42 protein-coding genes, 1 tRNA gene and 3 pseudogenes are annotated in these 40,744 nt (G+C 42.7%); 28 read left to right on the top strand and 18 right to left on the bottom strand.

The genetic code is table 11. The features are described from left to right. Positions 1-99: 99 nt before the first annotated feature. Positions 100-1,266 (bottom strand): ferrochelatase, encoded by a 1,167-nt coding sequence (gene hemH, locus V7L05_RS24535; RefSeq protein WP_335167928.1) that lies wholly within the window; start codon positions 1,264-1,266, stop codon positions 100-102. Between the two features lie 93 nt (positions 1,267-1,359). Here hemH and V7L05_RS24530 point away from each other — a divergent pair, with 93 nt between their 5' ends. Continuing rightward, a complete protein-coding gene (locus V7L05_RS24530) occupies positions 1,360-1,983 on the top strand; it encodes a class I SAM-dependent methyltransferase (RefSeq protein ID WP_335167926.1) in 624 nt (207 codons plus the stop codon). Between the two features lie 639 nt (positions 1,984-2,622). On the opposite strand, the gene murA is transcribed toward V7L05_RS24530, so the two are convergent. Continuing rightward, positions 2,623-3,990, bottom strand: coding sequence for a UDP-N-acetylglucosamine 1-carboxyvinyltransferase (gene murA / locus V7L05_RS24525; RefSeq protein ID WP_335167929.1), 1,368 nt, complete (start codon positions 3,988-3,990; stop codon positions 2,623-2,625). Positions 3,991-4,401: 411 nt separating this feature from the next. Here murA and V7L05_RS24520 point away from each other — a divergent pair. Both V7L05_RS24520 and V7L05_RS24515 read left to right on the top strand, forming a co-directional pair. Continuing rightward, a tRNA-Leu gene (locus V7L05_RS24520) sits at positions 4,402-4,482 on the top strand. Between the two features lie 88 nt (positions 4,483-4,570). After that, positions 4,571-5,347, top strand: a complete 777-nt coding sequence (locus V7L05_RS24515) for a TrmH family RNA methyltransferase (protein WP_335167924.1) — start codon at positions 4,571-4,573, stop codon at positions 5,345-5,347. A gap of 33 nt (positions 5,348-5,380) precedes the next feature. Here the strand turns inward: V7L05_RS24515 and V7L05_RS24510 are convergent, their stop codons facing one another. Further along, the gene (locus V7L05_RS24510) at positions 5,381-5,743 is read right to left on the bottom strand and encodes a hypothetical protein (protein ID WP_335167923.1); all 363 of its coding nucleotides are present in this window, start codon (positions 5,741-5,743) and stop codon (positions 5,381-5,383) included. Positions 5,744-5,991: 248 nt separating this feature from the next. Here V7L05_RS24510 and V7L05_RS24505 point away from each other — a divergent pair, with 248 nt between their 5' ends. Both V7L05_RS24505 and V7L05_RS24500 read left to right on the top strand, forming a co-directional pair. Continuing rightward, positions 5,992-6,675 carry a glutathione S-transferase family protein gene (locus tag V7L05_RS24505; RefSeq protein WP_335167922.1) on the top strand — a complete coding sequence of 228 codons (684 nt, stop codon included), beginning with the start codon at positions 5,992-5,994 and terminating at the stop codon, positions 6,673-6,675. Positions 6,676-6,978: 303 nt separating this feature from the next. Further along, positions 6,979-7,830, top strand: a complete 852-nt coding sequence (locus tag V7L05_RS24500; RefSeq protein ID WP_335167920.1) for a CmcJ/NvfI family oxidoreductase — start codon at positions 6,979-6,981, stop codon at positions 7,828-7,830. 83 nt (positions 7,831-7,913) lie between these two features. On the opposite strand, the pseudogene V7L05_RS24495 reads toward V7L05_RS24500, so the two are convergent. Continuing rightward, positions 7,914-8,690: pseudogene (locus V7L05_RS24495) on the bottom strand (tryptophanase). A 92-nt stretch (positions 8,691-8,782) separates the two neighbouring features. Next, positions 8,783-9,022 (bottom strand): hypothetical protein, encoded by a 240-nt coding sequence (locus V7L05_RS24490; RefSeq protein ID WP_335167918.1) that lies wholly within the window; start codon positions 9,020-9,022, stop codon positions 8,783-8,785. A 654-nt stretch (positions 9,023-9,676) separates the two neighbouring features. Here V7L05_RS24490 and V7L05_RS24485 point away from each other — a divergent pair. From V7L05_RS24485 to V7L05_RS24470, 4 genes and pseudogenes are all read left to right on the top strand, one after another. Further along, complete coding sequence (locus V7L05_RS24485; RefSeq protein ID WP_335167916.1) at positions 9,677-9,991, top strand: S-layer protein; 315 nt, start codon at positions 9,677-9,679, stop codon at positions 9,989-9,991. 432 nt (positions 9,992-10,423) lie between these two features. Then, a pseudogene (locus V7L05_RS24480) lies at positions 10,424-11,438 on the top strand (IS701 family transposase). A gap of 367 nt (positions 11,439-11,805) precedes the next feature. Further along, the gene (locus V7L05_RS24475) at positions 11,806-12,279 is read left to right on the top strand and encodes a GAF domain-containing protein (protein WP_335167914.1); all 474 of its coding nucleotides are present in this window, start codon (positions 11,806-11,808) and stop codon (positions 12,277-12,279) included. Between the two features lie 268 nt (positions 12,280-12,547). After that, positions 12,548-12,874: an NUDIX hydrolase gene (locus tag V7L05_RS24470; RefSeq protein ID WP_335167912.1), complete on the top strand. Its 327-nt coding sequence runs from the start codon at positions 12,548-12,550 to the stop codon at positions 12,872-12,874. On the opposite strand, the pseudogene V7L05_RS24465 reads toward V7L05_RS24470, so the two are convergent. Next, positions 12,872-12,985: pseudogene (locus V7L05_RS24465) on the bottom strand (Uma2 family endonuclease); the annotation flags it as partial. The gene V7L05_RS24470 and the pseudogene V7L05_RS24465 sit on opposite strands and share 3 nt — an antisense overlap. Positions 12,986-13,079: 94 nt before the next feature. After that, positions 13,080-14,189 carry a 3-dehydroquinate synthase gene (gene aroB, locus V7L05_RS24460; RefSeq protein WP_335167911.1) on the bottom strand — a complete coding sequence of 370 codons (1,110 nt, stop codon included), beginning with the start codon at positions 14,187-14,189 and terminating at the stop codon, positions 13,080-13,082. A 93-nt stretch (positions 14,190-14,282) separates the two neighbouring features. Here aroB and V7L05_RS24455 point away from each other — a divergent pair, with 93 nt between their 5' ends. Both V7L05_RS24455 and petL read left to right on the top strand, forming a co-directional pair. Beyond that, a complete protein-coding gene (locus V7L05_RS24455; RefSeq protein ID WP_335167909.1) occupies positions 14,283-14,411 on the top strand; it encodes a hypothetical protein in 129 nt (42 codons plus the stop codon). A gap of 28 nt (positions 14,412-14,439) precedes the next feature. After that, positions 14,440-14,535 carry a cytochrome b6-f complex subunit PetL gene (gene petL / locus V7L05_RS24450; RefSeq protein ID WP_335167908.1) on the top strand — a complete coding sequence of 32 codons (96 nt, stop codon included), beginning with the start codon at positions 14,440-14,442 and terminating at the stop codon, positions 14,533-14,535. 65 nt (positions 14,536-14,600) lie between these two features. Here the strand turns inward: petL and rpmB are convergent, their stop codons facing one another. The 4 genes from rpmB to gloA all read right to left on the bottom strand — a co-directional run bounded on the left by rpmB (position 14,601) and on the right by gloA (position 21,281). Then, complete coding sequence (rpmB, locus tag V7L05_RS24445; protein WP_334948000.1) at positions 14,601-14,837, bottom strand: 50S ribosomal protein L28; 237 nt, start codon at positions 14,835-14,837, stop codon at positions 14,601-14,603. 188 nt (positions 14,838-15,025) lie between these two features. Next, on the bottom strand, positions 15,026-17,017 hold the full coding sequence (htpG, locus tag V7L05_RS24440) for a molecular chaperone HtpG (protein ID WP_335167906.1): 1,992 nt from the start codon (positions 17,015-17,017) through the stop codon (positions 15,026-15,028). 633 nt (positions 17,018-17,650) lie between these two features. Further along, positions 17,651-20,320 carry an ATP-dependent chaperone ClpB gene (gene clpB, locus V7L05_RS24435; RefSeq protein WP_335167904.1) on the bottom strand — a complete coding sequence of 890 codons (2,670 nt, stop codon included), beginning with the start codon at positions 20,318-20,320 and terminating at the stop codon, positions 17,651-17,653. A 526-nt stretch (positions 20,321-20,846) separates the two neighbouring features. Then, on the bottom strand, positions 20,847-21,281 hold the full coding sequence (gene gloA / locus V7L05_RS24430) for a lactoylglutathione lyase (RefSeq protein ID WP_335167902.1): 435 nt from the start codon (positions 21,279-21,281) through the stop codon (positions 20,847-20,849). A gap of 27 nt (positions 21,282-21,308) precedes the next feature. Between gloA and V7L05_RS24425 the strand changes: the two genes are divergently transcribed. Together V7L05_RS24425 and eno are read left to right on the top strand one after the other, a co-directional pair. Next, positions 21,309-21,458, top strand: coding sequence for a hypothetical protein (locus tag V7L05_RS24425; RefSeq protein ID WP_335167901.1), 150 nt, complete (start codon positions 21,309-21,311; stop codon positions 21,456-21,458). 335 nt (positions 21,459-21,793) lie between these two features. Beyond that, positions 21,794-23,083 carry a phosphopyruvate hydratase gene (gene eno / locus V7L05_RS24420; protein WP_335167899.1) on the top strand — a complete coding sequence of 430 codons (1,290 nt, stop codon included), beginning with the start codon at positions 21,794-21,796 and terminating at the stop codon, positions 23,081-23,083. Between the two features lie 93 nt (positions 23,084-23,176). Here the strand turns inward: eno and argC are convergent, their stop codons facing one another. Next, positions 23,177-24,235 (bottom strand): N-acetyl-gamma-glutamyl-phosphate reductase, encoded by a 1,059-nt coding sequence (argC, locus tag V7L05_RS24415; protein WP_335167896.1) that lies wholly within the window; start codon positions 24,233-24,235, stop codon positions 23,177-23,179. 524 nt (positions 24,236-24,759) lie between these two features. Between argC and ribBA the strand changes: the two genes are divergently transcribed. Continuing rightward, positions 24,760-26,433, top strand: a complete 1,674-nt coding sequence (ribBA, locus tag V7L05_RS24410) for a bifunctional 3,4-dihydroxy-2-butanone-4-phosphate synthase/GTP cyclohydrolase II (RefSeq protein WP_335167894.1) — start codon at positions 24,760-24,762, stop codon at positions 26,431-26,433. Between the two features lie 135 nt (positions 26,434-26,568). Here ribBA and V7L05_RS24405 read toward each other — a convergent pair whose 3' ends face one another. Next, entirely contained in the window at positions 26,569-27,447 is an 879-nt protein-coding gene (locus V7L05_RS24405) for an N-acetylmuramoyl-L-alanine amidase (RefSeq protein ID WP_335167893.1), read from the bottom strand. Between the two features lie 672 nt (positions 27,448-28,119). Then, on the bottom strand, positions 28,120-28,974 hold the full coding sequence (locus V7L05_RS24400) for a PD-(D/E)XK nuclease family protein (RefSeq protein WP_335167892.1): 855 nt from the start codon (positions 28,972-28,974) through the stop codon (positions 28,120-28,122). A 148-nt stretch (positions 28,975-29,122) separates the two neighbouring features. Between V7L05_RS24400 and V7L05_RS24395 the strand changes: the two genes are divergently transcribed. From V7L05_RS24395 to V7L05_RS24375, 5 genes are all read left to right on the top strand, one after another. Beyond that, a complete protein-coding gene (locus V7L05_RS24395) occupies positions 29,123-30,547 on the top strand; it encodes a phosphoglucomutase/phosphomannomutase family protein (RefSeq protein ID WP_335167891.1) in 1,425 nt (474 codons plus the stop codon). 59 nt (positions 30,548-30,606) lie between these two features. Beyond that, a complete protein-coding gene (locus V7L05_RS24390) occupies positions 30,607-30,885 on the top strand; it encodes a LapA family protein (RefSeq protein WP_335167890.1) in 279 nt (92 codons plus the stop codon). Positions 30,886-30,960: 75 nt separating this feature from the next. Beyond that, positions 30,961-31,227: a BrnT family toxin gene (locus tag V7L05_RS24385; RefSeq protein ID WP_335167889.1), complete on the top strand. Its 267-nt coding sequence runs from the start codon at positions 30,961-30,963 to the stop codon at positions 31,225-31,227. 3 nt (positions 31,228-31,230) lie between these two features. Then, on the top strand, positions 31,231-31,488 hold the full coding sequence (locus V7L05_RS24380; protein WP_335167887.1) for a BrnA antitoxin family protein: 258 nt from the start codon (positions 31,231-31,233) through the stop codon (positions 31,486-31,488). Between the two features lie 34 nt (positions 31,489-31,522). Further along, complete coding sequence (locus tag V7L05_RS24375) at positions 31,523-31,966, top strand: DUF29 domain-containing protein (RefSeq protein ID WP_335167886.1); 444 nt, start codon at positions 31,523-31,525, stop codon at positions 31,964-31,966. 46 nt (positions 31,967-32,012) lie between these two features. Here the strand turns inward: V7L05_RS24375 and V7L05_RS24370 are convergent, their stop codons facing one another. Then, positions 32,013-32,282, bottom strand: coding sequence for a CopG family ribbon-helix-helix protein (locus V7L05_RS24370; RefSeq protein WP_335167884.1), 270 nt, complete (start codon positions 32,280-32,282; stop codon positions 32,013-32,015). A 140-nt stretch (positions 32,283-32,422) separates the two neighbouring features. Here V7L05_RS24370 and V7L05_RS24365 point away from each other — a divergent pair, with 140 nt between their 5' ends. The 4 genes from V7L05_RS24365 to V7L05_RS24350 all read left to right on the top strand — a co-directional run bounded on the left by V7L05_RS24365 (position 32,423) and on the right by V7L05_RS24350 (position 33,821). Then, the gene (locus V7L05_RS24365; RefSeq protein ID WP_335167881.1) at positions 32,423-32,737 is read left to right on the top strand and encodes a hypothetical protein; all 315 of its coding nucleotides are present in this window, start codon (positions 32,423-32,425) and stop codon (positions 32,735-32,737) included. Between the two features lie 4 nt (positions 32,738-32,741). After that, complete coding sequence (locus tag V7L05_RS24360; protein ID WP_335167879.1) at positions 32,742-33,149, top strand: hypothetical protein; 408 nt, start codon at positions 32,742-32,744, stop codon at positions 33,147-33,149. Positions 33,150-33,228: 79 nt separating this feature from the next. Next, positions 33,229-33,450: a hypothetical protein gene (locus V7L05_RS24355; protein WP_335167877.1), complete on the top strand. Its 222-nt coding sequence runs from the start codon at positions 33,229-33,231 to the stop codon at positions 33,448-33,450. Continuing rightward, positions 33,450-33,821: a type II toxin-antitoxin system PemK/MazF family toxin gene (locus V7L05_RS24350; protein ID WP_335167875.1), complete on the top strand. Its 372-nt coding sequence runs from the start codon at positions 33,450-33,452 to the stop codon at positions 33,819-33,821. The genes V7L05_RS24355 and V7L05_RS24350 overlap by 1 nt, the downstream gene beginning before the upstream one ends. Positions 33,822-34,018: 197 nt before the next feature. Here the strand turns inward: V7L05_RS24350 and V7L05_RS24345 are convergent, their stop codons facing one another. Together V7L05_RS24345 and V7L05_RS24340 are read right to left on the bottom strand one after the other, a co-directional pair. Further along, positions 34,019-34,243: a DUF433 domain-containing protein gene (locus tag V7L05_RS24345; RefSeq protein ID WP_335167873.1), complete on the bottom strand. Its 225-nt coding sequence runs from the start codon at positions 34,241-34,243 to the stop codon at positions 34,019-34,021. A gap of 254 nt (positions 34,244-34,497) precedes the next feature. Then, on the bottom strand, positions 34,498-35,220 hold the full coding sequence (locus tag V7L05_RS24340; protein ID WP_335167872.1) for a Uma2 family endonuclease: 723 nt from the start codon (positions 35,218-35,220) through the stop codon (positions 34,498-34,500). Between the two features lie 134 nt (positions 35,221-35,354). On the opposite strand from V7L05_RS24340, the gene V7L05_RS24335 reads away from it, so the two are divergent. Together V7L05_RS24335 and V7L05_RS24330 are read left to right on the top strand one after the other, a co-directional pair. Continuing rightward, positions 35,355-36,326, top strand: coding sequence for a DUF4351 domain-containing protein (locus V7L05_RS24335; protein WP_335167871.1), 972 nt, complete (start codon positions 35,355-35,357; stop codon positions 36,324-36,326). 18 nt (positions 36,327-36,344) lie between these two features. Beyond that, positions 36,345-36,806: a hypothetical protein gene (locus tag V7L05_RS24330; RefSeq protein WP_335167869.1), complete on the top strand. Its 462-nt coding sequence runs from the start codon at positions 36,345-36,347 to the stop codon at positions 36,804-36,806. Between the two features lie 109 nt (positions 36,807-36,915). On the opposite strand, the gene ndhD1 is transcribed toward V7L05_RS24330, so the two are convergent. Further along, a complete protein-coding gene (ndhD1, locus tag V7L05_RS24325; protein WP_335167868.1) occupies positions 36,916-38,493 on the bottom strand; it encodes a photosynthetic/respiratory NAD(P)H-quinone oxidoreductase subunit D1 in 1,578 nt (525 codons plus the stop codon). A 337-nt stretch (positions 38,494-38,830) separates the two neighbouring features. Here ndhD1 and V7L05_RS24320 point away from each other — a divergent pair, with 337 nt between their 5' ends. From V7L05_RS24320 to V7L05_RS24310, 3 genes are all read left to right on the top strand, one after another. Continuing rightward, a complete protein-coding gene (locus V7L05_RS24320) occupies positions 38,831-39,094 on the top strand; it encodes a hypothetical protein (protein WP_335167866.1) in 264 nt (87 codons plus the stop codon). 48 nt (positions 39,095-39,142) lie between these two features. Then, the gene (locus V7L05_RS24315) at positions 39,143-39,373 is read left to right on the top strand and encodes a hypothetical protein (RefSeq protein ID WP_335167864.1); all 231 of its coding nucleotides are present in this window, start codon (positions 39,143-39,145) and stop codon (positions 39,371-39,373) included. 102 nt (positions 39,374-39,475) lie between these two features. Further along, positions 39,476-40,672 (top strand): hypothetical protein, encoded by a 1,197-nt coding sequence (locus V7L05_RS24310; protein WP_335167862.1) that lies wholly within the window; start codon positions 39,476-39,478, stop codon positions 40,670-40,672. Positions 40,673-40,744: the final 72 nt, after the last annotated feature.

The following is a 40,744-nucleotide window of genomic DNA, read 5'->3' as shown; positions in this document are numbered from 1 at the left end:
CAATGCCCAATGCCCAATGCCCAATGCCCAATGCCCAATGCCCAATGCCCAATGCCCAATGCCCAATGCCCAATGCCCAATGCCCAATGCCCAATGCCTTTACTGCAAAATTCCAATCATGTGCAAGAAGCCGTGACCAGTAATCAGCTCGATGATTAAGGCAATAATCCCCAGCATGGCAATCCGACCATTCCATACTTCAGCGCTAGTAGTCAGACCCCATTCCCAACGCTCTTGAGGGTACATTTTCACCCTTTTTTTCATTTGGGCAGCTTGCGAAAGCTTGAAACTGGGATTTTTCAGCGCATCAATCACTAAGTCTGCCAGTGCATTAATAAATACCGGATGGGTATTGGGAGCCGGAACGCGACGGAAGTTGTGAATTCCTGATTCTTCTGCTACTTCCCGATACTCAATATCAATTTCTTGTAGTGTCTCAATATGCTCTGAGACAAAACTGATCGGTACGACAACCAAATCTTTCACGCCTTGTGCGCCTAGTTCTTTGAGGGCATCCTCAGTATAGGGTTGGAGCCATTCTACTGGGCCGACGCGACTTTGGTAAGCTAAAGTGTGGGCATTGGGTCGATTCAGGGTCTGCATAATCAGGGCTGTACATTCTTCAATTTCTTGCTGGTAAGGGTCGCCAGCCTCTTCAACGTAGCTTTTAGGAACGCCATGAGCGCTGAAGAATATATGAACTTGATCTGGATTAGGAAACTGTTCGAGTTCTTGGGCTACGAGTTCCGCCATTGCTTGCAGGTAGCCTGGTTCTTTATACCAAGAAGGAATGACGGTGTAATCAATGGGTTGAAGTTTTGGATCTTCTTGCCAAAGCTTTTCTAAAAGCCGGAAGCTGGAACCACTGGTACTGATCGAAAACTGGGGATATAGTGGTAAGATTACCAGGTGTTCTATATTATCTTGGGTGATCTGTGCGATCGCCTCTTCTGTATACGGATGCCAATAACGCATTCCCACGTAAATTTTAGCTTCTTGCCCCAAATAGCCCAACTGTTCTTTTAAAGCTTCCCCTTGCGCTTCTGTGATCTGCCGCAGTGGGGAACCGCCACCGATTTGTTTATAATTTGCTTGAGATGTTCTGGTTCGCCGCGTAGCAATAAACCAAGCTAGGGGCTTTTGCAACCAGCGAAACGGTAGGCGAATAATTTCCGGATCGGAAAATAGGTTATACAAAAACGGCCCGACATCTTCTAGCTTATCGGGACCACCGAGATTTAGTAATAAGACGCCTACACGACCCATAGCAGTTACTTTCCCCTAATCTTTTCAGATTTTTTACTAATGTTAACAATATATCTTTATTAAATATAAAGCTTAATAGCAAGGAAATATGCAATGGCAACAATTTTAAGGGATTGGAGTTACCGCTATCAATGGCTGTATGACGGGATCTCTCGTTTAGCAGCCTTAAGTGTAGGTGGTGAAGCTCGTTTTCGGCAACTTGCTTTGCAAGACTTAACAATTCACTCAGATACTCAGGTTTTAGATTTATGTTGTGGCAGTGGTCAAACGACGCAATTCTTGGTGAAATTTTCACAAAATGTAACAGGATTGGACGCTTCACCCAAGTCTTTGCAACGGGCGCGGCAAAATGTACCATTAGCTTCTTATGTCGAAGCTTTTGCCCAGGAGATGCCATTTGCAGATAATCTGTTTGATGTGGTGCATACCAGCGTTGCATTACACGAGATGCAGCCTCAGCAATTACGAAAAATTATTAATGAAGTTTATCGAGTGTTGAAGCCAGGAGGGGTATTTACGCTGGTGGATTTTCATGCTCCTACGAATCCGATATTTTGGCCTGGGGTATCACTGTTTTTGTTGTTGTTTGAGACGGAAACAGCTTGGCAATTATTAAAAACTGATTTGGCTAGATTGTTAACTGAAACTGGGTTTGAAGTGGGTGAGCCAACTTTATATGCAGGTGGTAGTTTGCAAGTAATACAGGCGAAGAAATGAAGGATAATTTGTTTGTGTAGGCATGTGCAAGCGGTGATTATGATATTGAAGTTGATGTTAAGCGATCGCCTGATTTATCGCCTCAAACATTTCTCGATTGCCTACACAAATTCCCTGAACTTTTCAGCAAGCCCTACGTAATGATGTACTGCACGCAGGCTTCCGTAAAGATCCTCAAAATGCAGAATATATCATTGAACAAACTAAGGAAATCATGAGAGAATCAATACCTTCGCCAATTTACGAGGGTGAGTTGATGACGCTTTCACTATTAACTCGCTGTTCTCGCTCAGTTTGGCAAAAACAATAAGTCCTAAAAATTCCTTTCAGGTTGACCACAAGTTTTTTTTAACGTATTGCCCACAGCATAAAGGTTCTGGCAGTCTCAGCCACCTTGTACGCTAAATGCTTATGTATGGGGAATTTTGCCAGTTTTTGCCAAAATTGTTGTAGGCTCTTATTTTGGCAAAGGTATTGAGAATGCAATAAAATTGCACAGAATTGGAATTTGAGAGATGAAAACCTATAATTTTGATCGCCTATACCAAAAAGAGTAGGGCAGCCGGGGAGCAGAGGGAGAAAATGTTACCTTGTCTCCCTCATTCCCCTTCTTCCCGCGTCAGTCTCAACCGATCAATTTCAACTTGATAGGCTACTGATGGTGGGAGCGATTTCTGCATCTGCTGATGTTTCGCCCACGCGGAGGATTTTAGCTCCCAATTGCTGCAACTTCACATCGAGTCGATCATAGCCGCGATCGAGGTGCTGCAATCCCTGAATTGTGGTTTGTCCTTGTGCCGCCAGTCCTGCGATGACTAGCGCTGCCGATGCCCGTAAGTCTGTGCCTAATACTGGTGCGCCAGACAATTTTGGCACTCCCCGCACGAAAGCAGCGTTGCCTTTGACACGAATATCTGCCCCCAAGCGATTCAACTCTGAGGCATGACGCAAGCGATTTTCAAAGACGGATTCGTTAATCACGCTGTCGCCTTCCGCTAATGTCAGCAAAGCCATGAACGGCGCTTGCATATCTGTGGGAAAACCTGGATGGTATTGAGTTTCAATATCCGTTGCCTTGAGGGTTTGCGCTGGCAGAATGCGTAAGTGTTCAGGCTTGTCCTCAATTATTGTCACCCCAATATCCCGCAGTTTGGCAATCACTGGTACTAGATGTTCTGGAGCCACCGGCGAGAGAGTCAGTTCTGAGCGGGTAATTGCTGCTGCTAACAAAAACGTCCCGGCCTCAATGCGATCGGGGATAATGGTGTAGTCAACAGAATGCAACTTGGCGACTCCTTCAATAATAATCCTGCTAGTCCCCGCACCCTTAATCTTGGCTCCCATCGCGTTACAGAAGTTAGCTAAATCAACTACTTCTGGTTCTCTGGCAGCATTTTCGATGATCGTTTCGCCCTCTGCCAGGGTAGCCGCCATCATCAAGTTTTCTGTTGCTCCGACGCTGGCAATGTCTAAGTAAATCTTCGCACCTTTTAATCTCCGGCTGCTGCCAGGGACGTAGGCATTACAAATGCCATGCTCAATCTGCACCTCAGCTCCCATTGCTTGCAGTCCTCGAACATGCAAGTCAACTGGTCTTGCTCCAATAGCACAACCGCCTGGTAAGGGCATCTGTGCTACTCCCAATCTTGCTAAAATGGCACCAATGGCGAAAAAACTCGCCCTCAACTGGGTAACTAGTTCGTAGGGAGCTTTCGACGTTTTAATTTCGCTGGCGTTGATGTCTAAAATATCGCCTTGCCGTGTTAAGCGTACACCCAAAGCCAATAACACCTGACCCATCCGCTCTACGTCCGCTAATAAAGGGACATTGCGGATGCGACAATCGCCCGGACACAGCAAGGCTCCAGCCATGATTACCAGTGCGGCATTTTTTGCCCCGCTAATTTTCACATGACCTCGCAAAGGATGCCCACCCCAAATTTGCAAGACTGAGGAGTCTGCTTTTGGAGCAAATTTGGCATCTGGTAAGCTGGTAGAAGGATTAATAAGCCTACCTCCAAAAGTAATACGTATTTTAGATGTTTGAAGTTGGTTTTGATTCTACAGTAAAGATTCAATTTATCCACATTTTCGGGCAACATCTTGGATAAAAAAATTGTTTTTTCGTGAATAATACAGGCTGAAAACAAGCAATAGTAAGCTTTTTGAGCTTTTGAAAAATTTAATAAAAAATCACTAACAAGTAGGATATTTAAGCAAAATTAAATACTCAGTAAAATAACTTAAGTGTCGTCTAAAAATCAAGGCTGTAGTGTTGAGTTAATATTTTGATTTGACCTAATCCCCTGAAAAACTCGTTTGCAGGTTGAGATTTTTAACGAGGCGTGATGTTTTCACTTGACAAAGGTCTAAAAATTATGCAATAATAGGAAATTGTCAATAAAGACAAAATGCAAAGCGGAACTGGCGGAATGGCAGACGCGCTAGATTCAGGTTCTAGTGCCGCAAGGCTTCCGGGTTCAAGTCCCGGGTTCCGCATATTATTTTAAGTTAGGAGTTAGAAGTGAAGAGTTATGAGTTGAAAGAAAACTAAATTAACTCCTAACTCCTAACTCCTAACTTTTTGATGTTAACCAGTTTACAAAATTCCCTAGTCAAGCAAATCCGCAAACTCCACTCCACGAAGGAACGACACAAGCAGGAGTTATTTTTGCTGGAAGGGACGCACCTGTTACAGGAAGCTTGTGCGGTGAATTACCCACTAGAAACAGTGTGTTGTACCCCAGAATGGCAAGCAGCCCATCCTTCGCTGTGGGAGGAAGCTTGTAGCCGATGCGATCGCTCCGAAATAGTCAGTAGAGAAATTTTGGATGCGATCGCTACCACAGTCCAACCGGATGGTGTGGTGGCAACGGCAAAGCGAAGCAAGCGCCAAACTCAACTACCATTTACTGGTTTAGTCCTAGCTTTAGAAACCGTGCAAGATCCCGGCAACCTGGGTACAATGATCCGCACTGCTGCTGCTGCTGGAGCGTCGGGGTTGTGGGTAAGTGGAGATAGTGTAGATTTAGACAGCCCCAAAGTTCTCCGGGCTTCAGCAGGGCAATGGTTTCGCCTAGCAACAGCCGTAACCGAAGATTTAAAAGCGACGGTGCAACAAAGTCAACAGGCAGGAATGCAGGTAGTGGCAACCTTACCCAGTGCGACTTTAACTTATTGGGAAGTGGACTGGCGAAAACCCAGTTTGATTTTACTGGGAAATGAAGGCGCTGGATTGTCGGCAGATTTAGCAGCGATCGCAGATCAGCAAGTCAAAATTCCTTTGAGTCCTGGGGTGGAATCTTTGAATGTGGCGATCGCAGCCGCTTTAATGTTGTACGAAGCACGGCGGCAAATGAGTTAGGAGTTAGGAGTTAGGAGTTAGAACTCATAACTTTTATTTCGTTTTTCTTTTTTCTTCGAGAAATTGTTCAATATCAGCAACTGCGTCTTCAAGGGCGGCTAAATCAATATCTATCAAGTCTTGATCGAGTTCGACTTCAGTGCCAGTGCTAGTATGCAGTTGGGCGATCTCTTCTTCCTGAGTGGAATTTTCTTGTAAGATATCCTCCAACTGATCGAGGGATTCTTGAAACACCTGATCAGCGACGCGGCGCGGTTGTGGCTGAATTTGCTCCATAATATTGACTTGAAAATCCTGATTTAGTGACTTAATTTTGATTGCAGTTCTTAGAGATTTAAATTTTGCACTAATAACATCATAGTTGTGTGCTGTATCAACTTTAGCAGTGGTTATCAAGAATATCGATACTTGGCTTTGGTTGCTTTTGCCAAGCTGTCTGCAATTGTTGGGACTTGTATTTTTACAAAGACTATGAAATACTCCTGAGACATTGTACGGTAAGCCGGGCGATAAATCGTAGTATATTTAATAGTATGCGATCGCGCTCTGGCGTCCAAGCTAGGCGATGTCTAGCAACAAGCCCGGAGTAACGGAGACGTCTTCAAGGCTGCACCTCTACGCAATATTTACAAGGAAAGTATTTTATGAGTAATGTAGAACTTTACTTTGCCAAAGCTTCCACCTTCTCCCAAAGAACCCGTGTGGTTTTACTGGAAAAAGGAATTGACTTTAGCGCCACTGAAATTGACTTACAAAACAAACCAGATAGCTACACACAGATTTCGCGCTACGGCAAAGTCCCTGCGATTAAACATGGGGATATCGAAATTTATGAGTCTGCGATCATCAACGAATATCTTGATGAAGTCTTCCCAGAACCAGCTTTATTACCCCGCGATCCAGGTGCTAAAGCGATCGCTCGGATTTGGATCGACTATGCCAACACTCGCTTTGTACCCGCCTTTAACAAACTCCTGCGTGGTAAAGATGCTCAAGAACAGGGACAGGGACAAAGAGAGTTTTTGGAATCTCTGTTGTACATTGAGCAAGAAGGACTAGGTAAGCTGTCTGGTGATGGTTCTTACTGGTTAGGGGATCAGTTTAGTTTAGTAGATATCAGCTTCTATCCTTGGTTTGAACGCTTGCCCCTCCTAGAACACTTCCGCAATTTCACCTTACCAACAGAAACCCCTCGCTTGCAGAAATGGTGGAATAGTCTGCGCGATCGCGAGTCAATTCGGGCTGTGGAAAATCCTGCAAGCTTCTATATAGAAAGATTTGCCAAGATTCTTGGTGCGCCCACTGCCGTTGCTTCTGGTCAAAAGTAGAGAGTAGGGGTTTAGCAATGCTAAACCCCTACAGGGAATGGGGAGTAGGGAATAAAACCCTATGTAGACATTATTGACACACTCCCCCGTTTAGAAAACGAGGGATTCTGGGGTCAAACAATGATTGCAGGTATAACCCGTCTGATATCATCTAGCCCAATGGACTTGCGGCCATGCCCACTTAATTGTTTCATACCATGACCAATTTATTCGGTTACTCGCTTATATCCCCTGCATGAATAACAGGGGCTTTACGCATCACCAGTCGTAAAACATTGTTGAATTCACTGGGAGATTTAACCCATGAGCTTAGACAGTCAATTGTTCAAGGAACTACCGCACGTTGAGGGAGAACTTAATTATCTCACCCCAACAGCAGAAAAACCTGTCAACTATACCTACGAACCACCGCTAGGCATTCCACAGCGAAGCGGCAAGTATGAGGTACATACACTCCCCATCTATAATGCGCGGACGATCTTACAAGACGTGTCCTTGGATCAAGAGGGATTCGCCTTGGCCGAACACCACAGCACTGTTGAAGACTTTTATGATCAAGATGAGGTGCGCCGCGTTTACTACCCAGAGTCCGAGCAATTCCTCAAGGATTTGACAGGTGCCCAAAGGGTGATAGTGTTCGATCACAACCTCCGTAATGCTGAACGGGCGAAGCAGGGCGAGCAAGGGATAAAGACGCCAGTAAGGGGCGTACATAACGACTTCACCGCCAAATCTGGCTATAGTCGCGCCCGTGCCGTGCTGGAAACACTCGGTACTGAAGACCCCGATGAGCTTCTACAGCATAGATTCAGTGTAGTCAGCCTCTGGCGACCGATCGCGGAACCAGTGCAGGAGTCTCCATTAGCGGTGTGTGACGCCCAAAGTATCGCACCGACAGACCTTGTAGCTACCGACCTTGTGTATCGCGATCGCGTCGGCGAAACCTACGCGGTTACGTACAACCCGAAACATCGATGGTTTTACTTTCCGCAAATGCAACGGAACGAAGCGCTACTCATCAAGTGTTTTGACTCAGCACAGGAAGGTTTGGCGCGGTTCGCCGCCCACACCGCATTTGATGACCCAACAAGCCAGCCGGATGCCCCGCCCCGCGAGAGTATCGAGTTGCGGACGTTGGTCTTTTATGCGGCATAAGAAATAGGCAGGGGGAGCAGAGGGAGCAGGGGAAGCAGAGGGAGAAGCACCAATGCCCAATGCCCCATGCCCCATGCCCCCTACTACTGCAATTCAAATCTTGCCTGAAAGAAGCGGAGATATTTCGGCTCATAAATCATTTTGAGTCCGCGTAGGCGATCGCAATTGTAATAAACTTCTTCAACTGCCTCAGCAGTCAGATCCATGTGAGCCTGGGTATAAACGCGGCGTGGAATAGTCAAACGTACTAGTTCTAACTCTGGATAATAATTTTCGCCTGTTTCTTTACTGCGCCCTGCGGAAACGATACCCCGTTCCATTGCCCGAATGCCTGCCTCTAGATACAGTTCCGCTGCTAGACGTTGTGCCGGAAATTGCTCTTGGGGGATTTGTGGTAAAAAGCGTTTGGCATCTAAATAAATGGCATGACCACCAATGGGCACAACAATCGGAATACCCCAATCTAAAAGCTTTTGTCCGAGGTACTCAACCTGCCCGACACGGGCACGAATATGATCATCTTTAACTGACTCTTCTATACCCCGTGCCATAGCTTCCATATCCCGCCCAGCCATACCACCGTAAGTATGTAGACCTTCATAGATTACTATCAGATTACGTGCTTACTCGTAAAGATTATAGTCATTGAGAGCTAGTCAACCGCCGATGTTAACTAGTGCATCCTTCTTACCACTCATGGTGCAACCGTCGGTATAGGAGCAAAATTCATGTAAGATAGCTGCGATCGCCTGTTCGCATTCAGCACGAGTAGTGATTTTTAATGGCTCAACCACCTTGATTTTATATGGCTCTGCCCAAGAGCGACGGCGGCGCAAAGAAGTGTGCTTGGCGTCGGTCATAAATTGATTGCTCCTTCATGCAGGTTAGCCGAATATTTGCATACCATTTTGGTTGCTAATACTTGCTGTTGCCAAGACCGTCATAACTAGTTTTAGCGCTCTTTAGGGGCACACCACTGAGCTATTGGTTCAATTCGTGCTTGCTGTATCAATTCCCAAACTTGCGATTGATTACAACCATAGGTAGATGCTAATAATTCCTCGCCTTGTTTTTTTGCCTCCTCAGCAGATACACCAAAGGTCATGATTTCTTCGTCTTGGTTAGCTGTAATTCTCTCAACTGAAATAATACAGATATATTGCGGTTCATTATGTCTTATTTGTTGCACCATAATTTACCTACCAATCTCACTGTTAATTGTGTCTATTTTCTAGTCTAGAGAAATCACAAGTGAAAGTGAAACAGATGTGATTTGAAAAACACTAACTTTTATACGTCGTTAAGACAACATTAAGAATTCTCTCAAAATCACCAAATTTTGGAGTGTAAACAGTTACGTATGGGAAAATCAAGTTAAGCATCAACAAATATCTTTTTGTAAATTTTTGTTTGTTTTTTAGATTCAGTAATGTGTTGAAACACACGCATTTGCGTAGGCGTAGTCCGTCATAGACATCGCTACATGGATTAATTTAAATCTCTGTTGGTTAATCTCTGGGAGTCAGCAAATCAAGGCTAATACCCCCAAAGATGAACTTTTCTTTACTCAATGCAGGCTGAATGCATTGAGTCAGTACAAGTTTGATAAAAATTGGAGGTTATAAAATGGCAATTCGGAATAACTTAGTCGCTAATTTCTGGCAAAGAGTACAAAAAGATTCAGTTAGTTGGGGATCATTAGCCCTTTGGATTAGTGCATTAGTTGTTTTATTAGTAATGCTTACAATGTTTTCTAACGCTTAATCTTAGCAGGGTTATTCTAGTTCCTGGGCAGCAGCCTGGGAACTAACATAGGGTAGACTCTTATCCCTAGAAAACTAAAATTATGAACTGCAAACTTCTGGTAACAGCCGTAGTGCTAGCTATTACTGGCTTTATTACTCCTGTTAAATCTCAAGCACCTACTACCGATACTCCAGCAAAATCGAATCACGTTTTGAATGCTTGTGTCCAAAATCAAGCAGAAACTTTACCAAATCCCTTTAGTGATGTGCCAGTAGACCATTGGGCTTTCAAAGCAGTTATGACCATGCACTACTGCGGTGCCTTCCGCAAAGCAACACCACCAGCTTTATTTCAAAAACTGCAACCAACAAATAGCCAGCAGCAACCGCAGAAAGAACCGCAGTTTCAAAAATAGAGCGTTGCTGATTAAAGATATGAAAATATCACGCAGATAGAATTTTGAGTACCAAAAGCTGCCGGTTGAAATTTCGGTGGACGTTGAGAGCAAGAGAGACAAAGAAAAGCGCCTTTATCGTGTGGTCTAAATAAATAAAAGCTGCTGTAAATAGCTCAAAGTAAAATTTATCTTGATAATTTTACTAGAGAGCTTGGAGTTCCGAATTCTGAAGCTCAAGTTCCGATATAGTAACTGGTAAATTGGGAAATAACTATACAGGACTTACGCAACTGGCACAGAGCGATCGCCAATTGCTAGTACATAGGTATTAGTTAAATCTGATTTCGAAAGCCTTGAATTCGTAATAGAAGCCTGTATATTGAAAGCAAAGCATGAAATATTCATGAGAAAATAGGTAGAGGTTGTATGAGATAAATGTTGCTTACGGTAATGAGATTTACTAAGCTTAATTACTGCCAATACTTATTAAGTAGTCAAATTAATTATACGATGACCAATTTGGCAGAGCATTTAGAGACTATTAGTCATGATGCAATTAACTACTCTTTTGTTGAGAGAAAAGTTAACACCTCGATTACTTTGGGATAACGTGAAAGAGGTAGTTGAGCCTGATACCAATGGTTACATAATATTTGATGATAGCGTTTTAGATAAAAGGTATTCTGAAGAAATAGAAATAGTCAGGAGACAATATAGTGGTAATGAGCATGGTGTCCTCAAAGGTATTGGTGTAGTTAGTTGCGTGTATGTCAACCCTACTATTCAAAGATTTTGGGTAATAGATTACCGCATTTTTAATCCTGACGTGGATGGTAAAACTAAGATAGACCATGTGAAAGATATGCTGCAAAACCTTGTGTATCATAAGCTTTTACCGTTTGATACTGTTTTGATGGACACGTGGTATGCGGTACACAGTTTAATACTATATATTGATAGTCTAGACAAGATTTATTATTGCCCCTTAAAAAATAATCGGTTAGTTGATGATACATTTGCTAAAGAAAAATATAAACGCATTGAATTATTAGAATGGAGTGAAGAAGAGTTAGAATGTGGTAAAATCGTAAAAATAAAAGGGTTTCCTGCTCCGAAAAAAGTGAAACTATTCCGGGTTACTGTTTCTACCAACAGAACGGATTATATCGTCACTAACGATTTATCTCAAAGCTCCACGGATGTTGTACAAGAGGTGTGTAAAATTCGTTGGAAAATCGAGGAGTTTCACCGAGAGATTAAACAACTAACAGGCATTGAATCTTGTCAATGTCGTAAAGCTAGGCTTCAAAGAAATCATATTGCTTGTGCAATGTTGGTTTGGATTAGATTAAAGGATTTAGCCTATAAAACCGGTCAAACTGTCTATCAAATCAAGCATAATTTGCTTTCTAATTATTTAATTCAGCAACTAAAACGCCCAAGTATTCCTATGTGCTTGGTTTGATTTAAATTGTCGTGTGGCAGGGCTACGCCCCGCCCGCTATTTGTGCCAGTTGCGTAAGTCCTGCTATAATAGACCTCTTGCAAAATTATTTTGTGGTAATATTGGGGACTTTGTAGCTTGAATCAATCTACCTATGCGATCCGAGCAAACAAAAAAGTTATCGAATCGAGAGTTAAAACGTCTGGTTGGGGTGCAACGACGCACTTTTTATGAATTTACCTCTATCGGTATACTATATAAACAGCTTGCAATGTATTTACGCTCAGGAGTGAGATCCCTTGCTCTCCTCGCAATATAGTTCACCCTATTCGGGTGCTATATGGAAAAAGTCAATCCAATAACCAATAAATAGTTAGGCGTCACGCGTATGGTTAACCTTGCAGATTCGTTGCGCGAACTGAAGACCATTCTCGGTCGCCAAGATGTCCGTGCTGCCGTCATTTTCCTGAACGGACTGAGCGAGCATCGCTTCACGGCGCTGTATCAGTTCGATCAAGAAACACTGCATAACGTTTGCTTTTTCGACCGGGAGAATCCGACGCAAGAGTTAACGCCGGACATTCCGGTGATGGCCTCATATTGCGTTTTTGTCCGTAGCAGCCGAGGAACGTTCACGACACCCGACTCACTCCAAGACGATCGGGTTCGCGGCCACCCGAAGTGGAAAGAAGTGCAATCCTACTGCGGCGTGCCACTGCTGGATGAAGACGGCAAGATGTTCGGGACGATCTGTCACTTCGACTTCCGACCAATGGCAATAAGCGACACAAACGTCGAGCTGATGGAGGCGATAGCGCCATTGATAAGACGAATCGCATACCGCACACGCCCTGATCAATGATTTAATCAATTAACCTGCCTAACGATGCGTTCGAGGGCAGACGCGCCAAAAGCACGCGTGCCACTCAAGGCGGACGTTATGCCGCCTCAAGTTAGGCACTGAAAAGCTTATCTGTTGTTCTTCAGAGTAAGGCATCGTTAGCTTTTTGATGATACGGTGTTTTGAGCTTGGTAGTGGGGCGATCGCAAGGTGATAACAACGACTCAACTGGTATATTGCAAAAGTTAATCAGGCCGAAAGTTATCAATAAATAGCAGAAATTAAACCAATGAGTGAGAGCGATTTCTACGACGGGCTACGCCTACGCAAAAAGACTATCATCCAAACAGGGCAAAAGGTCAATTTTGTAGATATTGGCAGTTCATTTTTGCCTGCTTTTGAAAAGATAACGAGTGTTTTAGTTGTACCTTTTACCAAGGATGGTTTAATTGTATGCGCTCTCCTTGACCGTGGTATTGATCGTATTGATCTTCCTGGGGGACATGTAGAGGTAAATGAATTTACTTGTGAGGAAACTGCAAAACGCGAGGTTATGGAGGAGGTAGGAGTAACTCTGGAAGAATTAAAACTTGTGAAAGTTATCCAGTCTGATTGACATTTTAGGAATTGCTTGACCATCAACAAGCTCAAAAGTTATGTCTCCCTCGCCTAGTGGAAGATTTAGGAACTCTTGCAAAGTTAATTGATTCTTGGCTTGGAGTATCATGGCTCAATAATTCGTAATTCGTAATTGAAGGACAGAGCAACTAATTTTTATTCTGACTCCTGAATTCTGACTCCTGAATTCTTCTTCAAATTGTTCACATCTTCCGCAACACTTGCCGAATAATATCCGATGGTACTTCATCAGTAACTGTCACTACACCAATCTCCGTTGGTAAAACAAATCGTACTTTCCCCGCTTTGACTTTCTTATCTAACTGCAACGCCTCAATAATTGCTTCAATATCCACCCCAGCTGGTAACTGAGTCGGTAAACCCGTTTTTTGAATTAAAGCGTTTTGACGTTCCGTATCTTCCTTTTGCCACAGTCCCAAATCCACAGCAATTTGACCGGCTGCTACCATGCCAATGGCTACCGCTTCACCATGATTTACTAGACGATAACCAGTCAAACTTTCCACTGCATGACCGATGGTATGTCCATAGTTGAGAATCGCCCGTAATCCGCCTTCTTTTTCATCTTTGCCAACAACATCAGCTTTAGCTTGACAAGAGCGCGTTAATATGCTGTTTATCAATTCAGGTTTTACATAGCGAAGTTGGTCTAGGCGTTTACTTGCTTCCAACTGGGCGAACAATTCGGCATCCCAAATCACACCGTATTTAATAACTTCTGCCATCCCTGCCCGAAACTCGCGCATCGGAAGAGTTTTTAACACATCTGGGTCAATCAAAACCAAGCGCGGTTGATGGAATGCCCCAATCAAGTTTTTACCGTGGGGATGATTCACGCCAGTTTTGCCACCAATTGCCGAATCCACCATCGCCAACAGAGAGGTAGGCACTTGCACAACATTAATGCCGCGCAGCCAAGTTGCGGCCGCAAAGCCAGTCATATCGCCAATTACACCTCCGCCCAAAGCCACCATAGTAGAAGAACGTTCTAGGCGATTTTCCAAGGCGATATCGTAAAGTTTTTGAATGGAGTTGAGGGTTTTGTAGCGTTCCCCAGGTGGTAGGATGCAGCTAGCAACTTCAAATCCAGCAGATGTCAGGGATGCGATCGCTCTTTGGCCAAAATGTTTTAAAATCGTCTGATTAGAAACCAGCAATACTTTCTTGCCTAGATTGAGACTGGCCATCTGTTGACCGAGATCATCTAAACTCGAAGGTGAGTTAGCATCGCTCAACGAAGTTATCGCAATCTCATAAGACTGCTCTGGTAAATTTACATTAATTAAAGTCATTGCCCAACCCCAAACAAGCGCCCGTGGGCTGTATTCTATCGCAATCTGGGAGTGGGGAGTGGGGAGTTAGGAGTTAGGAGTTAGGAGTTAAAAGTGGGGAATCTCATTTCTTTTCTTGGAACTCGGAACTGTTTTACCCCATGCCCCATGACCAATGCCCAACAACTAATGCCCAATGCCCAATGCCCAATGCCCAATCCCCAACAACTAATGATTCAATAGATTTAGGAAGTATTGTGGAGAAAAATAAATGTTTGCAATTGTTGCTTACATCGGCTTTTTAGCTTTGTTCTTTGGTTTGGCTGTCGGTCTGCTGTTCGGTCTGCGGACTACCAAAATAATTTAACCAAGACTCTTGTGGGGCGGGCATCTTGCCTGCCCTCAAGTCTCAGGTTATAAAATCTACATTACTTAGTAATGATTCAGGTTAATGCCAGCTTCTTTTGCCATTGCTTCTAACCCATTAATTTGTAGGGTTTTGATTGCTTTGGTAGACAGCTTTAATCTCACCCAGCGATTTCCGCCTTCCCACCAAACACGCTTGTTTTGCAGATTAGCGTGCTGAAGGCGTTTAGTACGGCGGTGGGAGTGGGAAACAGCAAAGGCGTTATTTGCCTTTCTACCAGTTAGTTCACAGCGACGGGACATAGCAAGTATCTCCAGATTGTTATTTTAATACAGCCTTTCCATTCTAGGTCTTAGGCAACAGAAGTGGGGAGTGGGGAGTTAGGAGTTAGGAGTTAGGAGTTAGGAGTGGGGAATCTCATTTCTTTACTTGGAACTCGGAACTGTTTTACCCCATGCCCAATGCCCAATGCCCAATGCCCCATGCCCCACTATTTACTAGCTTGTTCCGTCAGCTTTGTGAGTACTTCATTCGATCGCTCGACGAAGGATTTCATTCCCTCAGCGTCAAATCCTTTCTGAGACATCAGCGCTAAATCGTAGACGTGTTGACAAATCAACTTCACTAACTGATCTGTAGGCGATTGACCGTCACCTTGAATAATACTACCTTGGTTAATATTTGCCAGATTTTGAATCAGTGGGTGAGCAGTATTCACCAGCAAAATGTGATCTTCGGGAAACTCTACTGTCTGCTGCTGCATCATGGCGTTCATTTCTCGCATGCGGCGGAGAATCTCTGGTAAAAGCACGATCGCAGGTGGTGTACCTTGAGGATCATCTGATTTCAACGCTTCGGTACGGATGTTGAGTTTCGGTTTGTTAAGGGATTTCTCAAATAACTCTTTGATCGTCTCACTCCGGGTTTTGTTCGTATTAGGATCAACAATTTCCGCAGCTTTGTCTTGTTCCAGCAGGGTATTATCTAAATCTGAGTCTACCCGCGTAAATTTGACATCCTGATATTCCCGCTCTAGGAAGTTGATAAAGTGGGTGTCAATGAAGGAGTCCATAAACAAGACTTCCAAGCCTTGATTTTTGTGCAGTTCTATATAGGTAGCTTGGGTTGCTCCATCGGTGCTGTAGAAAACCCGGTTTTCGTGGTGTTCTTTGTTACGTTCTAGATACTCTTTCAGCGTGGTGTAAGGAGCGCTGGGTGCTGAAAAATCAGTATTGTCCGAGGGAGGAGTCACATCTTGCCAAGCATCCCCCTCTGAAGACTGTACCTCAACTGCTGGAGTTTCAGCAGCAGGTTTTTCTGTCAGTTTGGCGGTGGTGCGGAAGACGATGATATCTTCGATTTGTTTTTTGAATTTCTCGTCGTTGAGAACGCCGAATTTTACAAAAGTACCAAGATCCTTCCAGGCGCTAATGTATTGTTCACGATTATCGCGGAAAAGTTCTTTGAGACGATCGCCTACTTTTTTGGCAATATAATCACCGATTCTCCGCACGGTGCGATCGCCTTGCAAGGCACTGCGGGATACGTTCAGGGGAATATCGGTGCTATCAATAACACCGCGCATCGGCATCAGAAATTGCGGGATAATTTCTTCGCAGTTGTCGCTAACAAAAACTTGATTGCAAAATAGCTTGATCTGCCCTTTAGTAACATCTACATCTGGCCTCATTTTGGGAAAATACAGAATCCCGTTGATGATAAAGGGATAGTCAGTATTTAGATGTACCCATAACAAAGGTTCTTCCTGAAAAGGATATAAGTAGCGGTAAAACTCTAAATAATCTTCTTGACTCAGATTACTCGGAGAGTCTCGCCACGGTGCTTTTTGCTTATTTAATACTTCGCCATCCAGTTTAATTGGTACTGGCAAGAAGTCGCAGTAGGTCTTGACAAGATTCTTAATTCGTGCTGGTTCTAGAAATTCCTCCTCTTCTCCTTGCAGGCTAAGAGTAATAGTAGTGCCGCGAGTTGTTCGGGGCGAATCTTCTAGGGTGAAAGCTGGGGAACCATCGCAAGTCCAGTGAACCGCCTGCGCTCCTTCTTGATATGAAAGAGTATCAATCTCTACCTTTTGCGCCACCATGAAGGAGGAATAGAAGCCAAGACCGAAGTGACCGATTATGGGTTGATCTGACTTGTCTTCATACTTATGAATAAATTCTTCAGCACTAGAGAAGGCAACCTGATTGATATATTTCTTAACTTCATCTGCGGTCATCCCGATACCGTTATCGGAGATCGAGAGAGTCTTCTGATCTTTGTCAATGGCAATTTCAATTTCCGGTTCGCCAATATCTCCAGCATAATCTCCGGCGCGGGATACCATTTTCAGCTTTTGGATGGCGTCTACAGCGTTAGATACCAGTTCCCGCAAGAATATTTGGTGGTCTGAGTAGAGCGACTTCTTGATAATTGGGAAAATATTCTCAGTATGAATACTGATAGTGCCTTGTTCTAGCATGGTTATCCGCCTGTTTTAGTTGCAGAGATAATTCTGAGGATCAATTTTCCCCTATTCTCAATTATTTGAGGTCAGGAATACCTCTTTATTTTATTCGGATTTCACTACCATCAAGCGAAAATGCTGTATAAACTACTGTTGTAATTTGTTATATACAGCAGAATCCAGAATTCAGAAGTAAAACAGGGTTTATAACTGGCTTTGGGACGAATCGTTGTGTACTTCACTTTTCTTGAAATCTGCTGTAAGTAAATTTGCATCTGTTGCTAACTGCCATAAAGCTTCAGTCCAAGTCTTATACCATTTCTTTGTAAAGCTGCGCCAAACGCTTTTAACTTCTTTCTTTCTTTCTTCGTGTCCTTCGCGTCCTTCTCCCAAGGGGAGACGCTAACGCGAACGCGGTTCGTTTTTCTTTCTTGTACTGAAATATGGTTTAGCGCATCTTCATACAGAATTGGTATTAGTGTCTTTAGCAGTTACTAACCAACCATCAATGCTATCAAGTCTTACCAGTTTCGCAATGCCCCCCAAGTTAGAACCAATTAGAGTAAAAACTAAATCACCGATTCTCACCTGATGAATCAGAAAAATAGGGTGATCTAGTTTTATTTTTGAATTTGGAATTTTGAATTGTTAAGATTCGGGTGCTGACTCAAGTAACTTGACAGTAGTTCGCGGGACTGACACCTTAACAGGCGCTTTTTTGTTAAAAGACAGACCGTTTTCATTTTTGTCAATGATAATCGTGTCTCCAGAAATAAAAGTATTTTCCAATAACTTGGTGGCGAGGGGGTTTTCTACTTCTCGCTGAATTGCCCGTTTGAGTGGGCGGGCACCATAAACTGGGTCATAACCTGATTCGACAAGGTGATCACAGGCAGATTGGGATATTTCAAAGAAGATTTTTTGCTCGCGCAGGAGATTTTCTACCCGCTTGAGTTGAATACGGATGATCTGCCGCATTTCTGTGCGATTTAAGGTATGGAAGAGAATAATATCATCGACGCGGTTGAGAAATTCCGGGCGGAAATGCGATCGCAAGGCTTCCATTACCCTAACCCGCATTGTTTCATACTTAGAATCATCACCGGATACATCCAAGATATGTTCGCTACCAATGTTACTGGTCATGACAATAACGCTGTTGCGAAAATCTACCGTTCTTCCCTGAGAGTCGGTAATTCTCCCATCATCTAACACCTGCAATAAAATATTGAACACATCGGGGTGCGCCTTTTCCACTTCATCCAGCAACACCACTGAGTAGGGACGGCGGCGAATCGCTTCGGAAAGTTGACCACCTTCTTCATATCCAACATATCCTGGAGGCGCTCCCACAAGGCGGGAAACTGAGTGTTTTTCCATATACTCAGACATATCCAAGCGCACCAAGGCATCATCAGAATCAAAGAGAAACTGAGCTAGAGCGCGGGCGAGTTCAGTTTTGCCTACACCTGTGGGTCCCATGAACAAAAATGAACCAATCGGACGAGAGGGATCTTTCATCCCCGCACGGGCGCGACGAATTGCGGCTGCTACTGCTTCTACAGCCTCTTCTTGCCCAATGACTCGTTCATGCAAATGACTTTCTAGTTGCAGTAATTTTTGCCGTTCCGATTCCAATAGGCGATTGACGGGGATTCCTGTCCATTTGGCGACGATTTCGGCAATATCGGCTTCAGTAACTTGTTCTCGCAGCAACGTGGAACCTTGGTTTTGAATTTCTAAAAAGTTCGCTTCTTTGGCTTCGCGATCGCGTTGTACTCCTTCCAATTTGCCATACTTCAGTTGAGCAGCTTTATTTAAGTCATAGGCACGTTCCGCCTGTTCAATTTGCACTCGCAAGGCATCTTCTTCTTTCTTTAAGGCGCTTATCGCCTCCAATAGCTGCTTTTCACCTTGCCATTGCTCATTAAATGTGTGCTGTTTTTCGGTTAAATTAGCAATTTCTTGCTCAATTCGCTGCAAACGTTCTCTGGTTTGGGCGGTACCCTTTTCTTCGCCAGCTAATGATAGCTTTTCCATTTCTAACTGCATGATGCGGCGATCAATGGTTTCCAATTCGGCTGGTTTGGAGGTAATCTCCATTTTCAACTGTGCGGCTGCTTCATCCACCAAATCAATCGCTTTATCTGGTAAGAAGCGATCGCTAATATAACGCGCTGACAGGGTTGCTGCTGCTACCAAAGCCGAATCAGAAATTTTGACATTGTGATGAACTTCATAGCGTTCTTTCAACCCCCGAAGAATGGAAATAGTATTTTCCACACTTGGCTGATCGACAAATACTTGTTGAAAGCGGCGTTCTAGAGCAGCGTCTTTCTCAATATGTTTGCGGAACTCGTCCAGGGTAGTTGCGCCAATGCAACGCAGTTCTCCCCGCGCCAGCATTGGTTTGAGCAAATTTCCGGCATCCATTGCCCCTTGTTGAGTAGAGCCTGCGCCAACTACGGTATGCAGTTCGTCAATAAACAGGACGATTTGACCGTTAGATTCCGTAACTTCCTTGAGGACTGCTTTTAGGCGTTCTTCAAATTCACCTCGCAATTTTGCCCCAGCAATCAAACTGCCCATATCTAAAGAGATCAGTTGGCGGTTTTTCAGAGATTCGGGAACATCACCATTTACCATACGCTGTGCTAAAGCTTCAGCGATCGCAGTTTTACCCACCCCAGGTTCACCAATCAAGACTGGGTTATTTTTGCTACGACGAGACAAGACTTGAATTACCCGCCGAATTTCGTCATCCCGCCCAATTACTGGGTCAAGTTTTCCAGCTTTTGCCTGTTCTGTCAAATCTCTGCCAAATTTTTGTAAGGCTTCATAGCGGGATTCGGGACTTTGATCTGTCACCTTTTGGCTACCGCGAATAGTTTTGATCGTAGCTTCTAGTTTAGCTGCATCCGCATTAAAGCCTTTGAGTATCTTTCTTCCAATGCGATCGTCTTCAGCAAATGCCAAAAGTATGTGTTCTACAGAAATGTAGGAGTCTTTCATCCTGGTTCTAACTTCCTCAGCTCGGTCTAGTAAAACATCTAAATTGCGGCTAAGGTAAAGCTGATCACTTTTACCAACTTTCGGCTGACGTTGGGTAAAGGCTTCTAGTTGCTGTTGCAAGCGGATTGGATCGACCTCAGATCGAGCCAGGATACGTATTGCCAGACTAGTGGGTTCTTCTAACAGGGCAATAATTAAATGTTCAACATCTAGTTGCTGTTGTTGATAAGCACGGACTATATCCTGAGATTTAACAATTGCTTCCCAGGCTTTATCAGTAAATTTATTCGGATCTGTAGGTTGCATCTTTAGAATTTTGGAATTTTGATTTTTAGTTTAGGGATTGGGGATTATTAAAGGGAGTGGGGAGTAGGGAGTGGGGAGTGGTTGTAACCCTACTCCTTAGTACCCAGATAATTATCCAAACATTCTCAGCGTATATCCGCGTGTATCTCTGGTGGCAATTTGGGATTAGTAATTGATGATAGTTTGATCTATTACCTATTTTCTAATTTAAAACGAAAATCCTGTTCTGAGCGGACTTTGCCAAATGGTGCTATTGGTGCGATCGCTTCATCAACGACAGTATGAGGGCAATCCTAATAGGATTTACGCAGAAGAGATCCCCTAACCCGCCTAAAAAGGGGAGGCAAAAAGCGAAAAGTCTCGCGTGTCTGGGTTTACTGGCACGAGACACCAGTTTGCGGTCAGAATCAATCCCCCGTATGTAGCTGAACTTTTCAAGATATCGCTCTTAAGCAAAACTTGCTGCCCAGATCCCCGACTTCTTCAAGAAGTCGGGGATCTAAATCCAGCGATTTAGATTTAAGAATTACTGACTCACAAGTTGCTCTTGTGATTCCTGTTTGACTGCCAAACCTTGATTTCCCAGTTGAATCAGTTCCACTTTATACCCATCTGGATCTTCCACAAAAGCAATTACAGTTGAACCATGTTTCATCGCCCCTGGTTCGCGCACGACTTTACCGCCCTGATTGCGGATTTCTTCACACGTAGCGTAAATATCATCAACGCCAAGGGCAATGTGACCATAAGCATTACCCAATTCGTACTTTTCCACCCCCCAGTTGTAGGTTAGTTCTATTACCGAGTTGTCGCTTTCATCACCGTAGCCAACAAAAGCCAGGGTAAATTCTCCACCGGGATAATCTTTTCTACGCAGTAATTTCATTCCTAGAACTTCACAGTAGAACTTTAATGACTCTTCAAGGTTGCCCACCCGCAGCATTGTGTGTAGTAATCGCATATTGACCTTTTCTCTGTAATTGATTTAGTGTTATTCTCTGTCAACATTTTACAGAAGTTGCCAGAGGCGATCGCATTTGGACAAAATCCAAAAATTGTTCAGCTTCCGCAAAGACAGGGGACTGGAGAGGAGTTCAAAGGCTCAACTGTCGAGTTCAAAGGCTCAACTGCCAAGTAAAAAGGCTCAACTGCCAAGTAAAAAGGCTCAACTATCAAGTAAAAAGGTTTAACTATCAAGTAAAAAGGCTTAACTATCAAGTAAAAAGGTTTAACTATCAAGTAAAAAGGCTTAACTGCCGAGTTCAGGGCTAGTAATGAATAGAAGACTCACCTTGACAACGCTAATCTCCAATCCTTAATCTCAATCCTTGGGCAAAGCGCTTTGACCAAATGACTGGAAATATTCTTAAATCTCAGCCTATAAAGCTTCCTAAACGCCTATGCTAGCGATTGGGTTAGCCACTAAACTATATCGGCGCTAAGAACGCAATCGAAGTAAAGGACTAAGTAAAGATGAGTAACATTCTAGATACTGCAATTGTTGCGATCGCAGCCCGTGAAATTCTTGATTCACGCGGTAGACCGACAATTGAAGCCGAAGTGCATTTAGCCAACGGTGTTGTCGGACTGGCGCAGGTTCCCAGTGGTGCATCTACTGGCACTTTTGAGGCTCACGAACTGCGTGATGGCGATAAAAGCCGTTATGGGGGCAAAGGTGTACTGAAGGCAGTACAAAACGTTAGAGAAGCACTTGCACCCCAATTGTTAGGCTTGGATGCCCTCAACCAAGAACTGCTAGACCGGACAATGATCGCTATAGATGGTTCTCCTAACAAATCCAATTTGGGGGCTAATGCGATTTTGGGGGTTTCCCTAGCAGCAGCCAAAGCTGGCGCTGAATCTTTGGCAATTCCTCTATATCGCTATTTAGGTGGCCCTTTAGCGAATTTGCTCCCAGTGCCGTTGATGAACGTGATTAACGGTGGCGCACACGCTTCAAACAACGTAGATTTTCAAGAGTTTATGATTGTCCCAATTGGCGCAACTTCCTTCCGGGAAGCATTGCGCTGGGGTGCTGAGGTGTTTGCTACCCTCAGTCAAGTATTAGATGAAAAGGGTTTGCTTACTGGTGTGGGCGATGAAGGCGGTTTTGCCCCTAACCTAGAATCTAATCAGGTGGCTTTAGAATTGCTAGTTGCTGCCATTAAGAAAGCTGGTTATAAGCCAGGGGAAGAAGTAGCTTTAGCGTTGGATGTGGCAGCTAGTGAGTTTTACAAAAATGGGCAGTATGTTTACGATGGTAAACCTCACGCCCCGGCTGAGTTTATTGATTATCTCGCGCAACTGGTTGATCAATACCCAATTGTATCAATTGAGGATGGCTTGCATGAAGAAGACTGGCAAAGTTGGCAATTGCTGACCCAGAAGTTAGGTTCGCGGGTGCAATTGGTAGGAGATGACTTGTTTGTTACCAACGCCACGCGCTTGCAAAGAGGCATCCAGGAAAAAGCCGCTAATGCCATTTTGATTAAACTCAATCAAATTGGTTCACTCACCGAAACCTTAGAAACAATTGATTTGGCAACTCGCAACGGTATCCGTTCAGTAATTAGCCATCGTTCTGGTGAAACCGAAGACACAACTATCGCTGATTTAGCCGTAGCAACCCGCGCCGGTCAAATCAAAACAGGTTCCCTCTGTCGCAGCGAACGCGTAGCAAAATATAATCGCTTGCTGCGAATTGAAGACGAACTAGGCGATCGCGCCGTTTATGCTGGTGCTGTGGGGTTAGGGCCGAAGTAGGGAGTAGGGAGTAGGGAGTAGGGAGTAGGGAATTTCCCCACTCCCCATTCCCCATTCCCCATTCCCCATTCTCCATTCCCCATTCCCCATTCATCACGGATAAAACCCCAACTTGGGCAACCCCAAGGTTTCATCCCAGCCCATCATCAGATTCATACACTGAATCGCTTGCCCCGCCTGTCCTTTAATTAGATTGTCAATTGCTGACATCACAATCACGCGACCTGTGCGCGGGTCAACTTCTACACCGATGTAACAAAGATTGCTGCCATTAGCCCATTTAGTTTGGGGATAAACGCCGCTACCGCAGATTTTCACCCAAGGAGAGTTGCGGTAGAAGGCTGAAAAAATTGTGATTAAGTCATCTCGCACTAGACCAGGATCGCGCAGTGTGGCATATACCGTTGCCAAAATCCCGCGCACCATTGGGATCAGATGTGGCGTAAATTGGATCATCAGTTCGTGACCCGCTAAGTCACTGCAAATTTGCTCAATTTCTGGGGTATGACGGTGACGACCGACATGGAAAGCTGCTATAGAGTTGTCTGCCTCAGCTAGCAATAAGTTGGTTTGAGCTTGCCGTCCACTGCTAGATGTACCAGATTTGGCATCAATAATCGCTGTTTCTGGTTTGATTAAACCTTGCTTTAAGAGTGGCGAAAGTGCCAGGAGACTAGCAGTGGCATAGGAACCAGGACAGCCAACGAGTTGAGCTTCGGCAATGCGATCGCGATAAAGTTCTGGTAATCCATAAACTGCTGTAGCTGCAATTGTGCGATCGCTTCTCTCAGTACCATACCAATTTGTATAAGTTGTCAAATCACTGAACCGATAGTCTGCACTCAAATCTAGTACTTTACATCCTTTTTCCAACAGTTTGGGCGCAATTTGGCAAGCCAGACCATTTGGTAAAGATAGGAAAACTACTTCACAGCGATGAGCAATTATTTCTGGTTCAACCGCCTCTATTGGCAGGTTAGCCGCATGAGCCAGATGTGGGTAGATATCTCCAAAGGATTTCCCGATACTACTCTCACCGCCTAAATAAACCAGTTCGACTTCTGGATGATCCATCAGTAATCGTACTAACTGTACTCCGCCATAGCCCGACGCGCCAACAATCCCAACGGGTACGCGTCTAAATTTGCCCATGATCTGAAATCCTTATCCCATGAATGGTTAATTCGTTCTCAGCTATCAACAATATCAGCGACTAGCGCAGCCCACAAAACGCCCTAAACCCCTCCCCTTGGTTTTGGGGAGTCAAGAAGTCCAAAGTCAAGAGCCCAAAGTCTATATAAAATTCAGTTAATTGACTAGCGATTTTAGATTTTAGATTTTAGATTTTGGATTAAAAGAATTTTTGGTTCATGCCCCGACGCCACTTGCTCATCTTGGCTACAAGCCAAGACCGCAGTGGCTCCCCGAAGTCAAGCGGAATAAATCTAAAATCCCAAATCCCAAATCTTCAAGCCTTGTCCCCTTGTGGGCGAGGTTAATCCAAAATCGCTTTCTCCAAAATCCAAAATTGTTTGACCCTTGACCCCAATTTTAATGGCAAAAATTTTTGCCACGTTATCAAATCATTGCTATTCTCATTCTCTGCCTTGTAAAAAAGCTACAATCTAAAAGGATAAACCGTAAAAAAATTTACGTTGGTAGCTGGAAATCTTTTTGTGTCACAGCCTAATATTACCCAAGCTTTTAAATTTGATTCGATTAATGCCGCTTTAGCAGACCTAAAATCTGGTCGTGTCATTGTAGTGGTAGATGATGAAAATAGAGAAAATGAAGGCGACTTAATCTGTGCTGCTCAATTTGCTACACCCGACACGATTAATTTCATGGCGGTGGAAGCTAGAGGACTGATTTGTTTGGCAATGACAGGCGATCGCCTAGACGAGCTAGACTTACCTTTGATGGTCAGCAACATTACAGATACTAACCAAACTGCCTTCACTGTTAGTATTGATGCCAGCCCAGAATTGGGTGTTACCACTGGCATCTCAGCCGAAGACCGCGCCCGCACTATCCAGGTTACTCTCAACCCAGCCACAAAACCTACCGATTTACGTCGTCCTGGTCATATTTTCCCGATTCGGGCTAAAGAGGGAGGCGTACTCAAACGCGCCGGACATACAGAAGCTGGTGTGGACTTAGCTCGACTAGCAGGGCTATACCCAGCCGGGGTAATTTGTGAAATTCAAAACTCCGATGGTTCAATGGCGCGGTTGCAGCAGTTATTTGAATACGCTAAACGTCACAATTTAAAAATTATTAGTATTGCGGATTTAATTAGTTATCGCCTACAGCACGATCGCCTAGTGTATCGAGAAGTTGTTACCAAGCTGCCTAGTGAATTCGGTCAGTTTGAAATTTACGCCTACCGCCACACTCTGGATAACACAGAACACGTTGCAATTGTCAAGGGCGATCCAGCTAACTTCAAAGATGAGCCGGTGCTAGTGCGGATGCACTCAGAATGCTTAACTGGTGACGCTTTAGGTTCTTTGCGCTGCGACTGTCGGATGCAATTAGAAGCCGCACTGAAAATGATTGAGGCTGCGGGTCAAGGTGTAGTTGTATACCTGCGTCAAGAAGGACGGGGAATCGGCTTGATTAACAAGCTGAAAGCCTACTCATTACAGGATATGGGACTGGATACAGTAGAGGCAAATGAGCGCTTGGGATTTCCCGCCGACTTACGAGACTACGGGATGGGGGCGCAAATGCTTATGGACTTGGGCATTAAAAAGATACGCCTGATTACCAATAATCCGCGTAAAATTGCTGGAGTCAAGGGCTATGGGTTGGAAGTAGTCGATCGCTTACCATTGTTGATTGAGGCAACCGACTACAATTCCTATTATCTGGCGACAAAGGCGAAAAAGCTCGGTCATATGCTGTTACAGACTTATTTGGTGACAGTAGCAATCCATTGGCAAGATGACCCGGAAGCGGTGACGGAACGTTATGAGCGGTTAGAGAAAATACGGCACTTAGCGAGAACTAATGATTTATTGTTACAGGAAGAAGCGCGTCCCTTAGCGATCGCTTTATTTGACGAGCCATCTTTAACAGTACACTTGGGTTTTGATCAGGCAAAAGTTGCTAGCTGTGATTGGTATCAGCAAAGTGGTCATCCTTATATACAGGCTATCTTCCAGATTTTGGACAACCTCGCAACTTTGCCTTACATCCAGAAACTAGAATTTCTGATTTCCTCTGGTTGCGATCCTTTGAGTAATTTACAAGTCCAACTAGATCGACAGACATTCCCGCATGGTACAGTGCCTTCATCGATTAGCGATCGCCTGGAAAAGCAGCAAATCTATAGCTTTACCAAATAGCTTCAATAATGCTATAGCGTTTCCTAATCTCGTGAGGTACAGATGTGCTTCATCTACCCTCTCCGAACTCACGGAGAGGGGTTGGAGGTCAGGTTTTAATCTGATGTACTTCATGCACCTGGGAACCGCTATAAATTAATTACTGACTCTATATATTGGTCTGACCTGACGATAAGTATTAAGTAAGTTCAGAAATTTCTGACCATCAAAATTAATCGGGTCAACTTTTTTACCAGAACGGTCTACGAGACGGTGCGTAGTAATGCGATCGTCGCTGACTTGACTTTGAGCAATTAACCAAGCAAGAGAATTATATTGAGCCTCCGTGTAACCGCTATGGGTTTGTTGGCTGTTACTGTCATAACTATCTGGCGGTGTTTCCAAAGAAACGTGATAAGCAAAATTATTCACAGACGGAGGCAAATGTGGATTAGTCTGCACAGTTTCCACTCCCTCGGAACCATCAAATACTGAGTTAGCTGCACCAAAAGCCCGCTTTTCTGGCGGTACTAGATAAACCACCGTTCCGTCTAACTTGATTAAAGCGTGGTAACTTGCTTGCACAGTTTCATCATTATGGGCTACTTGAAAGAAATTAACGGCACTGGAAGCAGAATAACCAGTTTCATGGAGGACGATAATTGGTTGATTGTTGACAGGAATGCCATTAACATCTTGGGCGTAGCGTTCTCCATAGTTACTTGGGTCAACTGAAGCAACTTGATAATTAGGTCTGTAACGTGCAAAAGCTTGAGTGGTTACGTATCTTGCTATAGCCTTGTTAGTCTTAACTGGGGACTTGATAACAACTTGAGATTTCTTTTCTGGGTATTTCGCTGATTGGAATTGCGCCTGTGGATATTGACTCCAGGCTGTAGCCTGTGGATATGATGTATGGGATATTGTCGGATTATGTTGTAATTTTGTTGCTCGTCCAATTAGCAGCACTACAATTAAAGCCATGAACATCAGCGAGATTATTAGCACCCTAGTCGCCCAGTCTGTAAACCTCATTTTTCTAATACCAGTAAAACGGTAGATATTAACTTACGCGATGTGCAACTTATTCTTAGAACCCCGCTTCCATTTCTCTCCCCCACAGGAGAGAGGCTTTGATTCTTGCTCTCCAACGCTAGTAAGGAAGGGGTTTTCTCCTTTTCTCGTTTCCATGCTCTGCATGGGAATGGCTGATTAGAGGCTCTGCCTCCAGTTAGACATTGAGTCAGAGACTCAATGAATGCATTCCCAGGCTCTGCCTGGGAACGAGTCAAAACGCTTACCGTAAATGGTATCCAAACAATAATCGCTATAATACCTTAATTCTAGTCAAATATACGTTTATAATCCCTGCAATAGTGCTGTTACGAGCCATTTAATAAAGATGTTTTACTTACACCCCCTTCACCAACTACTAGCAGCTTAGAAAGATATTATCCTTTATCTTCTAACCTGGCTCGAAGATTGCATCTCATTGCGGCTCTGCCGCAAGTCTTGAGGCGGAGCCTCTCGGAATGCATTCCCAGTCTCCGACTGGGAGCGAGGCAATGAGGCAAATGCATTAGTTATAGGACTTACGCAAAGGGAACGGAAAACGAACCACAGAGGACGCAGAGGTCACGGAGGAATGAGAGTTTGAGAGGGTTTTTGCGTAAGTCCTAAGTTATTCTCCCCACTCCCCACTCCCCACTAACTATTAACTCTTAAACTGGGCAGTGGAGATGATTGATGCTGCTTAAAATCGACAAACTCACAGATGGAGTTAAATGGACAAAAGCGGCAGTGAGAGCCAGGATTGGCAGGGAAAATTTTACTGAAATTACTAGTTTCATCCTGATATTTTTGCAAATCGTGCTGGTGCTTGTGGGCAACATTAGCTAACTCAAATTTTAAGGATTCTAATTCACTATTATTAATACTAATTAACTCAGATTTTTTACATATTTCTAAATTATAAAATGATGCAACAGCTTTTCGTCCAGGGTAAAGATAACGAGCAGCTAGTAAATAAACTAATGCCTGTCGTCTGTCAAAAGCCGACTTACCAGTTTTGAAATCTAAAATATGTAAAGTGTTATCAGCCTCAATGAAAACACAGTCCATAGCCGCATATAAGCGAAAGCAATAATCTTCTTGTTCAATTAAAATCGCTTTAGGAAAGCCTTCATCACCCGGAGTTAATTGGATAATATCTTTATCCAAAAGCAACGGAGCATCGTGATATTTTTTCAAAATTTGCAGCACGCGTTGCTGGACTTGCTCGCTGGAGTTAGCTAATTTAAGTAGCTGGGCAACTCTTTCTACACCATCTGCTTGCTTCAACAGATGCCTGTGATGATGAAACTCATAAATACCTTTTTGGGCAAGTATGCCAATTCGCTGGGGTGCGGTGGCTTGCGCTAAAAGCGCTTTGACTTGTGGTTCGTGTTGCCGCGCTTTGATAAACCCCCGTCTCATCTGGCAATGCCAGCGTTCTTGCCCGGTCGCTGGGGCAACTAGAGACCAAAGGTGATAACTGGCAAAAGGTCGATCGGGGGTTGACATTGCTCAGAAACAGTGAGAGAAAATACGGTAGGGAGAAGTTTCAGCTAAGACTTCCTTAGAAAAGAACTTCGGGGGATACTTGCTGCTACACACGCTTTGCGGGAAGCTTTTTATAGTACTGATAATGTACGGGGAGCAAGTGGCAAAAATGTCCAGCAAGATAAAATTTGGCACCGATGGATGGCGAGGGATTATTGCCGATGACTTTACTTTCCTGAACGTGCGGAAAGTGACAAGGGCGATCGCCACTTATTTGGAAACAGCCTATACGAAAGCCAGACCAGTACTTATTGCCTACGATACTCGCTTTTTAGCTGACGAGTTTGCCCAAACAGCAGCTAAAGTACTGGCAGACTTAGGTTGGACTGTTAAAATTACTGATCGGGATTGCCCCACACCAGTAATTGCTTACAATGCCCGTCACCTAAATTCTGCTGGGGCGTTAATGTTTACTGCTAGCCATAATCCAGCACCCTACTGTGGAATTAAATATATACCCGATTATGCTGGGCCTGCCACTCCAGAGATTACTGATACTATTGTGGCAAATATAGAAAGTGCATCGGATGAGTTGCCTCTTAGCAGCCCATCAGGTTCAATTTCAATTTTTGATCCGAAACCTGATTACCTACAATTTATCTACACCCTACTTGATGTAGAAAAAATCAGAAGCGCTAATTTAAAGGTAAAGTACGATGCGCTCTATTCTACTTCTCGCGGCTATTTAGATGAAGTTTTGCAACATAGTGGGGTTCAGTTAGAAAGTTTCCACGATTGGCGGGATGTTTTATTTGGGGGTGGAATGCCAGAACCCAAAGGAGAACAATTAGTTGAGTTAGTGTCAGCAGTAATTCGCGATCGCGCTGATTTGGGTTTGGCGACAGATGGAGACGGCGATCGCTTTGGGATCGTTGATGAACAAGGAACTGTTCTCACATCCAATACTGTGCTGTTAGTTCTAGCACGTCATTTAATCAGAAACAAAGGTAAAACTGGTGCCATAGTCCGCACTGTCGCTACAACTCATCTGCTGGATAATTTCGCTGCTAAAAATGGGCTGCAAATTTATGAAACACCAGTCGGTTTTAAATACATCGGCGAAAAAATGCGGGAAACTGCTGTATTAATTGGTGGTGAAGAATCAGGCGGTTTGAGTATTATTGGGCATATTCCCGAAAAAGACGGGATATTAGCGAATATGCTGGTGGCGGAAGCGATCGCCTATGAAGGTAAACCTCTGAGTCAGCTGGTTAAGGAAGCGATCGCTGAAGCTGATGGACCCCTTTACAACAACCGCCTAGACTTGCACCTTACAGAGGCGCACAAAACCGCCGTCATCGACTCCTTTACCAAAAGTCCACCTACAGAGGTAGCAGGAATTAAAGTCAAGGAAGTGGGGCGTAAAGACGGTATTAAGCTCTATTTAGAAGAGGGTAGCTGGGTTTTACTGCGTCCTTCGGGTACAGAACCACTGGTGCGCGTCTATTTAGAAACCAGCACTCCCGAAAAACTCACCCAAATCGCCCAAGAGTTAGAGAGTGCCATTGCTAAACTAAAGGCAGTAACAGTTTAATAATTCAAAGTTAGGAGTTATAAGTTAAGAATTATTAACCCCTAACTTTTATATAAGATATGAAAACTTTCGCTCCTTTTTTGACATCTCTAGTTGTAGCAGTTTGGGTAATAGCGATCGCAATTATTTCAATTCAAAATGCCACACCCGTATCGTTAAAATTCTTAACATTCCAATCGATTCAGATACCAATGGGCTTAGTGTTGGCTTTTAGTGCCGGTATAGGGTTAATTAGTATGGCACTGCTGCAACCTCTGTGGGGACTTGCTGGTATTGGGCAGGGTAATTCTCGATTGGAAGACGATGCGGAATTTTTTGTTGACGATGAAGATTTTTGAGGCTTGACAAAAACATATAGAAATTAAGTATTCTTCTTCTGCTTATATGCACATTTGTGCATATAATAAACTTAGATGGCGTATCAATGGCATAGGGGTAAGGCAGCAGCCAATCTTCATAAGCATGGCGTTGACTTTGCTGATGCAGTGACGGTTTTTTCTGACGATTTAGCAATTACCATCACAGATGAACGTTTTGATGAAGAGAGATTTATCACTATTGGGATAGATGCTTTCAGTCGAGTTTTAGTAGTTGTGTATACATGGCGCCATGATGAGATTCGATTGATTTCTGCCCGCAAAGCTACGCGCTATGAACAAAAGCAGTATGAGGAGGGATAAGTGATGGAAACTGAGTATGATTTTAGTCAGGGCAAGCGGGAAGCAATTGAACCAACACCAACAGGCAAAACTCGAATTACAATTCGCCTAGATGATGAAGTACTAGCATGGTTTCGTGACCAAGTTCACGCAGCCGGTGGGGGAAATTACCAAACTTTGATTAACGATGCTTTGCGTGAGTATATTCAGCAACGCCGTGAACCGTTAGAAGAGACATTACGGCGAGTATTGCGAGAGGAACTTGAGCGCATCGGAAAATGAGGATATTTTGGTTTACCTAAGATCGATAACGGCTATGAGCGCAACTTATACAGCAGATTTTAATTTGTGGATTGAGCAGACAGCCCAACTATTGCGATCGCATCGCTGGCAAGAAGTTGATGTAGAATATCTGATTGAAGAGGTTGAAGGCTTGGGCAAAAGTGAACGGCGGGCTATTGCCAGTCAACTAATTCGCTTACTGTTGCATCTGCTCAAGTGGCAATATCAATCCCAGCGTCGCTCAGATAGTTGGCTTGATTCTATCACCGATTCTCGCACCCAAATTGAGTTAGCCATAGAAGATAGTCCTAGTCTTAAGAGCTATCCTAGAGAGCAACTTCAGGAAAGTTATCAAAGGGCGCGTCGCCAAGCAGCCAAGCAAACAGAGATGTTAATTTCCGTGTTTCCAGAAGAGTGTCCATATTCTTTAGAGTTAGTGTTCGATGAAGACTGGCTCCCGGAAACAAGCGATATTTGATAATTGTAATTGTGGCTGTGTGGTATGAAGCGCACAACGCAGCCAATTAATATGTATTGGTGAGTTTTGCAAAAGTCGCTTTTACTTCTTCATAACTAGCAAAGTCTTCAGAATCCGCTTCAGAAATTCCCTTTTGAATCTCCTCGATTTGCCACTGATACATCTCTAGATAAGCGGCTACCGCCTCATTAAGTACGTAGCTGCGATCGCGGTTTATTCTGGCTGCAATCGCATCAAGTGCAGCTTTGCGATCACTATCTATCTGAAACGTAATGTTTTCTTTGCTCATCGTCTTGTGAAAGTTGTATTCCAACATATTTTATTACAATATTTTGCATTGTAAACAAAGACATAATGGTTAAAACTTTTCACTTATTCCGTGAAATTCCCCATCCGTCTATGCAGTGGTGTAGTTCATTATGGTAATAACAGTCAAATAGTTTACACATCTAAATTATGTCTCTGAAGTTTGAAGATGAATATGCTCATGCATTGGATAATTTAGCGTCAGCATTGAAACGTTCATACGAGCAAATAAAACAGACCAGTACATTCTCTAGTGAGTTTGATTATTCACAGGCGATCGCTAACCGTCTGCGTGCTTTTTATAGTTCCCAATCAGAAGTTAAGGAGTTTCTTAATAAGAAGGTAGCTCAAGCAGGTTCAGACTTTTTTGTAGAAACAGTACTCTTCTTTCTCAAACTGTTTAATAATTTAGAAAATCTTCGTTTGACAATTGCTTCAGAACGTCCACTGCAAAAAAAAACGTAACACTATGCGTCCTGATATTAGTGTCTGGCGTGGTGATGAATTACTTGCCATTATTGAATGCAAAACACAACTTGGTTGGCATCGACAAAATTGGTCTGAGCATTTTCAATATCGGCAAAAGAAATTAAAAGATGTCTTTCCCAAAACAGAGATATTCCTTGTAGTTATGACTAGTTGTAATTGGGGGGGGTTTGGTAGTGATCTAAGAGTTGGTAAACAGCTATTTTGTCTGTTTAATGATAAATGCTACAGTGAAAACTTTATAGAGATAGATACTCCTGTTGAACAACTCTTTGAGCAAATAACTATATTTTTAATCTCCCGATCTTTGTATACTTTGATGAATGAGATGAGTAAAGTGAGGATAGATATATATATTTCTTTATTGGACTACTTGATAGGGGAGTTGTAGAAGTTATTGACACCGAACTGATGAGTACAATATTCGTATTATCTTGTTACTGTTACGATAAAAGGTAGGAGGGTTTATTATGTCAAATACTGCCCAAGAGATATACAGCCAAGTTGTTTGTAACTTGTCACCGACTGAACAGCTACGCTTGGCAACCCTGATTCTAAATAAGCTAGTCGAGCAAAACTTATCTATCATCGACCAAAGTTATACTTGGACTGAACAAGATCAGCTTGATTTAGCATCCTTCTCCTTAGAGTACGCAACTTCAATTTTCCCTGAAAGCGAGGAGACAGTTTAGTGACGTTCAATCCCGGTGATGTAGTCACAGTTGATTTTCCCGGTGTCACTGGTATTAAGCGTCGTCCTGCTGTAGTTCTGTCATCTGCCACTTATCACGCAACTCGTCCCGATGTGATCATTGGACTGATCACTACTCAGACAACTGGCCTTGGAATTACTGATTACACACTTCACGATTGGGCAGCAGCAGGTTTGCGGGTTGCGTCTGTTTTCAGAAGTTTTATCGTCACCTTACCACCCTCAGCTAATTTGGTTTTGATTGGTCACTTGTCAGAAGTTGATTGGAAAGGTGTTCGTGCGTGTGTCAAGATAGCTCTGACTGAGTTAGATGATTCTAAACCATCATCGCAGGCATCATCTGCCTCATAGAAATCTATGTATTTTTAGCAACTACTTGTGCGTAGATGCTTTTAGCGGTAAGCCGCAGGCATCGTACCTGTGGGAGGCTAAAACTTCAATGCAATGAACAAGCGATGTCTACGACGGGCGTAGCTGCGGCACTCGGCTTGACGCTAAAATACTAGTCGCAATCTTGTAGAGATGATTAGCGATGAAAATTAAAACAGTTATCTGGCAAGAAGACTTCGCCGTGCTACTAACAATAGACAGGCTTGGATATCTTCGAGTTCGAGATCGGGAAAATCCTCTAAAATCTCAGAAACGCTGATATTCTCAGCCAACATTTCTAAAATGTCGCTCACACGAATTCTCATGCCTCGAATACAAGGACGACCAGCACACTGACCAGGAGTTTGAGTAATACGAGTCAATAAATCAGCCCTTGGGTTCATGCAAGTATTTTAATATCAGGTACTTTTATTTAACTCTAATTGTGCGATCGCAATTATCCAGCCTAACATCTAAGTACAACTGATAAGCGGTCGCAGTTGTCGCACGCTGATACAACAGAAGCTAAGTTCGGCAGTTTTGGGTTAGTTGTAGCTTTAGGTAATCAATAAAGTCTAGAATTTCTGTATCAGTGAGTTGTAAGCGCGTAGGCGTAGCCCGTCCTAGACATCGCTTGCCATGACAACATTTGGTGAATCTATGACAAAGTTTCTGGATCAACACCAAGCGCTTTCAACCTTTCCGTTAACATTTTCACCTGTTGTTCTGCGTCCACACGTCGCTGTTCTTCAAAAACTGTGCGTTCTTCCGCTTCGCTAATGCGTTCTTCTGGTGTCAGCAATCTTTGCCCTTGTTCGTCATACCAGTACAGCCATTCCCGCACGATACCTTGATAAATTCCCCGTTCTCCCCCAATTCCTAAACCAATCTCTGGTAGCCAAACGGGATTTCCTGACATTAAAATATATTCCCCATCAACTAAGTGATACACCTCCAAAGGTGGATTTTTACGACGAAAGGGACTATATACAACGTAGTACAAAATTCCTAATTCTTTGGCATAAAATTCTTTCTTGGTGCTGTATTCTTCCCGATATATTTGGGAAACAACTTCTAGTGCTAAAGTTGGCGGTTTATTTTCTTCCCACAGCACATAACTTAGGCGCAAGTCTTCATCAATAAAGCGTTTAACTCCTAAGCTGAGAAACCCATCAGGGACAATTGCTGGTTTATCTGGGTGATAATAAATACCCATATCAACACCAAAGAACCAATCCCAGCGATCGCACCAAACCAAAGCCAGGATCGTTTTCAGCAAGCCGGGAATTAAATTTTGTAGTTCATTATCCACAGAGGTATCATCTGAGTCGGGTAGTTCTTCGGAAGATGGCAAACAATGCAAGGGATTGTAGTTTAACATGAGTGGTTTTACCAAATCTGATTGTACCTTGATTGTAGGAAATGTATCGATAATTAAATAAGTATACAAGGGTAAAATAATTGTGCATTCCAGTATCCACATTAATCTGACGAAAATCAGCCTCTTGGATAAATATGACCAATATTAGCGATGTCTACGACGGGTTACGCCTACGCGCTGATTTTGACAGCCCTTGGAAAGAAATTATAGAAGCTTATTTTCCCCAAGCAATGCATTTCTTTTTTCCAGAAACTTCTGCATTAATTGATTGGGAACGTCCCTACGAATTTCTAGATAAAGAATTTCAACAAATAGCTCGTGAAGCCGAACAGGGTAAGCGATATGCTGATCAATTAGTCAAAGTTTGGCAAACTCAAGGGGAAGAACTTTGGTTATTAGTCCATGTTGAAATTCAGGCACAAAAAGAAGATAACTTTCCTAAGCGGATGTTTACGTACAACTTTCGCATATTTGACCGCTTTGATCAACCAGCAACGAGCCTTGCAATTCTCTGTGATCCAAACAGAGAATGGCGGCCAAGCAATTACAGCTACAATTATCCCAATACTCGCTTAAATTTTGAATTTGGCAGTGTTAAACTTTTGGATTACGAAAATCGCTTTTACGAGTTAGAAAATAGCGATAATCCATTTGCAACTGTCGTCATGGCGCATTTGAAAACACAGCAGACACGTTCATCACCTGAACAACGCAAAATATGGAAGTTTAGCTTAATTCGCAATCTGTATCGATTTATCGATTGGGTTATGATATTACCAAAGGCATTGGAAAATCAGTTTTGGGAAGAGTTTAAACAATTTGAGCAGGAGCGAACTATGAGATATATAACTACAGGTGAGCGCATCGGCTACGAGCGCGGAAAACAAGAAGGTAAACAAGAAGGTAAACAAGAAGGTGAACAAGAAGGTCAACAACGGCTGATTTTAAGGTTACTACAAAAACGAGTCGGAGAATTATCACCAGAATTGCAAGAGCGCATCCAATCTCTTTCTTTAAATCAGTTAGAAAACCTTGGCGAAGCTTTGTTAGATTTTACTGCTATGGAAGATTTACTTAACTGGCTGCAAACAAATCAATCAGCTTAAAATCTAGGGCAATTTAATTTGATAGAAAATTATTACCCAAGTTGGCTTTGTCAAGAGCTTATTAATAATTGCTTACCTTGGCAGGAAGGCAAAAATATGAGCTTTGGAGATTTTAATGAACAATATACATTACATGATTCTTGTTGGATAGGTATTTTCTATAACATTGGATATGAACAAGCCATAACTTTAGCTATTGATTGGAATTCTGTTTGGTTGCCTGATGAAATAAAAAAAGGTATTACCGTCGGTGAACCCTATATTTTCATCCGATTAACGGGTGTTGAACAGATAAGTACGGCTAATTATATTGATATTGTCAATATTTATAGAATAATCGGGAGTTGTGAATTTGAAGAGATAGAGGGTAAGAAGTTTTTGGCTATTGATGATGTGTTTGGAGGACAAATTAATATTGTCTACAGAGGTGAGGAAACCTTCTTGAAATTAGAAAAAAATAGAAGGATATTGAAGATTTAAACTAGAAAATTGATTAAGCGATCGCCTCCAAGCAATGTACATCAAAAAAGGGCAGGTTTTATACCTGCCCTCAAAGCAATAAATATTTAAACTAAAGTAGCGATCGCAACTAATTACCGATTTGAGGCGCACTCAAAGAAACCTTTAGGGTTTCTTCTTTTTGCTGTGCTAATGTCGGTACAGAATCACGCAATCTTGCCGTCAATTGTACAGTTGTGGAGTCGTACATCTGAGTCAGCAATTTTGGATAGAAACCAATACCAATAATTGGCACCAACAAACAGGCAATGATAAATACTTCACGGGGTTCGGCATCTATCAAAGCTTGGTGAGAAACTAATTCCTTGTTTTCTTCTCCATAGAAAATTTCCCGCAACATCGACAGCAGATAAATCGGAGTTAAAATTAATCCAACTGCCATCAAGAACACCACAATGACTTTGAAAGTAGAACTATAAGCATCGCTAGTAGCAAAACCGACAAATACCATTAATTCTGCCACGAAACCGCTCATTCCTGGCAATGCCAAAGAAGCCATCGAACAGGTGGTAAACATGGCGAAAATTTTCGGCATTCTCTGACCGACACCACCCATTTCATCCAACATCAGGGTGTGTGTCCGGTCATAAGTTGCGCCAACCAGGAAGAACAAACTCGCCCCAATTAACCCGTGGGAAACCATTTGCAACACTGCCCCACTCAACCCCAAATCGGTGAAGGAGGCTATACCAATCATCACAAACCCCATGTGGGAAATTGAGGAATAGGCAATTTTTCGCTTCAGGTTGCGCTGGGCAAAGGATGTCAAGGCAGCGTAGATGATATTAACTACCCCCAAAATCACCAATACAGGCGCAAAGAAAGCGTGGGCATCGGGGAGCATTTGGGCATTCATCCGAATTAAGGCGTAACCGCCCATTTTCAGGAGAATACCTGCCAGCAACATATGCACGGGGGCTGTAGCTTCACCGTGGGCATCAGGTAGCCAAGTGTGCAAAGGAATAATCGGCAACTTGACGGCGTAGGCAATTAAGAAGCCAGCATAAAGTGCAAGTTGGAAATTGAGGGCAAAGTCTTTTAAGGCGAGCGATCGCATGTCGAATGTCACCGTATCGCCGTAAAATCCCATTGTCAGGGCAGACAGCAAAATAAACAGCGACCCGCCGGCGGTGTATAAAATAAATTTGGTCGCTGCATATTGCCGCCTTTTGCCTCCCCAAATCGACAGCAGAAAGTATATCGGCACCAGTTCCAGTTCCCACACCAGGAAAAATAACAGCATATCCTGGACGGCGAACACGGCAATCTGACCGCCATACATTGCCAAAATCAAGAAGTAAAATAGCTTGGGCTTGAAGGTAACTGGCCAAGCTGCTAAAATCGCCAGCGTGGTAATGAATCCAGTCAAAATAATTAGCGGCATGGACAAGCCATCTGCCCCTACTGACCAATTCAAATCCAGTTGGGGTACCCAGGGGTAACTCTCCACCAACTGCAAATCTGGATTGGAGAAATCATACCCAGTAGAAAAAGCATAAACAATCAGTGCAAAATCGATCAGCCCTACGATGAGGGAGTACCAGCGCACTGTTTTGCCTTCTTTGTCAGGGATGATGGGAAGAAGTAGCGACGCCGCTATCGGAAACAGAATAATCGTCGTCAGCCACGGAAAATTAGCTGTATTCATCACAATTTGTCTGCTATCAAAATCATGTTTGGCAAAAAGTCACTAGTTATTAACTAACAGCTTTTTGGTGATTTAGTCTTCCTCGTTAGGTTGATTTAATTAAATTGACAATCCCCCATTTTTTATCTTGGGAGTCTCTTTTGACACTTGGGGGTGCGGAATGTGGGTTGTGATACTCTCAGTTAAGTTAAAAATCTACCCTCAAAAAGCCGTTAAAATTATAGTTTAACGGTGCGATCGCGTAGCCTCCCGCATCACTAAAAATACACGATGCTGTTTGCTGGTTGTTGAAAAAAACGATTTGGTGCAAAAAAAGCATAACAGGATAGATAACCCTATGATAATCGCACAAATTGAAAGCCAGATTCGTTATGTCACCAACGTAAATGGAGAAACAACAGATGTACTCGTCCCTATAGAACTTTGGCAACAGCTGATGAGTTCCATAAATTCTGATAACGTCAGTGGTTTAGCTTGGATTGATGAACAAGAGCCAAAAGCACAAATATTAGCCGATTTGCAAGAGTCCGTGCGACAAGCAGCAGTAGGGCAAACTTTCCCAGTTTCAGAACTTTGGGACTATAGTAAGCGATTTGATTGAGTTTTTTTAGTAAAATAGACAGGGAAAGTTGATAAGGGAAATTCGATTATGTCATCTCCAGCGATCGCTACTGTAATTAAGATGATGGAATCTTTATCTGAAGATATGCAAGAAAGAGTTGCAGAACATCTCCGAGAGTACCTGGAAGATTTGCAAGATGAATTGAAATGGAATAAATCATTTAAGAAAACTCAACAACAACTGATTGCATCTGCCCAATCCGCTAAAGGAGAGATTGCAGAAGGACTTGCAAAACCAATGAACTATGAAAAGTTATGAAGTCTGCAACTCTTCCTTCTTTTTGGGATTAAGATTATATTATTAATCTTTTGATATTAACTGAAAAAAATTGATTTTACTTTATCAAATGCGCCTGAATCTGTGATCAAAAATATTGAGAATTTACAACAAATATGGTTGGAAAGATGCGATGCTATTGAAAACAACCAAAAAGGATCTTATAGTCGCCATTTATTATTAATTTTACACGATTTGCGTGAAGAGATACAGAATAATAAAAATAGATTTTCTCAAAATGCTTACGGAAAAAAGTTCTTTAAAATTCAGTTTTCTAGTTACTGTAGTTTTAAAAAAGAACAACTTGATGATCTAGACAAAATTAAAAAATCCTGGACAAGAGAAGTAGATCAAGAACTATATTTCATTACTGAAGCTTTATCCAACAATAAGAGTAAATTTGAATTAGACGATATTTTAATATTCATTCAACGTATAGAAGAAAAAATAACGTCAGAAAATAGCTTGAGGCAAGTTATTAACCTTTTGTACGAAAAAATACTTGAAAAAGACTTAAATAATAATCATATAGAATTTATTGTAGACACAATAATTTTATTATTTAATTCTAAGGGAATGTTGGAATTAAAATCAAGATTAGAAGAGCAATTTCAAAAATTTGAAGATATAGCAACATATCCTGAGCAAGGTAATTTATATCCAACCTTATTTGGATCACCATCAAGAGATGCAAAATCAATTGATGAACATAAGGAAGAGCTTAGAAAATATTATGAGGCTTCAACTATTAAACAGAGACTTAATTTTCTAAGAGAAATTTATTCTCTAGAATCTCAAACTTATAAAGTTATTTTTAATATAACAGGTGTAGTGTTCACAAATAAAATTAATATAGGCAATGTTGAACTATATCGTCCTAAAATAGATGGACAATACATTAAAACAAATGAGATTTTAAGCATAACATTTGAAGATAAGTCAGATTACTGTGTTGCAGTCGATATCCGAGGTGTAGATAGTAAATTCATGAAAATTATTGATCTCAAAGATGATATTTATAACATATATCGTATTCGTAATATGCTAGTTCATTCTAGTAGTACTACTAGTAAACTATTAGATTATTATGCAAAACGTAGCCGAGAGTATTGTCACTCTTTGTTAGATGCCATTGCATATAAAATATATGAGACTTCTAACGATGATGAAATTATGCCTTTGGAGTTTTATTTTAGAGAAATGGTAATTGATGCAAATATTGCTTTAGAGGCGGTAAAAGACAATAAAATGGACAACTTTATAAATTGGGCTTTATCGTAAATAATTTTAATACCCGCTTTTCAGGCGCGTTATACTTTTTGAATAATATATTTACCATCACTAATAGATTGA

The organism is Nostoc sp. (genome assembly GCF_036917755.1).
GTDB lineage: Bacteria > Cyanobacteriota > Cyanobacteriia > Cyanobacteriales > Nostocaceae > Nostoc.
The sequence above is the reverse complement of the archived record's forward strand: the minus strand, read 5'-3'. Positions and strand labels throughout refer to the sequence as shown.

What these genes read in the sequence shown, in the direction of transcription:
- V7L05_RS24485 (WP_335167916.1), top strand. Translation starts at nt 9,677, where the DNA reads ATGAACTGCAAACTTCTGGTAACAGCCGTAGTGCTAGCTATTACTGGC.
- V7L05_RS24315 (WP_335167864.1), top strand. Translation starts at nt 39,143, where the DNA reads ATGTCATCTCCAGCGATCGCTACTGTAATTAAGATGATGGAATCTTTA.
- V7L05_RS24470 (WP_335167912.1), top strand. Translation starts at nt 12,548, where the DNA reads ATGAGTGAGAGCGATTTCTACGACGGGCTACGCCTACGCAAAAAGACT.
- rpmB (WP_334948000.1), bottom strand. Translation starts at nt 14,837, where the DNA reads ATGTCCCGTCGCTGTGAACTAACTGGTAGAAAGGCAAATAACGCCTTT.
- V7L05_RS24375 (WP_335167886.1), top strand. Translation starts at nt 31,523, where the DNA reads ATGAGCGCAACTTATACAGCAGATTTTAATTTGTGGATTGAGCAGACA.
- ndhD1 (WP_335167868.1), bottom strand. Translation starts at nt 38,493, where the DNA reads ATGAATACAGCTAATTTTCCGTGGCTGACGACGATTATTCTGTTTCCG.
- V7L05_RS24530 (WP_335167926.1), top strand. Translation starts at nt 1,360, where the DNA reads ATGGCAACAATTTTAAGGGATTGGAGTTACCGCTATCAATGGCTGTAT.
- V7L05_RS24335 (WP_335167871.1), top strand. Translation starts at nt 35,355, where the DNA reads ATGACCAATATTAGCGATGTCTACGACGGGTTACGCCTACGCGCTGAT.
- V7L05_RS24400 (WP_335167892.1), bottom strand. Translation starts at nt 28,974, where the DNA reads ATGTCAACCCCCGATCGACCTTTTGCCAGTTATCACCTTTGGTCTCTA.
- V7L05_RS24505 (WP_335167922.1), top strand. Translation starts at nt 5,992, where the DNA reads ATGAGTAATGTAGAACTTTACTTTGCCAAAGCTTCCACCTTCTCCCAA.
- htpG (WP_335167906.1), bottom strand. Translation starts at nt 17,017, where the DNA reads ATGCTAGAACAAGGCACTATCAGTATTCATACTGAGAATATTTTCCCA.
- gloA (WP_335167902.1), bottom strand. Translation starts at nt 21,281, where the DNA reads ATGCGATTACTACACACAATGCTGCGGGTGGGCAACCTTGAAGAGTCA.
- V7L05_RS24365 (WP_335167881.1), top strand. Translation starts at nt 32,423, where the DNA reads ATGTCTCTGAAGTTTGAAGATGAATATGCTCATGCATTGGATAATTTA.
- V7L05_RS24500 (WP_335167920.1), top strand. Translation starts at nt 6,979, where the DNA reads ATGAGCTTAGACAGTCAATTGTTCAAGGAACTACCGCACGTTGAGGGA.
- hemH (WP_335167928.1), bottom strand. Translation starts at nt 1,266, where the DNA reads ATGGGTCGTGTAGGCGTCTTATTACTAAATCTCGGTGGTCCCGATAAG.
- V7L05_RS24380 (WP_335167887.1), top strand. Translation starts at nt 31,231, where the DNA reads ATGGAAACTGAGTATGATTTTAGTCAGGGCAAGCGGGAAGCAATTGAA.
- V7L05_RS24405 (WP_335167893.1), bottom strand. Translation starts at nt 27,447, where the DNA reads ATGAGGTTTACAGACTGGGCGACTAGGGTGCTAATAATCTCGCTGATG.
- V7L05_RS24490 (WP_335167918.1), bottom strand. Translation starts at nt 9,022, where the DNA reads ATGGTGCAACAAATAAGACATAATGAACCGCAATATATCTGTATTATT.
- V7L05_RS24385 (WP_335167889.1), top strand. Translation starts at nt 30,961, where the DNA reads ATGGCGTATCAATGGCATAGGGGTAAGGCAGCAGCCAATCTTCATAAG.
- clpB (WP_335167904.1), bottom strand. Translation starts at nt 20,320, where the DNA reads ATGCAACCTACAGATCCGAATAAATTTACTGATAAAGCCTGGGAAGCA.
- petL (WP_335167908.1), top strand. Translation starts at nt 14,440, where the DNA reads ATGTTTGCAATTGTTGCTTACATCGGCTTTTTAGCTTTGTTCTTTGGT.
- V7L05_RS24370 (WP_335167884.1), bottom strand. Translation starts at nt 32,282, where the DNA reads ATGTTGGAATACAACTTTCACAAGACGATGAGCAAAGAAAACATTACG.
- V7L05_RS24515 (WP_335167924.1), top strand. Translation starts at nt 4,571, where the DNA reads ATGTTAACCAGTTTACAAAATTCCCTAGTCAAGCAAATCCGCAAACTC.
- V7L05_RS24355 (WP_335167877.1), top strand. Translation starts at nt 33,229, where the DNA reads ATGTCAAATACTGCCCAAGAGATATACAGCCAAGTTGTTTGTAACTTG.
- V7L05_RS24340 (WP_335167872.1), bottom strand. Translation starts at nt 35,220, where the DNA reads ATGTTAAACTACAATCCCTTGCATTGTTTGCCATCTTCCGAAGAACTA.
- argC (WP_335167896.1), bottom strand. Translation starts at nt 24,235, where the DNA reads ATGGGCAAATTTAGACGCGTACCCGTTGGGATTGTTGGCGCGTCGGGC.
- V7L05_RS24345 (WP_335167873.1), bottom strand. Translation starts at nt 34,243, where the DNA reads ATGAACCCAAGGGCTGATTTATTGACTCGTATTACTCAAACTCCTGGT.
- eno (WP_335167899.1), top strand. Translation starts at nt 21,794, where the DNA reads ATGAGTAACATTCTAGATACTGCAATTGTTGCGATCGCAGCCCGTGAA.
- V7L05_RS24395 (WP_335167891.1), top strand. Translation starts at nt 29,123, where the DNA reads ATGTCCAGCAAGATAAAATTTGGCACCGATGGATGGCGAGGGATTATT.
- V7L05_RS24475 (WP_335167914.1), top strand. Translation starts at nt 11,806, where the DNA reads ATGGTTAACCTTGCAGATTCGTTGCGCGAACTGAAGACCATTCTCGGT.
- V7L05_RS24320 (WP_335167866.1), top strand. Translation starts at nt 38,831, where the DNA reads ATGATAATCGCACAAATTGAAAGCCAGATTCGTTATGTCACCAACGTA.
- V7L05_RS24360 (WP_335167879.1), top strand. Translation starts at nt 32,742, where the DNA reads ATGCGTCCTGATATTAGTGTCTGGCGTGGTGATGAATTACTTGCCATT.
- aroB (WP_335167911.1), bottom strand. Translation starts at nt 14,189, where the DNA reads ATGACTTTAATTAATGTAAATTTACCAGAGCAGTCTTATGAGATTGCG.
- V7L05_RS24390 (WP_335167890.1), top strand. Translation starts at nt 30,607, where the DNA reads ATGAAAACTTTCGCTCCTTTTTTGACATCTCTAGTTGTAGCAGTTTGG.